Here is a 55,298-nt window from a genome sequence, read left to right on the forward strand (position 1 = left end):
CATCTGCAAGGCGTGGGCAGACCAGCCCGACCGCTTCACACAAAATCCGCACCACCAAATGCCGGGACTAAACACCTAGAGCACGAGCCGCGTTCATGGGAACGCAGCGTGCTCTAGCCTCCGGCCGCGTGCGCCTTGGCGATGGGCGCGATGAATTGCGGCTCGGTGTCCCAGGGGAACAGGATCCAGGTGTCCTGGCTGACCTCGGTGATGAAGGCGTCCACCGTGTCCTTGCCCTCGGGCTTCGCATAGACGGTGGCGAAATGCGCCTTGGGCAGCATCGCGCGCACCACGCGCGCGGTGGTGCCGGTATCCACCAGGTCGTCGATCAGCAGCCAGCCTTCGCCCTGGCTCGCCAGCGCGGCCTCGGGCGCCTTCACCACCTTGGGCTTGCCGCGCTCTTCCTCGTCATAGGTGACGACGGAGACGGTCTCGATCAGCCGGCAATCCAGCTCGCGCGCGATGATGGCGGAGGGGATCAGCCCGCCGCGCGTGATCGCGACCATGCCCACCCAGGGGCCGCGATCCACCAGCCGCCAGGCCAGCGCCTTGGCGTCGCGGTGCAGCTGGTCCCAGGTCACGGTGTAGTAGCGCGGCGCCATGCCTTCTCTCCCTCAATACATCCGGCCGCCATCGGGCACCCTGATGTCGGGGCGCAGCAGCACGACTTCGTTGTTCTCATCCGGCAGGCCGAGCACCAGCACCTGGCTCTCGAAGCCCGCGATCTTGCGGGGCGGGAAGTTCACCACCGCCACCACCTGGCGGCCGATCAGCCGGTCCGGCTGGTAGTGCGCGGTGATCTGGGCGGAGGATTGCCGCACGCCCAGCGCCGGGCCGAAATCGATCCAGAGCTTGATGGCGGGCTTGCGCGCCTCGGGGAAGGGCTGCGCATCCACGATGGTGCCGGCGCGCACCTCGACCTGCTCGAAGACGGAGACGTCGATCTGATCCATGGCGCGATCTAGCGCGGGTCGGCCGGCGGGGGAAGGGTGGTCCCGCCCCCTTGCGCGGGGCGGGCGGTGGGCGCAAGGAAAGCGCGCCCAGATAAGCGCCCACACACGTGCCCCGCGGAGCCCTACGCCCGATGCTGCCCGTCACGCCCAGTTTCCGCCTGGATGGCCTGCGCGCCCTGGTCACCGGCGCAAGCAAGGGAATCGGCCGCGCCGGCGCCGTCGCCCTGGCCATGGCGGGGGCCGAGGTGGTGCTCGCCGCCCGCTCCGCCGATGAGATGGCGCAGACCGTCGCCGCCCTGGCGGAGGCCGGCTGCACCGCCCGTGCCGCAACCCTCGACGTGACGGACCGGGCGGCGGTACGCGCGCTGGTCGGCGAGGCCGGGCCCTTCGACATCCTGCTGAACAATGCCGGCACCAATATCCGCGAGCCCTTCCTGGAGCTGCGCGACGAGTCGCTGGACTATCTGCTCGACCTCAACATCCGCGCGATGTTCACCGTGGCGCAGGCGGTGGCGGCGGGCATGGTGCGCGCGGGGCAGGGGGGCGCGATCATCAACCTCTCCTCGGTCAATGGCCATGTCGGCGGCATCAACCGCAGCGTCTACACGGCGACCAAGCACGCCATCGAGGGGATGACCAAGGCGCTGGCCACCGAGCTTGGCCCGCATGGCATCCGCGTGAACGCCATCGCGCCCGGCTTCGTCGAGACGCCGCTGACGGCGGGCGTGCTGGCCGACCCCAAATTCCGCGCCGGGCATGTCCGCCGCACGCCGCTCGGCCGGCTGGCGACGGTGGAGGACATCATGGGCGCCATCGTCTTCCTCGCCGCGCCGGCCAGCGCCATGGTCAGCGGCGCGAGCCTCGTCATCGATGGCGGCTTCCTGACGCAATAGCCGCCATGCCCCGTTCTTCCTTTCTGGTTCAGGACCTTCTTGCATGAAGCGCAATTTCCACGCCCCCGGCCGCAGCGCTGTCTATGCCGCGAACGGCATGGCCGCGACCTCGATGCCGCAGGCCACACTCGCCGCGCTCGACGTGCTGCGCGCGGGTGGCAATGCGCTGGATGGCGCCATCGCCGCGGCCGCCGTGCTGGCGGTGGTGGAGCCGCAGAGCACGGGCATCGGCGGCGATTGCTTCTGCCTCTACGCGCCGGCCGGCACCGGCAAGGTCGTTGCGATGAACGGTTCGGGCCGCGCGCCGCGCGGCGCGACGCCGGAGGCGCTCCGCGCGGCGGGGCTGACCGCCATGCACCCGACCTCGGCGCACAGCGTGACCGTGCCGGGGGCGATTTCCGCCTGGGCGGCGCTGAACGCGGCGCATGGCCGCACGCCCTTGGCGCAACTCCTCGCCCCCGCCATCCACTATGCCGAGGAAGGCTTCTTTGTCTCCCAGCGCGTGGCGAGCGACTGGGCGGGCTCTGTCGGCAAGCTCTCGATCCAGGAGGCGGCGCGGCGCAACTTCCTCAAGGACGGGCAGGCGCTGGGCCTCGGCGACCGTTTCGTGCAGCCCGCCCTGGCCAGGACGCTGCGCGCCATCGCGCAGCACGGCGCCAAGGCCTTCTATGAGGGCGAGATCGCGGCCGACATGGTCGCCACGCTGCGTGCTGCCGGCGGCACGCATACGGAAGAGGATTTCGCCCGCGGGGCGAGCGTGGCCGAGTTCGTGACGCCGATCAGCCGCCGTTGGCGCGACATGGAGGTCTTCCAGTGCCCGCCGAACGGCTCGGGCCTGATCGTGCTGATGATCCTGGGCATGATCGAGCAGCTCGGCACCGCCGAGGGCGGCTTCGATTCCGTCGAACGCATGCACCGCCATGTCGAGGCCGCGCGCCTGGCCTATCGCGACCGCGACGCCTTCCTCGCCGACCCCTCGCAGGTGGCGGTGCCGGTGGAGCGCCTGACCTCGGATGGCTATCTGCACGCGCTGGCGAAGCTGATCTCGGACGAGAAGGCCCTGGCCGAACTGCCCGCGGCGGGCAGCGCGGATTGGGCGAAGCACAAGGACACGGTCTATCTCAGCGTCGTCGACCGTGACGGCAATGCGTGCAGCTTCATCAACTCGCTCTTCGAGGGCTTCGGCAGCGGGCTGCTGGCCGAGAAATCGGGCGTGATCCTGCAGAATCGCGGCTACGGCTTCCGGCTGGAGGAAGGCCACCCGAACTGCATCGCGCCCGACAAGCGCCCGATGCACACCATCATCCCGGGCATGGTGATGAAGAACGGCGAAGCCATCATGCCCTATGGCGTGATGGGCGGGCACTTCCAGCCGATGGGCCAGACCTGGTTCCTGGCGAACCACTTCGAATACGGCCTCGACGTGCAGGAGGCGCTGGACGCGCCCCGGCTCTTCCCGCGCCTGGGCAAGCTGCAGGTGGAGCAGGGCATCTCGGCCAGCGCCATCGACCGGCTGAACCGGCTCGGCCATGACTGCGAGATCATCGACAAGCCGCATGGCGGCGGCCAGGCGATCCTGATCGACCGGGCGCGCGGCTGCCTCGTCGGCGGGTCCGACCCGCGCAAGGATGGCTGCGCGCTCGGCTACTGAGGCCATGCCGATCCGCGCCCGCCTTGCCGACATCACCACGCTCGAGGTCGATGCGCTGGTGACCGCCGCCAACCAGTGGCTGCGCGGCGGGGGCGGCGTGGATGGCGCGGTGCATCGCGCCGCCGGGCCGGAATTGCTGGCCGCCTGCCGCGCGCTGGGCGGCTGCCCGGTGGGGGAGGCGCGGATCACGCCCGGCTTCCGCCTCAAGGCGCAGCATGTGATCCATGCCGTGGGCCCGGAATGGCGCGGCGGCGGGCAGGGGGAGGCCGCGCTGCTCGCCGGCGCCTACCGCGCCTCGCTCGCGCTGCTGCGGGGCGTGGGCGGGCGCTCCATCGCCTTCCCGGCCATCTCCATCGGCGTCTTCCGCTACCCGCCTGCGGAGGCCACCGCCATCGCGGTCGCCACGCTGGCCGAGGCCGCGGATCTCGACATCACCATCGCCTGCTTCAGCGCCGAGATCCTGGCGCTCTACGAGAAGGAACTCGGCGCATGACCGACCCCTGCGATCTCTCCGCCGTCGCCGCCCGCCGCCTGATCGGGGCGCGGAAGCTCAGCCCCGTCGAACTGCTGGAAAGCTGCCTCACGCGCATCGGCGCCGTGAACCATGCGGTGAACGCGATGGTGGCCATGGATACCGACCGGGCGCGGGAGGCGGCGAAGCAGGCCGAGGTCTCGGTGATGGCGGGCGAGAGGCTCGGCCCGCTGCACGGCCTGCCGATCGGCATCAAGGACCTGGAGGAGACGAAGGGCCTGCGCACCACCTGGGGCAGCCCGATCTTCGCCGACCATATCCCGACGCGCGACGAGGCCATGGTGACCAACCTGCGGGCAGCGGGCGCCATCGTGACGGGCAAGACGAACACGCCGGAATTCGGCGCCGGCGCGAATACGCGCAACCTGGTCTATGGCGCGACGGGCAATGCCTTCGACCCCGCGCGCTCGGCCGCCGGGTCCTCGGGCGGCTCGGCGGTGGCGCTGGCGACGGGGATGGTGCCCATCGCCTCGGGCAGCGACACGGGCGGGTCCTTGCGCAACCCGGCGGCCTTCAACGGCATCGTCGGCTTCCGCCCTTCGCCAGGGCTGGTGCCCTCCGAGCGGCGGGGACTGGGCTGGTCGGGCCTGCCGGTGCTGGGGCCGATGGCGCGCACGGCGGAGGATTGCGCCCTGCTGCTCTCGGCCATGGCCGATGACGATGCGCTGGACCCGCTGGCCTACACGCTGCCTGGCCGCGACGTGCGCAAGGGGGACCGGGATTTCTTCCCGCCCCTGGGCGTCGATCTCGCGCGGCTGCGCGTGGCCGCGACGCCCGATTTCGGCTTCGCGCCCACCGAGCGCCATATCCGCGAGGTCTTCGCGAGCCGCGTGGCCGCGCTGACGCCGCTCTTCGGCGTGGTCGAGGAGGCGACCCCGGATTGCGCCGGCACGGATGAAAGCTTCGAGATCCTGCGCGCCGCCTCCTTCCTGCAGTCGCATGCCGAGAAGGTGCGCACCCGCCCGCAGGATGTGGGGCCCAATGTGCGCGCCAATGTCGAGGAAGGGCTACGCTATTCGCTGGCGGACTATGCCCGCGCGGCGGCCGAGCAGACGCGCATCTATCGCGGCTGGCAGTCCTTCTTCCGCAACCACGACGTACTGATCAGCCCCGCCATCACGATCAGCCCGCGCCCCTGGAGCGAACTCTACCCCGCCGAGATCGACGGCCAGCCGACGCGCACCTACTTCCACTGGCTGGCGCTGGCCTATGCGGTGACGCTGGTGGGCCATCCGGCGGTGAGCCTGCCGCTTGGCGTGGACAAGGCGGGGATGCCCTTCGGCCTGCAGATCGTGGGCCCGCGCGGCGGCGATGCGCTGGTGCTCGCGGTGGCGGCGGCGATCGAGGCCGCGGTGGCGGGCGATGCGACCCTCGCCCGCCCGGTGCCCGACATCGCGAAACTGCAGGCGGCGGCGCCGATCTCCGCGATGCCGAACTTCAAATCCTGGGCGTGAGCTACCAGCCGCGCGAGGAGTAGTGCCGGCCATAACCATGGCCATGGCGGTGGCGGTAGTAGCCGCGGCGATCATCGTAGCGCCGCGGGCTGTCATTGGCGGAGGCGATGGCCACCCCCGCCAGGGCGATGCCCGCGCCCAGCGCGATGCTCGCCGGCACGTTCACCGACCCGTCGGGGTTCTGGCAGGCGCCCAGCAACAGGGCGGCGCAAAGCGCGAGGGGGGCGAAAAGGCGCATCGGATGGTCCTCCAATGCGCGCATCCTGCGCGTCGTCGCGGGCGCCCAGGCGGCCTGGTTGTGGCGAAGCTGTGGCGGCGCTTCAGCCCCGCCCGCCGGAGAAGGCGTTGAAGGTCTGCAGGGTATAGGTGTCCTTCACGCCCGGCACGCTCTGCACCTGCTCCACAACGAACAGGCCGATATCCTGGTCGGTCTCCAGGTAGAACTTCCCGAGCAGGTCATACTGTCCGCTGATCGAGTGCATTTCTGACAACTCGGTAATGGAATCGGCCATCTGCCTTGCCACGCGGTAGGCCTGACCCATCTCGCATTTGATCATCACGAAGATCGCCCGCATCGCAGCACCCCTTGGCTCTGCGCGGAGACTGCCGCGACACGGGGCGCAGGGGAAGGGCGGGCAGGGCGGGGATCGGGTTTTGTGACGAAGCACTACACGGCACAGGCTTTGCTTGCGTCGGACCGGCGTGCGTGAGACACAACGGCGCGTCACGGCTGGTGAAACAGCCGGTCCCATAGGTTGAAGAAGGTCTCCGCGGACTTGCCCTGTCGCACTGGCAGCGCAAGAACATAGAGACAGGCAAGAACTGGGGTCGCATGCGCATCATCTCCCAGCTGGCTGCCCTGGCCCTTATCGGGGGCGTCGGCGCGGCGTGGCACATCTACGGCGAGCAGTTCGGCCTTCCGCGCCCGCTCGCGCTCGTCGGCCTGGAGGCCGCGGCACCGAGCGCCCAGAACCGTGGCGGCGGGGGGGGCGGGCCGGTCGGCGTCGTCGTCTCGCCGGTGCGCGCCGGGGTGGTGGTCGATCGCGCGGAATCCGTGGGCACCGTGCGCGCCCGGGACTCGGTGACCATCACCGCCAAGGTGACCGGCATCGTCTCCGCCATCCGCTTCACCGAGGGCCAGCGCGTGCGCGAGGGCGATGCCCTGATCGAGATGGAGGCCAACGCGCTGCGCGCCGAACTCGACCAGGCGCGCGCCCTGTTCGACGACGCCCGCAGCCAGGTGCAGCGCGCCCGCCAGCTTCAACCCGGCCAGAGCATCGCCGCCCAGCGGCTCGAGACGCTCGAGGCCCTGACCCGCCAGGCCGAAGGCCGCGTGCGCCAGGCCCAGGCGCGGCTGGAAGAATTGCGCATCGCCGCCCCCTTCAACGGCCGCGTCGGCCTGCGCCAGGTCAGCCTCGGCGCGCTGCTGCAGCCCGGCACGATCGTGACCACGCTGGATGACATCTCCAAGGTGCGCGTCGAATTCTCCGTGCCCGAGGTCTTCCTCGCCCAGGTGCAGACCGGCAGCGTGGTGACGGCGCGCAGCGCCGCCTTCGGCGATCGGCGGTTCGAGGGCACCGTGGCGGTTGTGGATACGCGCATCGACACAACCACCCGCACCGTGCGCGTGATCAGCGAGTTCGAGAACGCGGATGAGGCGCTGAAGCCCGGCCTTTTCATGACGGTCGAACTGGTGCTGCGCCGGCGCGACGATGCGATGCTGGTTGCGGAAGAGGCGCTCGACCCGCTGGGCGACCGCAACTTCGTCTATGTGATCCGCGACAACCGTGCGCGCCGCGTCGAGGTGCGCCTCGGCCAGCGCCTGCAGGGCGAGGTGGAGGTGCTCTCGGGCGTGCAGGTCGGCGAGCCCATCGTGGTGCGCGGCATCCAGCGCCTGCGCGACAACGCCCCGGTGCGGGTCACCGAGACGATGACCCGCCCGACCTCGTGAACCTGCCCACCTCGCCTGACCGGCTCTAGCACGGGGAACCCGGCCAATGGTGCTTTCGGACCTCTCGATCAAGCGGCCCGTCTTCGCGATGGTGGTCAGCCTGATGCTGATGGTGCTCGGTATCGCGTCTCTCTCGAAGCTGCCGGTGCGCGAATACCCCGCGATCGACCCGCCCGTGATCTCGGTGACGACCACCTATCGCGGCGCCTCGGCCGCCGTGGTCGACACCCAGATCACCGAGATCATCGAGGCCGCAGTCGCGGGCATCGAGGGCATCAAGTTCATCTCCAGCCAGTCGCGCGACGAACGCAGCCAGGTGACGCTGGAATTCCTGCTGACGCGCGATGTGGATTCCGCCTCCAACGACGTGCGTGACCGTGTGGCGCGCGCGCTGGCACGCCTGCCGGAGCAGGCGGATACGCCGATCGTGCAGAAGGTGGATGGCGATGCGCGGCCGATCCTGTGGATCGCCCTGGTTTCCGACCAGCTCTCGGGCATGGAACTGACCGAGGTCGCCCGCCGGCGCTTCGCGGATCGCCTCGCCATCGTCGAGGGCGTGGCGCAGGTGCTGGTGCTGGGCGAGCGCAAGCCCTCCATGCGCATCTGGCTGGACCGCCAGGGCCTCGCCGCGCGCGGCCTGACGGTGCAGGACGTGGAAGACGCGATCCGGCGCGAGAATGTGGAATTGCCGGGCGGGCGCATCGAAAGCTCGGCGCGCGAGCTCACCGTGCGCACCGACACCCGCATGGCGCGGCCCGAGCAGTTCCGCTCGCTGGTCCTCTCGCGCTCCTCCGGCGGGCAGGTGCTGCTCGGCGATGTGGCGCATATCGAGGTCGCCCCCGAGGACACGCGCGGCGAGTACCGCATCAATGGCAAGCCCGCCGTCGGCCTGGGCATCCTGCGGCAATCCACCGCCAATACGCTCTCCGTGGCGGAGGGCGTGAAGCGTGAGGTGGAGCGCATCCGCGCCTCGGTGCCCGATGGGGTCTCGGTGGTGGTGGGCTACGATGAGAGCGTCTTCATCGCCCAGTCGATCTACGAGGTCGAGCACGCGCTGATGATCGCCCTCGCCCTGGTGGTGGGCGTGATCTTCTTCTTCCTGCGCAGCTGGCGGGCCACGATCATCCCCGCGGTCGCGATCCCGGTCTCGCTCGTCGCCTCCTTCATCGCGCTCGCCGCCTTCGGCTTCTCGATCAACGTGCTGACGCTGCTCGGCCTGGTGCTGGCCATCGGCCTCGTCGTCGATGACGCCATCGTGGTGCTGGAGAATGTGCACCGCCGGATCGAGGAAGGGGAGGAACCGCTGCTGGCCGCGCTGCGCGGCTCGCGCGAGATCGCCTTCGCGGTGATCGCGACCACGCTGGTGCTGGTCGCGGTCTTCGTGCCGCTCTCCTTCATGGGGGGCAATACCGGGCGGCTCTTCACCGAGTTCGGCTTCGCACTCGCGGCCTCGGTCATCTTCTCGGGCTTCATCGCGCTGACGCTGACGCCGATGATGTGCTCGAAGCTGCTCAAGTCGCATGACGGCGACAGCCGCCTGATCCGCTGGACCGAGCCCTTCTTCCTCGGCATGAACTGGCTGCTGCGCGTCTCCCTGCGGCGCGCCCTGGCGGCGCCGATCATCACGCTGGGCATCATGGCCGCGGTCTCGGGCCTCGCGGTGATCCTCTTCACCATCGTGCCGAAGGAATTCGCCCCGCTCGAGGATCGCGGCACGATCATCATTCCCACCACCGGCCCGGAAGGGGCGAGCTTCGCCTATACGCGCGAGCAGGTGATGCGCGTCGAGCGCATCATCCAGCCCTATGTCGAGCGCGGCGAGGTGGCTTCCGTCTTCGCCACGGTCGGCGGCTTCCAGCGCCCCGCCCAGGGCAATGTGGCCAACATCTTCATGCGCCTCGCCCCCTGGGACCAGCGCGACCGCAAGCAGCAGCAGATCGCCTCTGAGATGATGCCGCAGTTGCTGGCCATTCCCGGCGTGCGCGCCTTCGCGCTGAACCCGCCCTCGCTCGGCCAGCGCGGCTTCCAGCCGCCCGTGCAGTTCGTCATCGGCGGGCCGGACTACGCGACGCTGGTGCAGTGGCGCGACCGCTTCCTGGAGCGCGCGCGGCAGAATCCCCGCCTGCTCAACATGGACAGCAACTACCGCGAGACGAAGCCCGAGATCCGGGTGGACATCGACCGCCGCAAGGCCGCCGAACTCGGCCTTTCGGTGCAGGCGGTGGGCCGCACCATCGAGACCATGCTGGGCTCACGGGAGGTCGGCACCTACGTCCAGGGCGGCGAGGAGTACAAGATCATCATCCAGGCGCGCGAGCAGGATCGCGCCACGCCCTATGATCTGCAGAACATCTTCGTCCGCACCACCGGCGGCGGCGCGCTGGGCCTGATCGGCACCGGCGGCGCGGCGCAGGGCGGGCTTGTGCCGCTGTCCAACATCGTGACGCTCACCGAGCGTGCGCGACCGCAATCCCTGGCGCGCGAGGATCGCGTGCGCGCCATCACCATCACCGCCTCCCTTGCCCCCGGCTACACGCTGGGCGAGGCGCTGGCCTTCATGGAGGCCACGGCGCGCGACGTGCTGCCGGCCGAGGCGCGCATCAGCTATCGCGGCCAGAGCCTGGAGTTCAAGGAAAGCTCCTCGGCGCTCTACGTCACCTTCGCCCTCGCCTTGCTTGTGGTGTTCCTCGTGTTGGCCGCGCAGTTCGAGAGCTTCATCCACCCCTTCATCATCCTGCTCTCCACGCCGCTCGCGGTCACCGGCGGCTTGCTGGCGCTGCACTTCACCGGCGGCACGCTCAACGTCTTCAGCCAGATCGGCATGATCCTGCTGATCGGGTTGATGGCGAAGAACGGCATCCTCGTGGTGGAGTTCGCGAACCAGCTGCGCGACCGCGGCATGAGCGTGCATGACGCGGTGCTGGAAGCCTCCGTGGTGCGGCTGCGACCCATCCTGATGACCTCCATCGCCACCGTCTTCGGCGCGGTGCCGCTGGCCATGGCGACGGGCGCGGGGGCGGAGAGCCGCCAGGCGCTGGGCATCGTGATCGTCGGTGGCGTGACCTTCTCCACCTTCCTCACCCTCTACGCCGTGCCCGCGCTCTACCTGCTGCTCGCGCCCTTCACCAAGCCGATCGGCGCGGTGGCGGCGCGGCTCTCCGAACTCGAGAACCGCCACCCGGCAGCGCATCCGGCCCCCGCGGAGTAAGGGGGGCCGAGTAGCCGCCGCGCCCGCTTCACGCTAAATCCTCCGCCGGTTTCGGGCGGAGGAATGCAGATGGCCGATGCGGCAGGCGCGCAGGCGCGCACGGGCGGACAGATCCTGGCGGATGCGCTGGTGGCCAATGGCGCCACGCATGTCTTCGCCGTGCCGGGCGAGAGCTATCTCGACCTGCTCGATGGCCTCTACGCCCAGCGCAACCGCATCCAGCTCGTCACCTGCCGCTTCGAGGCCGGTGCCGTCCATATGGCCGAGGCGCAGGGCAAGCTGACGGGCCGCGCCGGGGTCGCCGTGGTCACGCGCGGGCCGGGCGCCTGCCATGCCGCCATCGGCGTGCATGTGGCGCAGCAGGACAGCACGCCGCTCGTGCTGCTGGTGGGCCAGATCCCGATGGGCGAGACCGATCGCGAGAGCTTCCAGGAGGTCGACTACCGCCGCTTCTTCTCGCCCATCGCGAAATGGGTGACGCAGATCGACGAGGTCGAGCGCATCCCCGAACTCATCGCCCGCGCCTTCGATGTCGCGACCTCGGGCCGTCCGGGTCCCGTGGTGGTGGCGCTGAGCGAGGAGATGCAGAAGCACCTCGCCACCGTGCCCGATATCGGCCCCTGCCCGGTGCTGCCCGCGCATCCCGCACCCGAGGCCCTGCCGCGGCTGATGGCGATGCTGGAGAAGGCGGAAAAGCCGCTCGCGATCCTCGGCGGCAGCGGCTGGAACGCGGCCGGCCGCGCTGCGATCCGCGACTTCCTCGTCGGCAACGACATCCCCGTCGCCGTCTCCTTCCGCCGCCAGGGGCTCTTCGACGGCACCTCGGCGCATTATGCGGGCGATCTCGGCGTGGGCGCCGATGCGGGGCTGGTCGCCAAGGCGCGGGAGGCGGATCTGATCCTCGCCATCGGCACGCGTCTCGGCGAGCCGGTGAGCCAGGGCTATACGCTGTTCGACCTCGCCGGGCGCCAGCCCATCGTGCATGTGCACCAGGAGCAGACGGAGATCGGGCGCGTGCATCGCGTGGCACTCGGCATCGTCGCCGATGTGAACGCCTTCGCCGCCGCGGCCGCCGCCACGCCGCGCATCGCCGCGCCGCGCTGGTCCGGCTGGCGTGCCGCGGTGCGTGCGGCGCGCGAGGCGCAGGCCAAGGCGCCGGGCTATGACGGGCCGCTGAACCTGGCCGTGGCGCTGCAGGAACTCGAATCGGTCCTGCCGGCGGACACCATCTTCACCACCGATGCCGGCAATTTCGCCACCTGGCCGACCCGCTTCACCCATGTGCGGGAGGGGCAGGATTTCCTCGGCCCCACCAATGGCGCGATGGGCTATGGCGTGCCGGCGGCGATCGGGGCGGCCATCACCCATCCCGAGCGCACCGTGGTCTGCTTCGTGGGCGATGGCGGCGCGCTGATGACGGGGCAGGAGATCGCAACCGCCTTCCACCATGGTGCGGCGCCGATCATCCTGGTGTTCAACAACGGCATGTACGGCACGATCCGCATGTACCAGGAGCGCACCTATCCGGGCCGCGTCTCCGGCACGGCGCTCACCAACCCGGACTTCGCCCGGTTCATCGAAAGCTTTGGCGGGCACGGCGAGATCGTCGAACGCACCGAGGAACTCGTGCCCGCCTTCAGGCGCGCCAAGGCCAGCGGGAAGCCCGCGATCATCGAGGTGCGCATGAACCCCGAGCAGGTGACGAACCGCGCCACCATCGCCGACCTGCGCGCGCAGGCCGCCAAGCGCTGAGCTATTTCAGCACGTATTCCGTGGTGTAGAGGCGTTTCGCGAAAGCCAGGAAATGCCCCACATCATGGATGATCGCCTGGCGACCGGCTTCTGAATCGAACCAGCGGGTCGCCATCGCCTCGACCGAGGGGAAGTGCAACTCGGCGATGCCCTGGAAGGTGGCGAGCGGGCTTGGTTCGGCCTGCTCCACCCAGTCGCGCACATAGCGCGCCATGCCGATGTGCACGCGCAGCGCGAGCGGCGCGTGATGCGTCCAGAGCCGCCGTGCCGCGACCGGCGGCAGATCCGTGCAGAAATGCATCAGCGCGAGGAACTTCACTCCCGGCGCGCGGCCCGGCGCGCGTTGCAATTCATCCTTCTCGATGCTCTCGGTCACGCGCACCGAGGCGCAGGGCACACCGGCGATACGCGGCTCCAGCAGCCGCAGCGCCGCGTCCAGGGCCGAAGCCTCGCCCCAGAGGTCGATCACCGCGTCGAAATCCGGCTCGGCCGGCGCGGCGGGCTCGCCCGGGCGCTGCCAGGGCAGGGTGGAAGGCGTGGCATCCACCAGATCGACCGAGAGATGTTGAACGAGCGGCGCCAGGGGCGGCGCCACCTCCGCCAGCACCCGCGCACGGAACTCGGCACGGGCGCCGCCCCCCGGCGCGGCAAGGAAAACGCGATGCTTCGCCACCTTCAGCGCCCGACCGCGTAGCCCTGCATGCCGCGCGGATTGGCGCCGGCGAAGAGCTGGCCATCGGCCTCCTGCCGCGCGCCGGTGAGCCGGCCTTCGGACCACTCGCCGCCGGTTTCCACCAGATGCCCGCGCGCCGCCAGCGCGGGGGCGATTTCCGGCGCGTAGCGGCCCTCCAGCACCAGCTTGCCGGGGCGCGCGACGCGCGGCCAGAAGCTGCTCGGCCAGTGCTCGGTGTGGAAGGCGGGGGCGTCGATGGCCTGCTGGATCTGCAGCGCGTGATCGACCATGCGCAGATACATGATCGGCTGCCACTGGTCCTGCTGCTCGCCGCCCGGCGTGCCGAAGCTGAGCCAGGGCCGGCCCTCCTTCAGCGCCATGGCGGGGGAGAGCGTGGTGCGCGGCCGCTTGCCGGGCTTGAGGCCGTTGGGCAGGTTCTCATCCAGCCAGAACATCTGCCCGCGCGTGCCGAGGCAGAAGCCCAGGCCCGGCACGGCCGGCGAGGATTGGAACCACCCGCCCGAGGGTGTCGCACTCACCATGTTGCCCTGGTTGTCGATCACGTCGATGTGGCAGGTATCCCCGCCCGAGGCGCCGAGCCGCGCCACCGTGGGCTCGCCCGCGCCGGGCGCACGGGTCAGTAGCTCCATCCGATCGGCGGCGTGGTGATCGACCCAGGGCGTGGCGCGGCCCGGCACGCTGCCCGGGCGCAGCTCCAGCGAGGCCGCCTCGGTGATCAGCTTGCGGCGCTCGGCGTTGTAGCCCTCGGAGAGAAGGTACTCGATCGGCACGTCGACGAAGTCGGGGTCGCCGTAGAAGGCCTCGCGATCCGCGAAGGCGAGCTTCATCGCCTCGGTCACCGTATGCACGAAGCGCTCGCCGAGCGGATCCATCGCGCCGATGTCGAAGCCCTCGAGCAGCGCCAGCGTCTGCAGCATGGTCGGCCCCTGGCTCCACACGCCGCATTTCAGCACGGTGGTGCCGCGATAGTCGCGCCGCAGCGGTGCTTCGATGCTGGCGCGCCAGCGCGCCATGTCATCGGCGGTCAGGACACCCTTGTGGCGTCGGCCCGACGTGTCGAGCATCTCGTGCTTCGCGAAGAAATTGCCGATGGCTTCGGCCACGAAGCCGCCATACCAGGCGTTGCGCGCGGCCTCGATCTGCTTGATCCGGTCATGCCCTACGCTCTCCGCCTCGCGCAGCAGGCGCTCCCAGGTGTCGGCAAGGGTGGGATTGGCGTAGAGCGCGCCGGCCACCGGCCCGCCATTGCGCAGCCAGATCTCGGCCGAGCTGTGCCACTCCGCCTCGAACATCGGGCGCACCGTGTTGAGCGTGGCGACGACGCGCGGCACGTAGTGGATGCCGCGCCGTGCATAGCCGATGGCGTAGGAGAGCACCTCGCGCAGCGACCAGGTGCCCCAGTCGCGCAGCATCAGCGCCCAGGCATCGAAGGCGCCCGGCACCATGGCGGCGAGGAAGCCCGTGCCCGGCATCAGATCGAGCCCGAGCGTAGTCTTGATGTGATGGACGGAAAGCCCGGCCGGTGCCACGCCCTGGCCGCAGATCACGCGCTGCGCGCCCGCCTTCGCGTCATGGATGATGATGGGGCAGTCGCCGCCCGGGCCGTTGAGGTGCGGCTCCGCCACCTGCAGCGTGAAGCCCGCGGCGACGGCGGCGTCGAAGGCATTACCGCCACGTTCGAGAACCGCCATGCCGACCTGGCTCGCGATCCAGTGCGTCGAGGCGACGACCCCGAATGTGCCGGCGATTTCCGGGCGTGTCGTGAACATGCTGTGTCTTGTCCTGCGGCGGCTTGAGTGGCGTGATTGGTGCAGGCAGAAACGCCGCGGTCAATATTGCGGTGCATCCATGCTGGTCGCGGTGGTCGGGCCCTCGGGCGCGGGAAAGGACACGCTGATGGAGGGCGCGCGCGCGGCGCTGGCCGGCGATGCGCGATTCCGCTTCGTGCGCCGCTGCATCACGCGCGATGCGGAGGCAGGCGGCGAGGCGCATGAGGCGCTGACACGCGCCGCCTTCCTCGCGCGGCGTGACGCGGGCGGCTTCGCGCTGTGGTGGGAGGCGCATGGCCTGCTCTACGGCATCCCCGCCGACATCGAGACGGATCTCCTGGCCGGGCGGGTCGTGATCGCGAACATCTCGCGCGCCGTGCTCGTCGAGGCAGCGCCGCGGTTTCGGCTGCGCGTGTTGAACATCACCGCACCTGGCCCGGTGTTGGCCGCGCGGCTCGCGGCGCGGGGGCGGGAGAGCGCGGCCGACATCGCCGCAAGGCTGGCGCGCGAGCAGGCGCTGCCCGCGGGCCTCGACATCGCCACCGTGATGAACGACGCGAGCGTGCCGGCCGGCGTGGCGGCCGTGCTTGCCGCGCTCAACCGAGCAGCGGCAGACGCTCGGCCAGCAGGAAGGGCGCACCCGGCCCCGCCTGGGTGAAGAGGCACAACTCCGTCACGCGGCGGGGGGCGGCCGGCACGCTGCCGAGATGCGCCGCAAGCGCGGGCTTCACGATCGCCATCTCCGCCGCATCCAGGCGACGTGAGAGCGTGACGTGGAACCACCATTCGTCGAAGACGTAGTGGTAGCCCCAGCGATGCAGGTGGTCACGCTGGCGCTCGGTCATGCGTTCGGGCCGGCGGCGGGCGATCTCCTCAGGCGTGGGCGGTGCGCGATGCGCGTCCAGCGCCTCCACGCAGGAATCGCAGAAGGCCTGCAGCGCCGCCGACTTCTCGGACTCGAGCAGGGCGAGGAAGCCGTGATGCTCGGCCAGCACCAGCGGTGGCAGGGCAAAGGGCGCGGTGCGCGCGGCCAGCGCCATCGCATCGGCGCGCAGGGCCGCGTAGCTGGTGGTCAGACGGAAGGGCGGCTTGAGCGTGGCATGCAGGCCATAGCCGCGCGCCTCGCGCGTGATCTCCGCGATGTCGAGGCCGGGCAGGGCGGGCTGCGCCAGCGTCGCGCCGGTCTCCGTGTCGCGGCCCAGCCATTGCGAGCCGAGCCGGTGCAGCGGGTCTTCCAGACGCGGCGCCCAATAGCAGGCAACGCGAGTCATCGGCGCCACCGATTCACGTCTCCGGGCCTTGCGGCCCTGCGACGATCGGGGCGCATCAGATCACGCGCTCCCCACCGCGCCAGACGCGGCGGATGATGGCATGGCCCTCATGCGGGCGCAGTTGCACGAGGTCGCCGCGCAGCCCGGCCTCGATGCGGCCGCGATCGGCGAAGCCGGCCATGCGCGCGGCATTGTCGGTGATCATCGCGATGGCGTCTGGCAGCGTCACATCGCCGCTGGCGGCGGCGATCCAGGCGGCCTCGATCATCGCGGGCGGCACATAGTCGCTGGCCAGCACCTGCACCGTGCCGGCGCGGATGAGGTCGGCGGCGGCGACGTTGCCGGAATGGCTGCCGCCGCGCACGATGTTGGGCGCACCCGCGATCACCTCCACGCCCAGGCGCTTCGCCGCCGCGGCGGCTTCCAGCACCACGGGGAATTCGCTGATCATGATGCCATCGGCGGCGTTCTCGGCCACGCCCTCGGCGCTGTCATCATCGTGGCTCGCCAGCGGCAGGTGGCGATGCGCCACGCGGTCCAGCAGCCAGCGCCGCTGCGGGCCACGCAGGCGCTCGCGCTGTTCCAGCAATTCGGCGATGCGCCGGTCCACCAACTCCGGCGAGAGATTCGCCTGACGAATACGCATGGCGCGGTAGCGCGCGATGTCGCGGTACTGGCCGACGCCGGGCGAGTGATCCATCAGGCTCACCATGCGCACCAGCGGGTGGTCGGCGACACCCTCCACCAGCCCGGGCATGTCCACCGCCGGCAATTCGCAGCGCAGATGCAGGAAGTGCTCGCTCTTGAGCAGCCCGGTATGGGCCAGCGCGTCCAGATCCTCCACGCCCTCGCGGAAGGTCTGGGTGCGGCCGGTGTCGAAGCCAAGATCGCCGAGGCAGAGCGCATCCAGCACCGTCGTCACGCCCGCGGCCGCGGTCTGCGTGTCATGCGCCAGCATGGCCGAGCGGCTGGGCCAGCGCGCGGTGGCGCGGGGCTGCACCTGGCGCTCAAGATTGTCGGTGTGCACATCGACGATGCCGGGGATCACATGGTCGCCATCGAGGTCATGCGCCGCGGCAAGGTGGCTGCGGCCGGGCTGCACGTCCTGGATGGTCTGGCCACGCAGCACGATCGTGCCGGGAAGCACCTCGTTGCGCAGCACGAGTTGCGCATTGGTCAGGATGGTCTCGGGGATCATGCTGCGTCCTGGATGGGGTGCACGTCGAAAAGCCGGTCGGCCACGCGGTCGCGCACCTCGGTATCGTGGAAGATGCCGATGATGGCCGCGCCGCGCGCCTTGGCCTCCGCGATCAGCGCGATGACGATCTCGCGGTTGGCGGCATCCAGGCTGGCAGTCGGCTCATCGAGCAGCATCACCGGATATTCGGCGGCGAACCCGCGCGCGAGGTTGATACGCTGCTGCTCGCCGCCGGAAAAGGTGGCCGGCGGCAGGCCGTGCAGGCGGGCCGGCAGGTTGAGGCGCGAGAGCAGCGCGCCGGCCCGTGCGCGCGCCTGCGCCGCCGCCATGCCGCGCGCCATCAGCGGTTCCGCCACGATGTCGAGCGCGCCGACGCGCGGGATGACGCGCAGGAACTGGCTGACATAGCCGAGCGTGTCGCGCCGGATGGCGCGCATCGCCCGCGCATCCGCGGCCACCAGGTCGACGACCGCGCCCTGGTGGCGCAGCAGGATGCGCCCCGAATCGGCGCCGTAATTTCCGTAGAGGCAGCGCATCAAGGTGGATTTGCCCGCGCCCGAAGGCCCGGCCAGCGCCACGCATTCGCCTGGCGCGACCTCCAGCGCGAGGTCGCGCAGCACCGGGATGGCGACGCCACCCTGCAGGTGCAGGCGGAATTCCTTGGCGAGGCCCTCGGCTCGGATGACCCATGTCGGGCGCGAGGGGTTCAGCTCTCCGGGCCCTTCGGCCCTGCGACCCTCCGACGCGCTCATGCCGCCAGCACCGAGGAGACGAGAAGCTGTGTATAGGGATGTTGCGGATCATCCAGCACGCGGTCCGTCAGCCCCTGTTCCACCACGCGCCCCTCCCGCATCACCAGCACGCGATGCGCCAGCAGCCGCGCCGCCGCGATGTCATGCGTCACGATCAGCACGGCGAGGCCGAGATCGGCGACCAGCGCGCGGATCAGATCCAGCAGCCGCGCCTGCACCGAGACATCCAGCCCCCCCGTCGGCTCATCCATGAAGACCAGCTTCGGCTGGGTCACCAGCGTGCGCGCGATCTGCAGGCGCTGCTGCATGCCGCCCGAGAATTTCGCCGGCACGTCATCCATGCGCGCGGCGTCGATCTCCACGCGGGCGAGCCAGGAGGCGGCCTCGGCGCGGATGTTGCCGTAGTGGCGCGCGCCGACCGCCATCAGCCGCTCGCCGATATTGCCGCCGGCGGAGACCGCCATGCGCAGCCCGTCGCGCGGATTCTGGTGCACGAAGCCCCATTCGGTGCGCATCAGGCGCCGCCGCGCGGCCTCGCCCATGCCGAGCACGTCCTGGCCGAGATAGGCGACACTGCCGGCATCGGGACGCATCAGCCCCGAGAGCACGCGCAGCAGCGTGGTCTTGCCGCTGCCGCTCTCGCCGACGATGGCCACGACCTCGCCGGGCCAGATGTCGATGTCCACGCCATCGAGCGCGGCGACGCGGCCGAAGCGCAATTCGAGGTCGCGCGCGGTGAGCAGGGGTTGCGCGCTCATTCGGCGGCCGCCTTCATCGCCTGGCGTTCCTGGCAATGGTCGCTGTCGGAGCAGACGAAGATGCGCCCGCCGCGATCATCGGTCAGCACCTCATCCAGATAGGTGTCCTCCGCGCCGCAGAGTTCGCAGGCATGCGGCGCGCGGATGGGGCGGAAGGGGTGGTCGTCGAAATCCAGGCTCTTCACGCTGGTATAGGGCGGCACGGCATAGATGCGCTTCTCGCGCCCCGCGCCGAACAATTGCAGCGCGGGCATCTGGTCCATCTTCGGATTGTCGAAGGCGGGAATGGGGGAGGGCGACATCAGGTAGCGCCCGTTCACCATCACCGGATAGGCGTAGCTGGTCGCAATATGGCCGAAGCGCGCGATGTCCTCGTAGAGCTTCACATGCATCAGCCCGTAATCGGCCATGGCGTGCAGGCGCCGCGTCTCGGCGATGCGGGGCTCGAGCCGGCCGAGCGGCTCGGGGATCGGCACCTGGTAGACCAGGATCTGCGCCTCGGTCAGCGGGCGCTCGGGGATGCGGTGGCGCGTCTGGATGATCGTCGCCTCCGCCGTGCGCTCGGTGGTGGCGACGCCGGCGACGCGGCGGAAGAAGGCGCGGATGGAAACGGCGTTGGTCGTGTCGTCCGAGCCCTGGTCGATCACCTTCAGCACGTCGCTGGGGCCGAGCACCGCCGCCGTCACCTGGATGCCGCCCGTGCCCCAGCCATAGGGCAGCGGCATCTCGCGCGAGCCGAAGGGCACCTGGTGGCCAGGGATCGCCACCGCCTTGAGGATGGCGCGGCGGATCATCCGCTTCGTGGATTCGTCGAGATAGGCGAAGTTGTAGCCGGCGTGATGCGTCACTTTACGGCCTCCGTGCTGGCCCGCATCGTTCGCACATTCTCGAGCTCGCTCTGGAAATCCACGTAGTGCGGCAGCTTCAGATGCTCGACGAAGCCGGTCGCCTCCACATTGTCGCAATGCGACAGCACGAATTCCTGCTGCTGCGCCGGCGCTTCCGCCGCCTCGCCGAGTTCGGCGGCGCGCAGCGCGCGATCGACCAGCGCCATCGCCATCGCCTTGCGCTCGCCATGGCCGAAGACCAGGCCATAGCCGCGCGTGAATTGCGGCGGCTCCGTGCGGCTGCCCTTGAACTGGTTCACCATCTGGCATTCGGTGATGCCGATCTCGCCCAGTTCGATCGCGAAGCCGAGTTCGGCGGGCTCGAACTCCACCGTCACCTCGCCCATGCGGATCTCGCCGACGAAGGGGTGGTTGCCGCCATAGCCGCGCTGCGTGGAGTAGCCCAGGCCGAGCAGGAACCCCTCATCGCCGCGCGCGAGGGCCTGCAGGCGCAGACGCCGATCGGCGGGGAAGGCGAGGGGTTCGCGCGTCAGGTCCCCCGGTTCACGATCCTCCGCGGCCTCGCGCTGCATGAGGCCTTCGCGGGCCAGCATTTCGGTCACGCGCGGCGCCGGGTCCGGGCTGGGCTCGGCCTCGGGCGGTGCTTCGGGCGCAAGCCCCGCGGCGGCAAGGCGGAAATCCAGCAGGCGGTGCGTGTAGTCGAAGGTGGGGCCCAGCACCTGCCCGCCCGGCAGGTCCTTGTAGGTCGCGCTCACCCGGCGCTTCAGCAGCATCGCATCGGTGTCGAGCGGCAGGCTCGCGCCGAAGCGGGGCAGGGTGGTGCGATAGGCGCGCAGCAGGAAGGCGGCCTCGATCAGGTCGCCGCGCGCCTGCTTCACCGCCAGCGCCGCGAGCCCGCGATCATGGCAGGAGCCCTCGGCCATCACGCGATCCACCGCGAGGCCGAGCTGCGCCTCGAGCTGCGCGGCGGTGAGCTCGGGCAGCGCCGCATCGCCGCGCCGCGTGGTGTCGAGCCAGGCATGCGCCGCGCCGATCGCGCGCTCACCGCCCTTGGTGGCGACATACATCGCTCAGCCCTCCTCGATCAGCACGGTGCGGGGCAGGGCGGCGAGGCGCGCGCCCGCGCAGAGAATCACGTCCACGCCGCGCGGGAAGCGGGCGCGGTTGGCAGCCCAGGCGGCGGGGAAGCCGGCCGGCGCGCCCTCGACCCGCAGGTGATGCGCGGTACGGATGCCAGGGCCGGAGAGGCGCCAGCCGGGCGCCTCGGCAAGGCCCGCGACCTCCAGGATCAGCGTCGCGCCGCGCTCGGGCTCCTCCTCGGTGCCGGCATCGAGATCGGTGAGTCGCGCGCTGGCGTCGAGCACGAATTGCGCGGCACCCGGGGCCACCAGCGTCGCGCCGCAATGGAAGCGCACCCAGGCCTCCGCGGCCGGGCCGGCGGCGAGGGCGAGGCGCGTATCGGCATCGACCAGCGCCAGCAGCACCGCGGCGGCGGCAGGGGAGAGGCCGGGCGGCGTCTCGGGCAGGGCAATGAGGGTCTGCACCCGGCCCGGGCGGCTCATCGCCTCCAGCACCGCGCGGAAGGCGGCCTGGGCGTCGAGAACAGGGTCGGCGAAGCCGGCGAGGGTGGTTGGCATCAGCGCATCTGCGTCATGGTGAAGAACTCCACGCGGGTCGCGGCGGCGCGGCGTGCCTCGGTCGCGCGGCGTGCGGCCTGGGCTTCCTGCAGCGGCGCGATCACCCTCGCGGCGATGGCGGCCTTGCGCGCGCCATCCTGCATCAGCGCATCGACCAGCGCGGCAAGCTCGGCTTGGCGCGCGTCGCGCCCGGCGACATAGGCGTGGCCGAGCGTGCCATCCTCCAGCCGCACGGTGCAGCGCGTGACGGTCATCTCGCCCAGGTTGAAGGGCGCGCCATCGCCCCCGGCGCGGCCGCGCACCATGACCAGCCCGGTTTCCGGCCCGCGCAGGCGGCGATGGGCCGGCGCGGGAGGGAGCGTGTCGAGCCGTTCGGCGATCTCGGCCGCGCTGGCGCGGGCGAGCACGCCCATCCAGCGGCGGCGTTCGGGGTCGGCTTGGGTCAAGGCCTGGGTCTGTCCGGTTCTGGGGGCATAATTGGTATAGACGACTAGTCATCCGTCCCGGTAAGGTCAAGTGAAACTGCCACGCCCTGGACCGCCCGAGGTTGAACTTTCCATGACGGATCATGCGATGATGCGGAGTGTCCCGGCATGACCAGCGCCCCAGGCAGCCTCGCGCGCGGCCAGGGTGTCGCGCTCTGGCGCCAGATCGCGAGCGCGATGGAGCGTGAGATCGCCGGCGGCGGCCATGGCCCCGGCGCTCGCCTGCCGACCGAGGCCGAGCTCTCCGCCCGCTTCGCCGTCAACCGCCACACCGTGCGCCGCGCGATGGAGGAGCTGGAAGGGCGCGGGCTGATCCGCATCGAGCAGGGCCGCGGCAGCTTCGTGGCCGAGGATGTGCTGGACTACACGCTCGGTCCGCGTACGCGCTTCAGCGAGAACATCCGCCGCCAGAATCGCGAGCCTGCGGGGCGCATCCTGCGCATCGCCGAGATCGCCGCCGAGGCCACGCTGGCCGAGGCGCTGGGCATCCGGCGCGGTCGCCCGGTGATCCTGGTCGAGCGCCTCGCCCTGGCCGATGGGCGGCCCATCGTGCTCGGCGCGCATCACTTCCCGGCCGCGCGCTTCGCGAAGCTGCCGGCGTTGCTGGCGGAGGATCCCTCCATCACCGCGGCGCTGGCCGCCTGCGGCGTGCCGGATTACCGCCGCCGTGTCACGCGCGTCACGGCCCGACTGCCCACGGCGGAGGAGGCGGAGATCCTGCAGCAATCGCGCAACCGCCCGGTCCTGGTGGCCGAGGCGGTGAACACCGACCCGGCGGGCGAGGTGGTGGATGTCACACAGGCCCGCTACGCGGCAGGGCGCGTGCAACTCGTCGTGGAGTCCTGATCTTGAGGAATTGGCTGATTGCCGGGGGCGAGGTGCTGCGCGGCGGCGCGCTGGCGCCGGGGGATGTGTCGCTGGCGGATGGGGTCATCGCCGGGCCGGCCGGCGGGACGCGCTTCGATGCGCGCGGGCTGCTCGTGCTGCCCGGCCTCGTGGACATCCATGGCGATGCGCATGAGCGGCAGATGCAGCCACGCCCGGGTATCGGCTTCCCGGCCGGGCTCGCGATGCGCGATTCGGCGGCGCAGCTGCTCGCTGCCGGCATCACCACCGCCTTCCTGGGCGTGACCCTGTCCTGGGAGCCGGGGCTGCGCGGCATCGAGGCCTGGCGCGCCACCCTCGCCGCCGTCGAGGCCGCGCGTGCCACCGCGGGCTGCGACCTGCGCATCCATTGCCGTTTCGAGGCCGACAATCTCGACGCGCTGGAGGAGGTGCTGGGCGACATCGCCGCCGGGCGCGTGGCACTGCTTGCCTATAACGACCACACGCCGGGCATCGTGAAGCGCATCGCCCGCCCGGCCGAGGCCGCGAAGTATGCGGCGCGGGCGGGGATGCCGACGGAGGATTTCGTCGCGCTGGCGCATCGCGTCTTCGCGCGGCGGGATGAGGTGCCGGCGGCGCAGGCGCGCCTCGCCGCGGCGGCGCGCGCGGCGTGCATCCCGATGCTCAGCCATGACGACGCAACGCCCGAGATGCGCGCCGCCTTCCGTGCCCTGGGCGCCGATATCTGCGAGTTCCCCATGTCCGAGGCCGTGGCCGAGGCCGCGCGCGCGGCCGGGGAGGCCGTGGTGATGGGCGCGCCCAATGTGGTGCGCGGCGGCAGCCATATGGGCTGGTCGGCAGCCGCACCGCTGGCCGAGCGCGGCCTCGTGACCGTGCTGGCCTCCGACTACTACTGGCCGGCGATGCTCGAGGCCGCCTTCGTCATGGCGGGGCGCGGCGTGCTGGATCTCGCCGCCGCCTGGGAGCTGGTCTCGGGCAATCCTGCACGAGCGGCGGGGCTTGTCGATCGCGGGCGGATCGCGCCTGGGCTGCGCGGCGACATCGTGGTGGTGGACCCGGCGCGGCGCGCGCCTATGGCGACCTTCGCCGCCGGTCAACTCGCCTGGGTTTCGCCCGAGGCCGCGTCGCGCATCGGCTGAAGGCCGAGGAAGGCAGGAATCGCCGCCATGTCGCGGAAGATCACGTCCGGGCCGGCGGCGGCCAGCGCCGTTTCCGTAGCGTAGCCCCAGCTCACGGCGCCCACCCGCGCGCCGACGCTTCGCGCGGCAGCGATGTCGCGCGTCTCGTCGCCAATCACGAAGGCCTCGGCGGGGGGAATAGCGGCGGCGCGCAGCACGGCGCGGAATTTCTGCGCCTTGCCGAGCAGCGCGGCGTCGCAGGCCCAGTCGGTGATGCGCGCCGCAAGCGCCGCGCCCAGCGCGCGCCGGACATTCGCCTCGCTGTTCGAGGTCACCAGCGCGAGGCGCAGCCCGCCCGTCTGCAGCGCGGCCAGCAACGCGTCCACGCCCGGGAAGAGCGCGGGTGGCGGGGCGGCGCCGGCCGCCGCGCGCAGATGCGCGGCAAGGCGCGGGATCTGCCAGGGCCGCAGGCCGAGCGCGCGCAGGATCGCCGTCGTGCCCTCGCCGCGCAGCGCCTCCGCCGCTGCGGGGGAGAGCGGCGCATAGCCGAAGCGCGGGGCGGCGGCGTTCACGGCTGACAGCGCCCAGGCGCGGCTATCGGCCAGGGTGCCGTCGAAATCCAGCAGGACCAGCCGCGGCGTCACAGATAGTGCGGCGGCACCAGACCCTTCGCCCGCGCCGCGCGCGCCAGCTCCTCGCGGTAGTCGGGGTGGGCGAGGCCGATGATGGCCTTCGCGCGCTCAGGCACCGAACGGCCCTTGAGGTTCGCGATGCCGTATTCCGTCACCACGAACATCTGGTCGCTGCGCGGCGTGGTCACGACATTGCCCGGCGTGAGGTCGAGCACGATGCGGCTGCGCCGCTGGCCGTGCCGCTCATAGGTGGAAGCGAGGCAGATGAAGGATTTGCCCCCCTTCGAGGCATAGGCGCCGCGGACGAATTGCAGCTGCCCGCCGGTGCCGCTGATGTGGCGATGCCCATCGGATTCGGAGGCCGCCTGGCCCTGCAGATCGAGCTGCGTGGTGTTGTTGATGGCCACCGTCCGGTCGTTGCGGGCGATGATGTCGGGCATGTTCGTCTCATCCACCGGGCGGCAGAGGAAATCGTCATTGTCGCGCAGCGTCTCGTAGCTGGCGCGGCTGCCGAGGCAGAAGCTGTAGGTCAGCAGCCCCTGGTCGAAGGCCTTGCGCCCGCCGCTGACGCGCCCGGCGCGGTAGAGCTCGATCAGCCCGTCATTCAGCATCTCGGTATGCACGCCGAGATCCTTCACGCCCGAGTCGCGCAGCAGGGTGGTGACGGCGTTGGGCATGCCGCCGATGCCCACCTGCAGGCAGGCGCCATCCTCGATCTCGCCGGCGATGAGGCGCGCGACGGCGCGATCCACCTCGCTTGCCTGGGCGTTGGGCAGTTCGGGGGTGGGCGTGTCATCGCCCTGGATCACGTAGTCCACCTGGCTGCGGTGCAGCCGCACATGGGTGCCGATCACGCGCGGCATGTCGGGCGTGATCTCGAGGATCAGGATGCGCGCCCGCTCCGCGACGGCGGGGTGCCAGAGGCTGAGCGGGCCGAGGTTGAAATAGCCCTCCGCATCCATCGGCGCGGCCTTGAGGATCGCGATGTCCAGGCGGGGGACGAAGCGGCGGTAATAGTCCGGGATCTCGCCCAGGTTGCAGGGGATGTAGTGGCACAGCCCGGCATCGTGCTTCTTCCGGTCATAGCCGGAGAAATGCCAGTTGTAGCAGGCGAAATGCGCGCGCTGCGGGTCCGCTTCCAGCACAGCGCGCGGGCGCATGGACAGGCAGTTGCGGATGTGGACGTCGTGCAGGTCCGCCGCGCGGGCCGCGAGGGCACGGTCGAAGGCGTCGGGCTGGTTGAAGGCGGCGCCGTAGTCGAGCCAGTCGCCGGGCCGCACCAGGGCCGCGGCCTCGGCGGCACTGATCTCGCGGGCCTCGCGGCCGGCACTGCGTTCGATCATGGAGCTTCCCCGATGGTGTTCGCCCGGCGCCGTGACCGCGCCTTCCAACGGGCAGCCTAGGCGAAGCACGGGCCAAGCGACAACGTCGCGGCCGCAGGGAGATGGGAGAGGGAAAGATGGCTCCGGCGGTTGGATTCGAACCAACGACCAACGGATTAACAGTCCGCTGCGCTACCGCTGCGCCACGCCGGATCAGCCAAGGCGGCGGCGTATAGCAAGGGCACGCCGCCCGGTGAAGCCCCCCAGCCGAAAGAAGGTCCGGCGGAGGAAAGGTAAGGCCGCGGCCGGAATCGAACCGGCATTCACGGATTTGCAGTCCGGTGCATCACCACTCTGCCACGCGGCCTCACGGCGCCTCTATCCGGCAGGGCGCGGCGGCGGTCAAGCGCGGCGGCGTGGTGCAGTGCAGCGCTTGGCCGCGGGGCCTGGCGCTTCTATAAGCGGGGGGAGGCAAGGAATGATGATGAGCGACGTGGCAGACCTCTCGGAAATCGCGGCCGAAGTGCCGGCGGAAGACGCTTTCGCCCGGGCCCGGCGCTTCATGGTGGATGGCCAGCTTCGCCCCAACCGGGTGACGGACCCGCTGCTGCTGGCCGCCATGGGCACTCTGCCCCGGCATCTCTTCGTCCCGGCCGCGCTGGTGGCGCGCGCCCATGCGGACCAGGATCTGGCGCTGCCCGGCGGGCGGGTGATGATCCAGCCGATGATGCTGGCGCGGCTGCTGCAGCTGCTCGCGCTGCGCGACGGGGACCGGCTGCTGCTGGTGGGCGCGGGCACGGGCTATTCGAGCGCCGTGGCCGCGTCGCTCGGGGCGCGAATCGTCGCGGTGGAGTCGGAACCGGGGCTTCTCGCCACCGCGCGCCGCCTGCTGCCGGGGCTGGTGCCGGCGGGCGCCGTGACGCTGGTCGAGGCGCCGCTGCCCGAGGGCCACGGCGCCGGCGCGCCCTATGACGCCATCCTGGTCGAGGGCGAGATCCCTGCCGTGCCGCCGGCCCTGGCCGGGCAACTCGCGGAGGGCGGGCGGCTTGTCACCGTGCTGGCCGGCGGGCCGCGCGGGCGTGGCGCACGGGCGGTGATCGGGCGCCGGGCCGGCGGGAGCTTCAGCCTGGCCGATGCCTTCGATTGCAGCACCGCGCCCCTGGCCGCCTTCCAGCCGCCGCAAGGCTTTGTTTTCTGATCCTTGGGTTTCGGTGTAGGGTGCCGCAAAGCCCCCGCGCCGTTGGAGACAGCTTGCCATGATGCCATCCCGCACTGTGCTGACGCTGGCGGCCCTGATGCTGGCGCCCTCGGCCCAGATCCTCGCCATCCGGCCCGCCGCCGCGCAGACGCTGCAGGAAGCGCTGGCGATGGCCTATTCCAACAACCCGACCCTGCAATCCGCCCGCGCCCAGCTGCGCGCGGTGGATGAGAACGTGCCCCAGGCCCTCGCCGGCTGGCGCCCGACGGTGCAGATCACCGGCAGCGCGGGCAATGCGCAGGGCCAGACGACCCTCACCGGGTCGCGCTCCTCGCCCAATGGCCGCACCAACACGGACCGCGACCCGCTCTCGGCCCAGGCGAGCGTGACCCAGCCGCTCTATCGCGGCGGGCGCACCACCGCCTCGACCCGCCGGGCGGAGAATCAGGTGCTGGCCCAGCGCGCGCGCCTGCTGGCGACCGAGCAGCAGGTGCTGCAGGACACGGTCGTCGCCTATGTCGCCGTGATCCGCGACCAGGAGGAAGTCCGGCTCAACATCAACAACGAGCAGGTGCTGACCCGGCAGCTCCAGGCGACGAATGAGCGCTTCCGGGTGGGCGAGATCACGCGCACGGACGTGGCCCAGGCGGAAAGCCGCCTCGCCGGCGCGCGCGCGGCGCGGGCCGATGCGGAAGGCCGCCTGCAATCCTCGCGCGCCACCTTCACGCGGCTCGTCGGCCAGGCGCCCGAGCGCTTGGTCGCGCCGCAGCCGCTGCGCACCCCCGTGCCGAATTCGCGGGAGGCCGGCGTGCTGGCCAGCCAGAACAACCCGAACGTGGTCGCCGCCCTGTTCGATGAGGCCGCGGCGCGCGACCTGATCGACGTGAACTTCTCCTCCCTGCTGCCGCAGGTGAGCCTCAACGCCTCCACCTTCCGCAACGACAATGCGACGACGGCGGATACCCGCGCGACCGGCAGCCAGGTGACGGCGAACGTGACCATGCCCCTCTACCAGGGCGGCGCGGAACACGCGCTGGTGCGCCAGGCGCGGCAATCGGCGCAGCAGGCGCGCAGCGTGGTGGAGGACCAGCGCCGCCTCGCCACCCAGCAGGCGACCGCGGCCTTCGAGACGCTGACCGCCGCCCGCGCCCAGGTGGACAGCGTGCGCGCCCAGATCCGCGCCGCCGAGATCGCGCTGGATGGCGTGCAGCGCGAGGCCATCGTCGGCAGCCGCACGACGCTCGACGTGCTGAACGCCGAGCAGGAACTGCTCAACGCCCGCGTCAGCCTGGTGCGTGCGCTGGCGAACGTCATCACCGCCTCGCACAGCCTTGCCACCTCCGTCGGGCGCCTCACCGCGCGGGATCTCAACCTGCCGGTGCAGATCTACGACATGGAGGCCTATTACCGCGAAGTGCGGAACCGCTGGGCCGGTTGGGGCGACTACGCCCAGCAGGGGCGCTGACGCATGAGCGGCGCGGGCGCGGATGGCAAGCCCGCCGGTGATCCGGCGATGGACGACATCCTCGCCTCGATCCGCCGCATCCTGAACGAGGATGAGGGGGCGCCCGGCGCCAGCCCGGCCGCAACACCCGCTCCGGCTACGGCCGCCCCCGCCGCGCCGCCGGCCGAGGCACCGCTGGTGCTGACCGAGGAGATGCTGGTCACCCCGCCCGAGGCCGCGGCGCCGGCGCCGGTGGTCGCGCTCGCCGAAACGCCCCCACCCGTGCCGGCCCCCGCGCCGCCGCCGGAAGCCCCCGCCAGCTTCGATGGCCTCGTCGCCCCGGCCGTCGCGGCCGCCACCACCGCCGCACTCGGCCAGTTGCTGCGTACGGTCGCCGCCGAACGCAGCGCGCCGGTGCATCGCGGCGGTCCCTCGATCGAGGATGTGGTGCGGGAGGAATTGCGCCCGCTGCTGAAATCCTGGCTGGACCAGCATCTGCCGCCGCTGGTGGAACGCCTGGTGCGCGCGGAGATCGAGCGCGTGGTGGGCCGCGCGCTGCCCTGAGGTTGGCGCCTAACCCTTGACGGCCGGGCGCCGGGCGGGGAAGGGATGAGGCATGCTCGACAAATCCTTCGACCCTGCCGCCGTGGAAGCCCGCCTCTATGAGGGATGGGAGAAATCCGGCGCCTTCGCCTGCGATCCCGCCTCGCCCGCCAGGCCCTTCACCATCATGATCCCGCCGCCCAACGTCACGGGCAGCCTGCATATCGGCCATGCGCTGACGATGAGCGTGCAGGACATGCTGACGCGCTGGCGCCGCATGCAGGGCCGCGACGCGCTCTGGCAGCCGGGCACGGACCATGCCGGCATCGCGACCCAGATGGTGGTGGAGCGCCTGCTCGCCAGCCAGGGGCTGGACCGTCGCACGATGGGGCGCGAGGCCTTCCTCAAGCATGTCTGGGAGTGGAAGGGGCAATCGGGCGGCACCATCACGCGCCAGCTGCGCCGCCTGGGGGCGAGCCTCGATTGGCCGCGTGAGCGCTTCACGATGGATGAGGGGCTCTCCCGCGCGGTGCGGGAGGTCTTTGTCACGCTGCACGCGCAGGGGCTGCTCTACCGCGACCGTCGCCTCGTGAACTGGGACCCGGTGTTCCAGACCGCGATCTCGGACCTCGAGGTCGAGGCGCGGGAGGTGAAGGGCAGCCTCTGGTATCTGCGCTACCCGGTGGAGGGCCAGCCCGGCCGCTTCCTGATGGTGGCGACGACCCGGCCCGAGACGATGCTGGGCGACACGGCGGTGGCCGTGCATCCCGAGGATGCGCGCTTCGCGGATCTGGTCGGCAAGCATGTGATCCTGCCGCTGACGGGCCGACGCATCCCGGTGGTGGCGGATACCTATTCCGACCCCGAGAAGGGCACGGGCGCGGTGAAGATCACCCCCGCGCATGACTTCAACGATTTCGAGGTCGGCAAGCGGCATGGCCTAGAGATGATTTCAGTTCTCGATGCCGAGGCACGCATCAGGATTAGGGAGGCCATACCGATCGAGAAGCTGCTCATAAGCAGCGAGCACGATTTCCTGACAGACCTCGACGGACGAGATCGATTTGAAGCGCGAAAACTTATTGTTGCGCGGCTATCTGAACTCGACCTAATCGAAAAAATAGTGCCTCACACGCACCAAGTGCCGCATGGCGACCGCTCCGGCGTACCCATCGAGCCACGCTTGACGATGCAGTGGTATGTGGATGCGCATACCCTGGCCCAGCCCGCCATCAAGGCGGTGGAGACGGGGCAGACGGTCTTCGTGCCGCGGCAATGGGAGAACACCTTCTACAGCTGGATGCGCGACATCCAGCCCTGGTGCGTCTCGCGCCAGCTCTGGTGGGGGCATCAGATCCCGGCATGGTATGCGCCGAATGGCGAGGTCTTCGTCGCCCGCACCGAGGAAGAGGCGCGCGAAGCCGCGCGGGCCAAGTTCGGGCGCGATGTGGAACTGGTGCGCGACCCCGACGTGCTCGACACCTGGTTCAGCAGCGCGCTCTGGCCCTTCAGCACGCTGGGCTGGCCGGAAAAGACGCCCGAACTCGCCAAGTACTACCCCGGCGACGTGCTGGTGACGGGCTTCGACATCATCTTCTTCTGGGTCGCCCGCATGATGATGATGGGCATCCACTTCATGGGTGAGGTGCCCTTCAAGCAGGTCTACATCCACGGCCTCGTGCGCGACGAGAAGGGCCAGAAGATGTCGAAGTCCAAGGGCAACGTCATGGACCCCCTGGAACTCATCGACGCCTATGGCGCGGATGCGCTGCGCTTCACCATCGCCTCGCTGACCGGCCCCGGGCGCGACGTGAAGCTCGGGCGCAAGCGCGTCGAGGATTTCCGGTCCTTCGGCACGAAGCTGTGGAATGCGGCGCGCTTCCTGGAGATGAATGGCGTGGCCGCGGACCCGGCCTATGATCCGGCGAAGGCCAGCTCCGCGCTGTCGCGCTGGATCCTCGATGGCGCGAATCGCGCGGTGGCGGAATGCAGCGCGGCGCTCGAGGCCTATCGCTTCGACGAATATGGCGGGGCCGCCTATCGCTTCGTCTGGGGCAGCTATTGCGACTGGTTCCTCGAATTCGCCAAGCCCGTCTTCTATGGCGAGGATGAGGCTGCCAAGGTCGAGCTGAAGGGCGCGGCGCAGCATGTCTTCGGCACCATCCTCAAGCTGCTGCACCCCTCCATGCCCTACATCACGGAGGAGCTGTGGCACCGCTTCGGCTATGGCGGCGAGTGCACGCTGATCCGCGAAAGCTGGCCCGGCGCCGTGCCGGTGCCCGAGGCCGAGGCGGCGCGCGAGGAACTCGACTGGGTGGTGAAGCTGATTTCCGACATTCGCGCCGTGCGCTCGGAGATGAATGTGCCGCCCTCAGTCACGGCGCCGCTGCTGCTGCAGGGGGCGTCGTCCGCCACGCTGGCGCGTGCGGCGCGCTGGATCGAGCCGATCCGACGTTTCGCTCGCGCAACAGACATCACCGCGCTGGAAGGGCCGGCGCCCAAGGGTGTCGCCCAGGTGGTGGTAGGCGAGGCGACGGTGATGCTCCCGCTCGCCGATGTCATCGACTTCGCCGTGGAGCGCGCGCGGCTCGCGAAAGAACGCGCCAAGGCCGAGGCCGAGGCGAAGAAGGTGCTGGCGAAGCTCGGCAATGCCGATTTCGTGGCGCGCGCGCCGGAGGAGATCATCGAGGAGAACCGCGAGCGCCTGGCCAATTTCGAGGCCGAGATGCTCCGCCTCGACGCCGCCCTCGCTCGGCTCGCCGACTAGCATGTTCGACGCCGCCACCATCAAGCTGCTGCTTGCCATCGTGCTGTTCTCCGCACCGGTGATCTTCGCTGCGGATGTCCTGCCCAAGCGCGACATCCTCGGCCGCCGGCTGACCCGCGCGCAGGCGCAGGCCGCGGGCGCCGTGGTGGGCCTCACTCTCGGCGTGGGCTTCCTGCTCCTCGCCGGCTGACTGCAAAGAATCGAAGGAACCGTCAGATGACCAAATGGGACAAGTCGAAGCTGCCGAGCCGCCACACGACGGTGGGGCCGGAGCGCGCGCCGCATCGCAGCTACTACTACGCGATGGGCCTGACGAAGGAGGAGATCGAGCAGCCCTTCGTTGGCGTCGCCACCTGCTGGAACGAGGCCGCGCCCTGCAACATCGCGCTCTCCCGCCAAGCGCAGAGCGTGAAGGTCGGCGTGAAGGAAGCCGGCGCGACGCCGCGCGAATTCACCACCATCACCGTGACCGACGGCATCGCGATGGGCCACCAGTCGATGAAGTCCTCGCTCGCCTCGCGCGATGTGATCGCCGACAGCGTCGAGCTCACCATGCGCGGGCATTGCTATGACGCGCTGGTTGGCCTGGGCGGCTGCGACAAGACGCTGCCGGGCCTGATGATGGCGATGGTGCGCCTGAACGTGCCGAGCGTGTTCATGTATGGCGGCTCGATCATGCCGGGCCGGCATCGCGGCCGCGACGTGACCGTGCTCGACGTCTTCGAGGCCGTGGGCCAGCACGCCGCCGGCAACATGAGCGATGAGGAGCTGGACGAGCTCGAGCGCGCCGCCTGCCCCGGCGCGGGGGCCTGCGGCGGCCAGTTCACCGCCAACACCATGGCCTGCATCAGCGAGGTCATCGGCCTCGCGCTGCCCGGTTCCGCCGGCGCGCCCGCGCCCGACCAGCGGCGCGACCATTGGGCGGTGGAATCCGGCAAGGCGGTGGTGGAGCTGATCCGCCGCAATCTCCGCCCGCGCGACATCGTGACCAAGGATGCGCTGTTCAACGCGGCCGCCATCGTCGGCGCGACGGGCGGTTCGACCAACGCCGCGCTGCACCTGCCCGCCATCGCGCATGAGGCCGGCATCAAGTTCGACATCCATGACGTGGCCGAGATCATGCGCGCCACGCCGCACATCGCGGACCTCAAGCCGGGCGGCAAGTATGTGGCGCTGGATGTGTTCAATGTCGGCGGCGTGCCGACCATCATCCGTGCGCTGCTCGATGGCGGCTATCTGCGCGGCGATGCGATGACCGTCACCGGCAAGTCGCTGGCCGAGAACCATCGCAACGTCATCGTGCCGAAGGATCAGGATGTGGTGCGCCCGACCTCCGACCCGGTCTCGCCGATCGGTGGCGTGGTGTCGCTGAAGGGCACGCTGGCGCCCGAGGGCGCGATCGTGAAGATCGCCGGCATGAAGAACCTGCGCTTTGAGGGCACGGCGCTGTGCTTCGATTGCGAGGAAGATGCCTTCGCCGCCGTGGACCAGCGCGCCTACAAGCCGGGCGATGTGATCATCATCCGCTACGAGGGCCCGAAGGGTGGGCCCGGCATGCGCGAGATGCTGAGCACGACCAGCGCCATCTACGGCCAGGGCATGGGCGACAAGGTGGCGCTGATCACCGATGGGCGCTTCAGCGGCGCGACGCGCGGCTTCTGCATCGGCCATGTCGGGCCGGAAGCCGCGGTGGGCGGGCCCATCGCCCTGCTGAAGAACGGCGACAAGATCGTCATCGATGCCGAGAAGGGCAGCATCGACGTGTTGGTCGATGAGGCCGAGATGGCGAAGCGCCGCGCCGCCTGGACGCCGCGGGCGACGCAATACACCTCCGGCGCGCTGTGGAAGTATGCGCAGACCGTGGGCCCCGCGGCGCTGGGCGCGGTGACGCATCCGGGTGCGGCGGGCGAGAGCCACGTCTACGCGGACCAGTAACCCCGCCTTCAAACCACCTTGATCCCGCCCGCAAAATCCCTTGCGGGCGGGTGAAATCTCTCCCCACGCGGCGGGCCTTTTCCTTCGCCGCAGGGAGACCCGTGATGCGTCGCCTTCGCGCGCTTCTTGTCCTCGCTTCGCTGGCCTTGGCGCCCGGCTGCGTCGTGGCCGGGGGTGTGACGCCGGTGCATGGTGGGTATTACGGCGGTGGCTACGGCTATGCCGCCCCGCGCCCCTACTACCCGCCCCCTCGCTTCTACGCGCCGCGGCCGGTCTACCGCCCCTATTACCCGCCGCCGCGCGCCTATTGGGGCCATGGCGTCGGGCGCGGCTATTCCCAGGGCCATGGGTCAGGCCACGGCCGCCACTACTGGCGTTAGCGAGATATGCGTTCAGATGGACCCGTCTGAACGCATATTGCTCTAGGGCCTGTGGACAGTTGGGGCCGGGATGCAGCCGGCGAGGGATTTTTCGGGCTGGGAAGGCGGACAGCGGAGCCGATGGCTATCCATCGGCGAGCATGGCCAACGCGCCCAGCACGGAAAAGCACCGGCGGATGCGCCCGCAGCCCAAGTGTCGACAGGTCCTAGGCGATCTCGAAAATCACCGGGGTGTGGTCCGAGGGGCTTTCCTCGGCCCGGGGGGCCACATCCACCCTTGCGCCGCGTAGGCGCTCGGCCAGGTCGGGGCTGAGCAGCGCATGGTCGATGCGCAGCCCCGCATTGCGCTCGAAGGCCGAGCCGTAATCCCAATAGGTGTAGAGCCGCTCACCCGGATGCAGCGCCCGCAGCGCGTCGGTCAGCCCCAGATGCTCCAGCGCCCGCCAGGCGGCGCGGGTCTCGGGGCGAACCAGGGCGTCGGTCGGCGCCAGCGTGCCGGGGGCGAGGTCGAGATCGGTGGGGGCGACGTTGAAGTCGCCCAGCACGGCAAAGGGGGTGAAGCTGTCCAGCCGCTCGGTGGCCAGCCGGCGCAGGCGCTCCATCCAGGCGAGCTTGTAGGCGTAGCCATCCTCGCCGCCGGAATTGCCGTTGGGCAGGTAGATGCCCGCCACGTTCATCCCGGCCGCCTGGACTTCGATGTAGCGCGCCTGGGTGTCAGCCTCATCGCCGGGCAGCCGCTCGGCCACCAGGGTGAAGGGGATGCGCGCCAACACCGCCACGCCGTTGCGCCCGCCCTGCTGGCCGATGGCGTGCATCCGGTAGCCCGAGGCAGAGAGTTCGAGCGCGGGGAATTCCTCCGTCTTGCACTTCAACTCCTGCAGGAACAGCAGGTCGGGCTGCGCCTGCGCCAGGAAGCGCAGCAGATGGGGCGCGCGCTTGCGCACGGAATTCACGTTGAAGGTGGCGAGACGGATCATGCCCGCCACACTGCCCGGCCGGCGCCGTCCTGACTACCCGACGCTGAAGGAGGTCCCGCAGCCGCAGGCGCTGACCGCCTGGGGGTTCTTCACGGCGAAATGCGCGCCGATAAGTGCCTCCGCCCAATCCAGCTCGGCGCCGGCGAGGAGTTCGAGGCTGACAGGATCCACGAAGACGCGCCCCGCCCCCTCCGCCACCACCATGTCGTCCTCGGCCGGGGCGTCCTCCAGCGCGAATCGGTACTGGAAGCCCGAGCAGCCGCCGGCATCGACGGCAAGGCGCAGCCCCGCGCCGGGCCTGCCCTCACGCTGCGCGATCTCGGCCACCTGGGCGGCGGCGCGGGGGGTGACGCGGAAGCCGGGCGAGAGGTTGGTATCCATGGCAGCTTGTACTCCTTGGCCCTGAAGATAGGGCAGGGTGACGACGATTTCCACGCCGGCCTGCCCGGCATTGCGGCGCGGCAGGCCCCGGTGCTACGGCCCTGCCATGGATCCGAACCGGCTTCCCGATGGGCTGGCCCCCTGGGCCGTGCGCGCCGCCGATTCGCGTGGCCGGCTGCATGCCGAGCCCGGCGGGGGGGCGCGTTCGCCCTATCAGCGCGACCGCGACCGCATCATCCACGCCACCGCCTTCCGCCGGCTGCAGTACAAGACCCAGGTCTTCGTCTATCATGAGGGCGACCATTTCCGCACGCGCCTGACCCACAGCCTGGAAGTGGCGCAGATCGCCCGCTCCATCGCCCGCGAACTGGCGCTGGAGGAAGATCTGGCGGAGGCGCTGGCCCTGGCCCATGACCTCGGCCACCCGCCCTTCGGGCATGGGGGTGAGGATGCGCTGGATGCGGCGATGAAGCCCTATGGCGGCTTCGACCACAATGCGCAGAGCCTCAAGGCGGTGACGCTGCTGGAGACGCGCTATGCCGGCTTCAACGGGCTCAACCTGACCTGGGAGACGCTGGAGGGCCTGGCCAAGCACAATGGCCCGCTGCGCCGGCCCACGCCCTACATCGTGGAATACGACCGGCTGCACCCGCTCGATCTGGCCAGCCATGCCAGCGCCGAGGCGCAGGTGGCGGCGCTGGCCGACGACATCGCCTACAACAATCATGACCTCGATGACGGCGTGAAGGCCGGGCTCTTCACGCTCGACGAAGCCGCAACGATCCCCCTGGTGCGGGAGGCGCATGAGGAAGCGAAGCGCCAGCACCCGACCCTGCCGAAGGACCGCGCGACGGCCGAGGTGGTGCGGCGCGTGATCAACGCCATGGTGAACGATGTGGTGGCCGAGACGCGCCGGCGGCTCGCTGCCCTCAAGCCCGCGAGTGTCGCCGATATCCGCGCGCATGACCGCCCGGTGGTCGCCTTCTCGGAGGGCATGATGGAGGCGAACAACGAACTCCGCGCCTTCCTCTTCCAGCGCATGTATCGCCATTGGCGCGTCAACCGCACGACGCAGAAATGCAAGCGCAGCCTGCAGGTCCTGTTCAGCCTGCTGCATGGCGAGCCCCGCCTGCTGCCGCCCTGGTGGCAGGCCAAGGCGGGCGAGCCCGGCGCCGCGGTGACGGCGCAGGCGGTGTGCGACTACCTGGCCGGCATGACGGATCGCTACGCGCTCGAGGAACACAAGCGCCTGACCGACCCGACCATCCCCGGCTGAATCCCTCTTCTCTTCTGTCCTTTCCTGGAACGTCGCCCGATGACCCCCGCCGCCGATCTCTTCGCCATCATGCGCGCCCATGTGGTGGAGGCCCTCGCCGCGCTGCTGCCCGATCTGCCCGCCGAGGCCTTCGCCCGCGTGGTGGTGGAGCCGACGCGCGAGGCCGCGCATGGCGACATGGCGAGCAACGCGGCGATGGTGGTGGCGAAGGCCGCGAAGCTGCCGCCGCCCAAGCTCGCGGCGATGCTCTGCGAAAAGCTCGGCGCGCTGCCGATGGTCGAGAGCGCGGCGCCCGCCGGGCCGGGCTTCGTGAACCTCAAGCTGCGCGAGGATTTTTTCCGCGCGCTGGTGCCGCTGGTGCTGACGCTGGGCGAATCCTATGGCGATGGGCCGGCGCGGGCGGGCGGGGCGGTGAATGTCGAATATGTCTCCGCCAACCCGACCGGGCCGATGCATGTGGGCCATTGCCGCGGCGCGGTGGTGGGCGATGCGCTCGCGCTGCTGCTGCGCAAGGCGGGCTTCGCGGTGACGCGCGAATACTATGTGAACGATGCCGGCGCGCAGGTGCTCGCCCTCGCCTATGCCGCCTATTGGCGCTACCTCCAGGCGCTCGGCACGCCGATGAGCGAGGAAGACTACGCGCAATCCATCCCCGGCGGGCTGCAGTATCGCGGCGAATACCTCGTCCCGGTCGGCGAGGCCCTGGCCTTGCAATATGGCGCGAGCCTGGCGGAGCCCGGCGCGATGCCGGCGGGTGCGTCGCATTGGCTCGACACGGTGCGCGACTTCACCGTGGCCGCGATGATGGCGGCGATCCGCGAGGATCTCGCGGCACTTGGCGTGCAGCACGACATCTTCATCAGCGAGCGCCAGGTGGTGGAGGATGGCTGGCTCGAGAAGGCGGAAGCGCGCCTCGCGGCCAAGGACCTGATCTATGTCGGCGTGCTCGAACCCCCCAAGGGCAAGACGCCCGAGGATTGGGAGCCGCGGCCGCAGACGCTCTTCCGGGCCACGCAGTTCGGCGACGACGTGGACCGGCCGCTGCGCAAATCCGATGGCAGCGGCACCTATTTCGCCAATGACGTGGCGAACCATCTCGCCAAGATCGATCGAGGCTTTCCCGCCCTGGTGCAGGTCTGGGGCGCGGATCATGGCGGTTATGTGAAGCGCATGACGGCGGCGGTCGCGGCCCTTTCCGACCGCAGCGTCTCGCTCGATGTCGTGCTGACGCAGATCGTGCACGTCATGAAGAACGGCGAGCCGGTGAAGATGAGCAAGCGCGCGGGCACCTACGTCACCCTGCGCGACCTGATCGACGAGGTCGGCAAGGACGCGGTGCGCTTCACCATGCTGACGCGCAAGGCCGACGCGCAGATGGATTTCGACCTCGACAAGGTGATCGAGCAGTCGCGCGACAACCCGGTCTTCTACGTCCAGTACGCCCACGCCCGCTGCAAATCGGTGCTGAGGCAGGCCGGCGACCATGGCGATCTGGCCGCCGCGCCGCTCACGAGCCTCACCGACCCGGCCGAGTTGGCCCTGATCCGGCGCATGGCGGCTTGGCCGCGCACGGTCGAGTCCGCTGCTGCGGCGCGGGAGCCGCATCGGATCGCGTTCTTTCTCCAAGACTTGGCCAGCGATTTTCATGTATTGTGGAACCGGGGCCGCGATGACGCGACCCTGCGATTCATCCGGGCGGAAGAGCCGGAGGCCACGCGCGCGCGCCTTGCGCTCGTGGCGGCCACGGCCACCGTCATCCGCTCGGGCCTCGCGGTGATGGGGGTTGATCCGGTCGAGGAGATGCGATGAGCGACGCGATGGTGCCCTCCTGGCGGCCGCTTCGGCGCGAGAGCAACGCGCCCTGGCGTCTGCTGGCGGCGGCGGGCGGGTTGTTGACCGTGTTGCTGGCGGGCGGGGCGATCTGGTGGGGATGGCAGACGCTCTCCATCCGCACCGTGCCGGTGGTCGAGGCCGATCCGCGGCCCTTCAAGGTGCGCCCGGGCGATCCGGGCGGGCTGCGCGTGCCCAACCAGAATGAGCTGGTGCTGGAACGCCCCGGCCAGCGCAACCAGAGCCTCGCCCAGGCGGGCCGCCCCGGCGCCGTGGTGCCGGAGGCCGAGGCGCCCAACGTCAACGGCCTGCGCGCCGCGGTGACCCCGCCGCCCGCCGCCGTCGCGCCGCCCACCCCGGCACCCGCCGCCGCGCCGCCGGCCGCGGCCACAGCGACGCCGCGCACGGCGCCGACCCCCACGGCCGCCGCGCCGGCCGCCGCCCCGCCGGCCCGGCCCGCGACCGGGCGCGTGCAGGTGCAACTCGGCGCCCTGACCACCGAGGAAGCGGCCCGCGCCGAGTGGGAGCGCCTGCAGCGCCGCGCGCCAGAATTGCTCCAAGGCCGCAGCCCGCAGATCTCGCGGCTTGAGCGTGAAGGGCAGGGGCCGCTCTTCCGCCTGCGCACGGGCGGCTTCGCGGACCAGGATGCGGCGCGCGAGTTCTGTGAGCAGCTGCGCGCCAGGGGCGGCGCCTGCGTGCTGGTGCGCGCCTGATGGAAGGCCGCCGCGCCGCGATCATCGGCATCGCCGGCACCACGCTCACGGCCGAGGAAGCCGCGACCCTGCGCCGGATGCGGCCGCTCGGCGCCATCCTGTTCCGCCGCAATGTCGAGAGCCCGGCCCAGCTTGTCGCGCTCAATGCTGCGCTGCGCGAGGAACTCGGCGAGGACGCGCCGATCCTGGTGGACCAGGAGGGCGGGCGCGTCGCCCGGCTGCGCCCACCGCACTGGCCCGCCCATCCGCCGCCCGCGGTGTTCGAGGGAAGGCCGGAGGCCGCGGCGGAGGCGAATGCGGCGCTGATCGGCCTGACCTGCGCCGAAGCCGGCTTCGACGTGGTCTGCGCGCCGCTGCTCGATCTGCGCCTGCCCGGCGCGCATCAGGTGATCGGCGACCGCGCCTTCTCGGCCGATCCGGCCGAGGTCGCGCGGCTCGGCGCGGCCTGGGTGCGCGGGCTGCAATCGGCGGGCTGCATCCCGGTCATCAAGCATATCCCCGGCCATGGCCGCGCCCTGGTGGACAGCCATGAGGGCCTGCCGCGGGTCGAGGCCAGCCTGGAGGACCTCGCCCTCGACATCGCGCCCTTCCGGGACCTGGCCGGGCTGGGCGCCTGGGCGATGACGGCGCATATCCTCTACGCCGCCTGGGATGCGCAGCGGCCGGCCACGCTCTCCCCCACGGTGATCGACCGCGTGATCCGCGGCGAGATCGGCTTCGATGGCGTGCTGGTTTCCGACGATCTGGCGATGGGGGCGATGGCGGGGCTTTCCAACGACCTCGCCGGCGCGGCACTCGATGCGGGGTGCGACGTGGTGCTGCATTGCACCGGCGTGCTGGCCGAGACGGCGGCGATCCTTGCCGACTGCCCTGTGCTGAATGAGGCCGCGCTGCGCCGGCTGGAAGCGGCCCGCGCCGCGCGGGATGCGCAGCGCCTGCCGCTCGGTGCAGCGGCGCTCACCGCCCAGCGCGACCGTGTGCTCGCCGCGTGAACACCGAATGGTGGATCGAGATCGCGGCCATCGCCCTGGCCGCGATCCTGGCGATCACCCTGCATGAGGCCGCGCATGGCTATGCGGCGCGCGCACTCGGGGATGACACGGCGGCGCGGCTCGGCCGGGTCTCGCTGAACCCGATCCGCCATGTGGACCCGGTGGGCACGCTGCTGCTGCCCGCCATGCTGGCGGCAAGTCAGTTGCTCACCATCGGCCGGGTCGAGGCGATGTTCGGCTGGGCCAAGCCGGTGCCGGTCGATATCTGGCGGCTGCGCAACCCGCGCTGGGGCATGGTGCTGGTGGCGGCGGCGGGGCCCGCGATCAACTTCGCCCTCGCCCTCGGATTCGGGCTGGTCGCGCATCTGGTGACGGCGGGGGCCGAGTCGCTGCCCATCGAGCTCACGCAATGGCTGTTCCGCTTCATCGCGCTGAGCATCCTCTACAATGTGATTCTGGCCTGTTTCAATCTCTTGCCCATCCCGCCGCTGGATGGCGGGCGGATCCTGGTGGGGGTGCTGCCGGCGCCCCTGGCCCGGGCGGTGGCGCGGACCGAGCGTTTCGGCCTACTGATCGTCATCGGGCTGATCTTCCTGCTGCCGCATCTGGTGCCGGGACTCGACCCGATGGGCGCGCTGCTGCGGGAGGTCGTCCTCCCCGTGGTGCGGGCGATCTTCACCATCACCGGGCATGGAGGATGAGGTGACGGAACCGATGCTGCATCTCCGCCTCGATGGCTATGAGGGGCCGCTCGACCTGCTGCTTGATCTCGCGCGGTCGCAGAAGCTGGATATCGCGGGCATCTCCATCGTCGCGCTGGTCGACCAGTACCTGGCCGTGATCGAGCAGGCGCGCGGGCTGCGGCTCGAGATCCAGGCGGATTGGCTGGTCATGGCGGCCTGGCTCGCCTGGTTGAAATCCCGCCTGCTGCTGCCCGCCGAGGAGGCCGCAGCGCAGGAGGACGATGCCGAGATGGCCGCCGCGCGGCTGACGGACCGCCTCGCCGCGCTGGAACAGGCGCGGGCGGGTGCCGCCTGGCTTTCCGCGCGCCGGCAATTGGGCCGCGATTTCTTCGCCCGCGGCGCCCCGGAATCCCTCACCGTCGAGGACCGCTCGGGCATCCGCGCCGATCTCGCCGCGCTGTGCCAGGCCTATGCCACGGCCCGCCGCCGCGCCATCGCGCTGCGACCCTATCGGCCCAAGCCCCGCAAGCTCTGGACGGTGCAGGAGGCGATCGCGCGCCTCAGCGCCGTGATGGGCGAATTGCCCTCCTGGGCCGTGCTGCAGCGCTTCCTGCCCGAGGAGTCGGGGCTGGATACGGTGGAGAAGCGCGTCGCCCTGGCCTCGACGCTGATCGCGGGGCTGGAGATGGCGCGCGGCGGGGCGCTGGAATTGCGCCAGGACCGCGCCTTCGGCCCCATCCTGCTCAAGCGCGCCGAGGCGAACGGGGAAGCGGCGGATGTCCGAGCCGCCTGAGGAAGCCCCGCCGGCGCCCGTGACGGAGGAATCGCTGCGCCTGGCGGAGGCGCTGCTCTTCGCCTCCGACCGGCCGGTGCCGCTGCATCGCCTCCAGGCCGTGCTGGCCGAGGGGCAGGCGGCGGAGGCCGTGCTGGCCGCACTCGCCGAGCGCCTCGCCGGGCGCGGGGTGGAGGTGCATGAGGTCGCCGGCGGCTTCGCGCTACGCACCGCGCCCGACCTCACGCCCCGGCTGACCCGCGTGGTCGAGGTGCCCAAGCGCCTGCCGCGCGCGGCGATGGAAGCCCTGGCCGTCATCGCCTGGCACCAGCCCGTGACCCGCGCCGAGATCGAGGAGGTGCGCGGCGCGAGCCTCGCCCAGACCACGCTGGAAGCTCTGCTCGATGCCGGGCTGATCGCCCCGCGCGGCCACAAGGAGGCCCCCGGCCGGCCGACGCTGTGGGGCACCACGCCGCGCTTTCTCGAACTCTTCGGCCTGACCTCCCTGCGCGACCTGCCGCGGCGCGAGGAGCTGGTGAGCGGCGACGCCGCCGCGCCCTTGCTCTCGGCCATGCGCCCGCCGGCGGAGCCCGGCAGCGGCGAATGAGCATCCATTTCCAGGGCATCCGCCACAGCTACCCGGAGCGGGGCGAGGTGCTGCGCGGGCTCGACCTTGCCGTGGGGCCGGGGGAGATCCTGTGCCTGCTCGGCCCCTCGGGCTGCGGCAAGACCACGCTGCTGCGACTCGCCGCCGGGCTCGAACCCCTCCAGGCCGGGCGGATCACCCTGGGCGGGCAGGTGATCGCCGAGCCGGGGCGCGAGACGCCGCCCGAGAGCCGCGGCGTGGGCTTCGTCTTCCAGGATTATGCGCTGTTCCCGCATCTGACGGTGGAGGACAACGTGGCCTTCGGGCTGCGCTTCGTCCCGCGCGGGCAGCGGAAGTGGCGCATCATGGATGCGCTGGCGCGCGTCGGGCTCGAGGCCTTCGCCGCCGCCTGGCCGCACATGCTCTCGGGCGGGCAGCAGCAGCGCGTGGCCCTCGCCCGCGCCCTCGCACCGCGCCCGGCCGTGCTGCTGCTGGACGAGGCCTTCGCCAGCCTCGACGCCCGGCTGCGCGAACAGGTGCGAGACGATACGCTGCATGTGCTGCAGGAGGCGGGCATCGCCACCCTCATCGTCACCCATGATGCGGAGGAAGCCATGTTCATGGCCGACCGCATCGCCCTGATGAATGCCGGGCTGATCGAGCAGCTGGGCACGCCGGCGGAGCTTTACCTCGCCCCCGCCAGCCGCTTCGTCGCCACCTTCCTGGGCGAGGTGAACCGCCTGCCGGCGCGGATTCGGAGCGGCCGGGCCGAGACGGTGATCGGCACCCTGGCCATCGCCGGCCTCGCGGGCGAGGAGGGCGCGCCGGTCGAGGTTCTGCTCCGCCCCGAGGGGCTGCGCATCCCCGAGGCCGGGGAGGCCGGAGCGCCGATGGCGGAGGTTGAGGCCTGCCGGCTGCTGGGCGCGACCACGCTGGTGCATCTGGCCGTGCCGGACGGGCAGGGGGGGCTGTTGCACCTCCATGCCCGGCTGCCGCCCGGCACCTGGCTCAGCCGGGGGGAGCGCGTGCCGATCGCGATCGACCCCGAACGGGCCTTCGCATTCCCGCCCGAGGCTCCCTAGATACAGCGCTCCGGATTGGCGGGGGCCGGCGATCCTGCTAACGGGTTTGGCCCGCGCGCCGAACATGCCTCGCGCCGGGGATGAGGATCCATGCTCGGTCTCGACTGGTCGGAACTGGCGCTGATTGCCGTGGTCGCTGTGGTCGTCATCGGCCCCAAGGACCTGCCTGAGGCCGTGCGCGGTGTTGCCAAGGGCATCCAGAAGCTGCGGCGCATGGCCGGCGAGTTCCAGGGCCAGGTCGATGAGGTGGTGCGCGAGGCCAAGCTCGACGACGTGCGCAACCAGATCAACGAGATCCGCAACTTCGACTTCAAGAGCGTGGTGGAGAAGGAGATCGACAAGGATGGCGATCTTCGCAAGACCTTCACCGAGGACCCGATCGGCAACCCGCTGAAGGACGCCTTCAGCACCTCCTCCACCTCGGGCGCCACCGTCACCCCGCCGCCCCCGGCCGCGCCCGCCTTCGTGCCGCCGGGCACGCTGCCGCCCATCGTGCGCGCGGATCCGCCGCCGCCGCCCCCGCCGGCCGCCGCGCCCGCCTTCGTGCCGCCGGCCACGCCCGCGCCCTATTCCGCCCCTGTGCCCGGCCCGGCGCCGGTCGCCGGTTCCTCCCCCCCCGCCGCCTGAGAGCGACCCAGCCCGTGCCGCGCGACCCGGAAGACCAGATCGACGACAAGCCGATGCCGCTGATCGAGCACCTGATGGAGCTGCGCACGCGGCTTCTCTGGTCGATCGGCGCCTTCATCATCGCCTTCGCCCTCTGCTACTATTTCTCGACGCAGATCTACGGCTTCCTCGCGGCGCCGCTGGCCGACATCCTGCAGAAGCAGGGCATGGGCGAGCGGCGGATGATCTTCACCGCGCTCTACGAGGCCTTCTTCACCTACCTGAAGGTCGCCTTCTTCGGCGCCACCTTCTTCTCCTTCCCGATGTGGGCCACGCAGCTGTGGCTGTTCATCGCGCCCGGCCTCTACCGGAGCGAGAAGAACGCGATCATGCCCTTCCTGATCGCCTCGCCCTTCCTGTTCATCGCCGGCGCGGCGCTGGCCTATTACTTCATCTTCCCCATGGCCTGGAGCTTCTTCATCAGCTTCGAGACGCCGGGCGGGGCGGATACGGTCTCGATCCAGCTTGAGGCCAAGGTCAGCGAGTATCTCTCGCTCGTCATGCACATGATCCTGGCCTTCGGCATCGCCTTCCAGTTGCCGGTGGCGCTGATGCTGATGGCCAAGGTGGGCATCGTGAGCGTGGAGGGCCTGCGCAAGGGAAGGCGCTACGCGATCGTGGGCATGTTCGTGGTCGCGGCGATCATCACGCCGCCCGACATCATCAGCCAGATCGGCCTCGCCGTGCCGCTGATCCTGCTCTACGAGATCTCCATCCTCGGCGCCGCCTGGATGCAGCGCAGGGCGAAGGCATAGGGGCCGCCTCCGGGCGCCTTTCCACTGACGACCCCGGCTGGCCGGGGTCTCCGCAAACGCCGCAGGTATCCCGCCCATGCACGACATCAGGCTCGTTCGCGCCGATCCGGCTTCCTTCGACGCGGCACTCGCGCGGCGCGGCGTCGCCTCCGTGGCGAACGAGGCCCTGCGCCTGGACGACCAGCGAATCGCCGCCGTGCGCGTGACGCAGGATGCGCAGACCACGCGTAACGAGCTCTCCCGCCAGATCGGCGCTGCCATGAAGGCGGGCAACACGCAGGAGGCCGAGCGGCTGAAGGCGGCCGTGAAGGCGGCGATGGACGCCGCCGCGGCGGCAACGCCGGAAGCACATGAGGCGGCGCGCGACGCGCTGCTCGCCACCCTGCCCAACATCCTCGACGCCGATGTGCCCGAGGGCGCCGATGAGAGCGCCAATGTGGTGCAGCACGTGCATGGCACGCCGCGCGACCTGCCCTTCACGCCGCGCCAGCATTTCGAGCTGGGCGAAACCCTCGGCATGGATTTCACGACCGCCGGCAAGCTCGCCGGCAGCCGCTTCACCATCCTGCGCGGGCCCCTCGCGCGGCTCGAACGTGCGCTCGGCCAATGGATGCTGAACCTGCACACGGAGGAACACGGCTACACCGAATGCGCCGTGCCGCTGCTGGTCAACCAGCCGACCGTGTACGGCACCGGGCAGTTGCCGAAATTCGAGGAAGATCTCTTCAAGACCACCGATGGCCGCTACCTGATCCCGACCGCCGAGGTGCCGCTGACCAATTTCGTGCGCGAGGAGATCCTGGCCGAGGCCGCCCTGCCGCTGCGCCTGACCGCGCTCAGCCCCTGCTTCCGCAGCGAGGCCGGCTCGGCCGGGCGCGACACGCGCGGCATGTTGCGCCAGCACCAGTTCCAGAAGGTCGAGCTGGTCTCCATCACCACCCCGGCGGAGTCCGCCGCCGAGCATGAACGCATGACGCGCTGCGCCGAGCGCGTGCTGACCGAACTTGGCCTGACCTGGCGGCGCGTGCTGCTCTGCGCCGGCGATACCGGCTTCGGCGCGGCCAAGACCTATGACCTCGAGGTCTGGCTGCCCGGCCAGCAGGCCTGGCGCGAGATCTCCTCCTGCTCCAATTGCCGTGACTTCCAGGCGCGGCGCATGGATGCGCGCTTCCGCCCGGCTGGGGGCCAAGGGGGGGGCAAGGGCACCGAGTTCCTGCACACGCTGAACGGCAGCGGCGTGGCCGTCGGCCGCGCGCTGATCGCGGTGATGGAGACCTTCCAGGAGGCGGATGGGTCCATCACCATCCCGGCCGTGCTGCGCCCCTGGATGGGCGGGCTGGAGCGGCTCAGCCCGGCGGCCTGAGGCCCCTCAGGCCTCCACCTTCACGCCGAGCCGCCCGGCCATCTCCATCACGAACTGCCAGGCGACGCGGCCCGAGCGCGCGCCGCGCGTGACACTCCATTCCACCGCCGCGCGGTGCAGATCCTCCGTCGTGATCGGCAGGTCGAAGGCGGCCGCGTAGCCGTCGATCATCGCGAAGAAGGTGTCCTGGTCGCAATTGTGGAAGCCGATCCACAAGCCGAATCGATCGCTGAGGGAAACCTTCTCCTCCACCGCCTCCTGCCCATGGATCGCGCCACGGCTCTCATTCTCGATCATCTCGCGCGACATCAGGTGGCGGCGGTTGGAGGTCGCGTAGAACAGCACATTGGCGGGCCGGCCCTCGATGCCGCCATCCAGCACGGATTTCAGCGCCTTGTAGTCGGCGTCCTCGCGCTCGAAGGAGAGGTCGTCGCAGAACACCAGGCAGCGGCGCGGCTGGGCGCGCAGGATGTTGAGCAGCTCGGGCAGGGAGCGGATGTCCTCGCGCTGGATCTCGATCAGGGCGAGTGCGCCCGGCACCTCGGCATTGGCGGCGGCGTGCGCGGCCTTGACGAGGGAGGATTTGCCCATGCCGCGCGCGCCCCAGAGCATGGCGTTGTTGGCTGGCAGGCCGCGCGCGAAGCGCAGCGTGTTCTCGAGGATGATCGCCTTCTGCCGCGCCACACCCTGCAGCAGCACAAGATCCACCGCCGCCACGCGCGCCACGGGGGCGAGGCGCGGAATGGGCGTGGGATGCCAGACATAGGCATCCGCCACGGCGAGGTCCGGCGCGGGCGGGGGCGGGGGGGCCAGGCGCTCCAACGCCGCGGCGATGCGGGTCAGGGCGGGCAGCAGCGCGTGGGGATCGTTCACGGGTGTGGGTCCGAAGTCTCTATTGACGGAAAGGGGGCGGAAGCTAGGTTGCGCGCCTTCACCCCGCAACCCACGCCCGCTCGCTGGCCCTTTTCAACGGAAGCTGGAACACCCTCATGTGGATCTCCCCCGCCTATGCGCAGGACGCCGCCGGCGGCACCGGCGCTGTCATCATGCAGCTTCTGCCGCTTATTCTCATCTTCGCGGTGTTTTATTTCCTGCTCATCCGTCCGCAGCAGAAGAAGCTGAAGGAGCATCGCGCGATGCTCGGCCAGCTCAAGCGCAATGACCGCGTGATCACCGCCGGCGGCATCATCGCCACCGTCACCAAGGTGCGCGACGACAGCGACGAGGTGGAGGTCGAGATCGCGCCCGGTACGCGCGTGATGGTGGTGCGGGCCACGATCGGCAGCGTCATCAAGCCGCCCGAGCCCGCCAACGACGCCAAGCCGGCCGACGCCGCCAAGGGCTGAACCACGCTTGCCGCGCGGCGGCGCGTGACGCAGGCTTCGACGAAAGGGAGGAACCGCACCATGCAGACCCGCCGTCGAATCCTGGCCAGCGCCGCCGCCATGCTCGCCGCCCCGCAGCTTGCCGCGGCGCAGGGGGCGGCCTGGGTCCCGCCGCGCCCCGTGACCATCGTGGTGCCCTATCCGGCCGGGGGTCCGACCGACCTCATGGCCAGGCTGCTCGGCCAGGAGATGGCGCGCGACCTCGGCCAGCCCGTGGTGGTCGAGAACGTCTCCGGCGGCGCGGGTGCGATCGGCACGCGGCGCGTGGCGCAGGGGGTGGCGGATGGCACGCTGCTCGTCTTCGGCAACAACCAGACCCATGCGACGAATTTCTCGCTGCTGCCGCAGGGTGGCGGCTATGACCCGATCCGCGACTTCGCGCCGGTCGCGGGGCTGGCCGACCTGCAGCACATCCTCGTCGTCCGCAACGAGGTGCCGGCGCGCAGCGTGCCGGAATTCCTGGCCCTGCTGCGTGCCCAGCCGGGGCGGCTGAACTGCGGCTCGACCGGGCAGGGCTCGGCCTCGCATCTCGCGCTGGAGCTGTTCCGCCTGCGCACCGGGCTCGACATGGCGCATGTCGCCTATCGCGGTTCGGCGCCGCTGCTGCAGGATCTGCTGGGCGGGCATGTCGATGCCTCCTTCGCCACCACGCCCACCGTGCTGTCGCAGGTGCAGGCCGGGCGGCTGCGGGCGCTGGCCGTGGCCTCGCCCAATCGCGCGCCGCACCTGCCGGAATTGCCGACGCTGGCCGAGGCCGGGGTGGCGGGGGTGGAGGCGGATGCCTGGCTCGCGCTCTTCGCGCCGAGCGGCACGCCCGCGCCGGCCCTGGCGCGGCTGCGGGCCTTGGCCGCCGAGGCCGGGCGGCGGGCGCCGGTGATGGCGGAGGCCACGCGGCTCGGCATGGCGCCCAATGTGCGGGAGGGCGCGGCTTTCGTGCCCTTCCTGGCCGAGGATGTGCAGCGCTGGGCCGAGGTGGTCCGCGTGGCGCAAGTGAAGGCGGAGTAGCGGGAGGGCACGCGCCCTCCCGCCTTTTGAGCACGCTGCGTTCTGATGAACGCAGTTCGTGCTCTGGAAATCGTTGAATCCAGAGCAAGAAATGCGTTCAGATGATGCCATCTGAACGCATATTGCTCCAGGGGCTCAGGCGCTCTGGCCGGTGGTCAGGCCGCCCTTGAGCATCAGGGCCTCGACCACGCTCCAGTCCACGAGCTTGTCGAGGAAGTTCTGCAGGTAGTTCGGGCGCACATTGCGGAAGTCGAGGTAGTAGGCGTGCTCCCACACGTCGCAGCCCAGGATCGGCGTGCCTTCGCCGGTCGAGATCGGGTTCGCGCCGTTGGGCGTCTTGGTGACGGCGAGCTTGCCGTCCGCCTTCACGATCAGCCAGGCCCAGCCAGAGCCGAACTGCGTGACGCCGGCCTGCTTGAAGGCCTCCTTGAAGGCGGCGAGGCCGCCGAGGTCGCTGTCGATCTTGGCAGCGAGCGCGGCCGGCAGCTTGTCGCCGCCGCCGGAGGGCGACATCACCTGCCAGAACAGCGCGTGGTTCCAGTGCTGGCCGGCCTGGTTCAGCACGGGCAGGCCATCGGCGCCGGCCTTGCCGGCCTCGGCCACGATGGTCTCCAGCGACTTCCCGGCCAGGCCCTTGGCCTCGATCATGCCGTTGAGCGCCGTGACATAGGCGTTGTGGTGCTTGCCGTGATGGAGCTCGAGCGTCTCCTGGCACATGCCCTGCGCGGCGAGCGCGCTGGTGGCGTAGGGCAGGGAAGGCAGGGTGAAGGGCATGAGGGTCTCTCCCAGGGGGCACGAAAGCGGGGCGCAGATCGGCCGTGCGTGACCTAGGTGGCGGCAGGGACATCGTCAACATCGCTTGCACAGCGGCCTTCGCCCCGGCATCTGGCGGCGATGGAGTCGAACGACCTCACCGATTTCGTGCGCCGGCATGATCCGGACCGGTTCCTCTGCGCGCTCTTCGCCCCGGCCACGGCGCGCCCGGCGCTGTTCGCGCTGATCGCGCTCAACCACGAACTCGCCCGCGCGCGGGAGGTGACGAGCAACCCCATCGCCGCGCTGATCCGCCTGCAATGGTGGCGCGATGCGATCGAGGAAGCGGCCGCCGGCAAACCCGCCCGGCGGCATGAGGTGGCCGGGCCGCTGCACGCCGCGATCGCCTCGGGCGCGCTGGCCCCGCGTGACCTGCTGGGCCTGATCGATGCGCGGGAGATCGAGGCAGAGGAAGCGGGCATCCCCACGCGGCAGAGCTTCGGCGCCTATCTGCGCGCCGGCGCGGGCGGGCTCGCCCTGGCGATGGCGGGCGTGCTGCGCGTGCCCGAGGAGGCCTGGCCCGCCGTGCAGCGCCAGGGCGCCTTCCAGGGGCTGGCGGGCGTGCTGCGCAACCTGCCTGCCCATGCCGCGCAGGGCCGCTGCCTGCTGCCCCAGGACGCGCTGGCGGAGGCCGGGCTTTCGGCCGAGGCGGTGATCGCGGACCCTGCCCGCGCCGCGCCGCTCTGCGCAGCCCTGGCCGAAGAAGGTGCACAGGCCCTGGCGGCCGAGGCAGCCTTGCCGCGGGCGGCGCTGCCCCTAGGCCTGGGCTTCCGGCTCGCGCGGCGCGACCTGCACCGCCTCGCCGCCGGCCGTCCCGTGCCGAGCCCGCGCCCGGTCGCGGACAAGATCGCGCTGGCCTGGGCCGGGCTCAGGGCGCGGGCGTGACCGGCGGCCACACTTCTGGGAGAGTGCGCGCATGATCGATGCCGTACTCTACCAGACCGCCGATGCGGATCGGTATTTCCCGATTCTCTCGGCCACGCTGCCGGCCAATCGCGCCTTCTGCCTGCGGCATGGGGTGCGGCTTGAGGCCTTCGTCGGCATCCGCCGTGGCTACCATCCCTGGCATGCCACCTTCAACCGCATCGGTTTCCTGCGCGACCGCCTGGCCGAGGGGTTTCGCGGCTGGGCCATCTACCTCGATGCCGATGCCTTCGTCGCCGATCTCGGCTTCGACTTCGCCGCCTATCTCGGTGCGCGGGGGCAACAGGGCATGATCCATCCGCCGGGCTCGGGGCAGGCCGCCTGGGATGTGAATGCCGGCGTCTTCCTGTGGAACTTCGCCCATCCGGCGACGCGCGAGACCGCCCGGCGCTGGATCGCGGGCTTCGATGCCATTCCGGAGTCCGCGCTGCGTGCGGCGCCGGAGTGGGACGATGTGGACAATGACCAATTGCTGCTGCAGCGCGTGCTCCAGAACGACGGGGCGCTGCTGGCCGCCGTGCAGCTGGAGGAGGCGTCCCTGATCGGCTACCAGGGCTCCAGCTTCATCAAGCAACTGGTTCGCAACGAAGTGCACACGCCCGACCAGCGCCTGTTGCGCATCGGGCGCGAAGTGGCGCTCTGCCTGCGCCGGGCGGGCATCACGCCGGGCGTCGATCCGGCGAGCGTGCTGCAGGCCTGGCAGGTGCTGCGGGCCCGCCCGCCAGAGACGCTCGCGCTGGCTTTCGAGGCGCTGACGCAGCCGGATCTGAAGGCGCTGCGCCAGTTCATCACCCGCCCGCCGCCCCCGGCTGGAAGCGTCTGATATCCGGGCGGATCGTCGGCAGGAAGCGCGTGACGAACCATTCCTCATAGGCGAGTTCGTGCTGCAGGGCGGCACTCGCCGCGTCGTAGTAATGGCCCTGCTGGCCGGGCTGGAAGAAATCGAAGCCGAACAGCGTCGCCTTCCGCCGCAGGATCATCGCCACCAGCATGATGGCGCGGAAGCCCGTGGTGCCGCGGCCGTAGGAGAGGGCGGAGATCAGCCGGATCAGCGAGATCGGCACCTCCGGCGGCTCACCCGGCTTCACCGGGCCCGGCAGGATCCCCGTGGGCGTGCCGAGTGCCGGCAGGCCCGGATAGGAGGGGTCGCGCGCCAGCCGCTTGTCCAGGTGCAGCCGGTGCGCGCCGTCGAACAGCATCATGTCCGTGCGCGTGCCGACATCGGCCGCGAAGCCCTGCAGCACCGGGTAGTTGATGCGCAGCACCAGCTCATGCGCCTCGATCCGCGCCGCCGCGCCGCTGCCCTTGAGGCTCGGCCCATTGCCGACGATGGCGACCGATTCCGCCCGGCGCAGCCGCTCGACCGTCTCGGCGGCAGGCCCGCCCGCCACGGCGATCTCGGCCAGCGCCTCGGCCAGCAGTCGGTCCAGCATGGCGTCGAGCGCGATGGTGTCGGCGATCTTGCCGTTCGCGAAGCGGTCCTGCGCCGTGTAGCTGCGCTGGGCGAGCGGGTCGGCCTCGGCCATCGCCACCTCCCAGGCGGCGGATTGCGCGGCCTCATCCGCCGTGGGGTCGAGCCAGGCGAGGCGCATCAGCTCCCGATGGCTGTCCAGGCCCTGATCCGGCCAGAGGGCCAGCAGCCGCGCCAGCATGCGCCGGGCGAGGGCGAAATCGCGCTCGCGATAGGCGCACCAGGCGAGGCTGCGCAGCGCGACGCGATGGGTCGGCGCCTGGGTCAGCACCACCTCGCAGGCGGCGCGCAGAGGGCCGAGCCAGTTGCGCGCCAGGTCCAGCACACGCTGGTTGCTGTGCTGCGCGTCCGATTCGTAAAGCATCGCCACAAGCTCGGCGACCTTGCCGGCGTCATCCGTGGCGCGGAAGGCCTTGGCGCGGGCCTCGAAGGCCGCCTTGCCGGGATCGGGCCGCGCCGGGACGGGCGGCAGCAGGATGTGCCGGCCGACAAGCTCCGGGCGCGGCTCGGCCTCGATCAGCGTGCGGATCAGGTCGAAGCCGTCGCGGTCATCGACATCGAGGCCGGTGATGCGCGGCAGCACGATGGGGTGGATGCGCCTTCCCATGAACAGCGACCCGCGCGCGCGCCAGCCCTCATGGCGGAAGATCTCGAGGTTGAAGGGCTGGTAGACCTTCTCGAATTCCGAGCGCCGCATCTTCGAGCGCTTCGGATCCCAGTTCGGCGGCGCGGGTTCCAGATAGCCCTCGGCATTGATGCGGTGCAGCCGCGCATCGGCCTCGGTGACGATGCGCACCGAATCGAGTTCAGGCCGGTCGCGCAGCGCGGCGATTCCCTCAGCCACGGCGGCCGGATCGCGGAAGGGGCAGGTGGGCTTCAGCCAGACCCAGATGTCGGGCAGCGGGATGCCGAGCGCAGGCAGCCGCGCATCGAGATCGGCGAGGATGTCCTCCTCCATCGCCGTGTCGGAGGCCGCCTGCGCGCCGCGCAGCAGCGGGCACTCGGCGCCATAGGCGCGGCCGATCTCGGCATAGCGGGGGCTGTCGGTGGAGAGGATGACGCGCTCGACCGGGATGGTGCGGCCGAAGGCGACGGAATAGGCCAGCAGCGGGTGGCCCGCGATGGGCAGGATGTTCTTGTCCGGCAGGCCCTTTGAGCCTGACCGGGCCGGGATCAGCGCATAGGCCCGCATCGTCTCATCCCGCCTTCCGCCGCTTCTTCGCCACCACCGCCGGCGCCACCGCACCTTCCCGCGCTAGGATCGGGGCGAGGAAGCGCCCGGTATGGCTGCCTTGTGTGGCGGCCACCTCTTCGGGCGTGCCGGCGGCGACGATCCGCCCGCCGCCTTCCCCGCCCTCGGGGCCGAGGTCGAGGATCCAGTCGGCGGTCTTGATGACTTCGAGGTTGTGCTCGATCACCACCACAGTGTTGCCCGTGGCGACCAGCGCCTGCAACACCTCCAGCAGCTTGCGCACATCCTCGAAATGCAGCCCTGTCGTTGGCTCATCGAGGATGTAGAGCGTGCGGCCCGTGGCGCGGCGGGATAACTCCTTCGAGAGCTTGATGCGCTGCGCCTCGCCGCCCGAGAGCGTCGTCGCCTGCTGGCCGAGATGGATGTAGCCCAGCCCCACATCGCGCAGCACGACAAGCTTCTCGCGGATCGCGGGCACGGCGGCGAAGAATTCCACCCCCTCATCCACCGTCATGTCGAGCACGTCGGCGATCGACTTGCCGCGGAACTTCACCTCCAGCGTCTCGCGGTTGTAGCGCTTGCCCTTGCAGGTGTCGCAGGTGACGTAGACGTCGGGCAGGAAGTGCATCTCGATCTTCAGCACGCCATCGCCCTGGCAGGCCTCGCAGCGCCCGCCCTTGACGTTGAAGCTGAAGCGCCCCGGGGCGTAGCCGCGCGCACGGGCTTCCGGCATCTCCGCGAACCAGTCGCGGATCGGGCCGAACAGGCCGGTATAGGTGGCGGGGTTGGAACGCGGCGTGCGGCCGATCGGCGACTGGTCGATGTCGATGATCTTGTCGAGATGCTCGAGCCCCTCGATCCGCTCATGCGGCGCGGGCACCTCGCCGCTGCCCATCAACCGGCGCGAGGCGGCCTTGAACAGCGTCTCGATGATCAGCGTGGACTTGCCGCCGCCAGAGACGCCGGTGATGCAGCAGAAGGTGCCGAGCGGAATCTCGGCGGTCACATCCTTGAGGTTGTTGCCCCGCGCGCCGACCAGGCGAAGCATGCGCTTCGGGTCCGCCGGGCGTCGCTGCGCCGGCATCGGGATGCGCCGCGCGCCGGAGAGGTACTGGCCGGTCACGCTCTCGGGATGGGCCTCGACCTCGGCCGGCGTGCCCTGGGCGATGATGCGCCCGCCGCCCTTGCCGGCGGCGGGGCCGATGTCGATCAGATGGTCGGCGCTGCGGATCGCGTCCTCGTCATGCTCGACCACCAGCACGGTGTTGCCGATGTCGCGCAGGCGCCGCAGCGTCTTCAGCAGGCGCTCATTGTCGCGCTGGTGCAGGCCGATGCTGGGCTCGTCCAGCACATAGAGCACGCCGGTCAGCCCGCTGCCGATCTGGGAGGCGAGGCGGATGCGCTGCGATTCGCCGCCCGAGAGCGTGGCCGAGGCGCGGCCGAGCGAGAGGTAGTCGAGCCCGACATCGACCAGGAACTGCAGCCGCTCCTCGATCTCGCGCAGGATGCGGCGCGCGATCTCGGCGCGCTGCGGGGTGAGCGTGGGCATCACGCCCGCGAACCAGTCCCGCGCCTTGCGGATGGAGAGGTTGTTGACCTCGCCGATATGGCAGGACGCCACCTTCACCGAGAGCGATTGCGGCTTCAGGCGATGCCCGTTGCAGGCCGGGCAGGCGCGGTCCGCCTGGTAGCGGGAGAGGTCCTCGCGCACCCAGGGGTTGTCGGTCTCGCGGTAGCGGCGCTCGAGATTGGGGATCACGCCCTCGAAGGCCTTCTTCACCTCATAGGCGCGCAGGCCGTCCTTGTATTTGAGCGTCACGATATCCTCGCCCGTGCCGGTCATCACGGCATCGCGGAAGGATCGGGGCAGCTCCGCCCAGGGCGTGGTCATCGCCACCTTGTAGTGCCGGGCGAGGCTTTCGAGCGTCTGGTCGTAATAGGGCGAGGACGCGCCGGCCCAGGGCTGCACCGCGCCATCCTTCAGGCTCTTCGAATCGTCGGGCACCACAAGCTGCGGGTCGAAGAAGCTCTGCGTGCCGAGCCCGTCGCAGGTCGGGCAGGCGCCCTGCGGCGAGTTGAAGCTGAACAGCCGCGGCTCGATCTCCTCGATCGAGAAGCCCGAGACGGGGCAGGCGAATTTCTGGCTGAACACCGTCCTCTCGCCGCTATCCGCGTGCTCGGCATAGGCGACGCCATCGGCGAGGGCGAGGGCGGTTTCCAGGCTGTCCGCGAGGCGCGCGGCGATGTCGCCGCGCACCACGATGCGGTCCACCACCACCTCGATGTCGTATTTCAGCTTCTTGTTGAAGGCAGGCGTCTCGGCGATCGGGTAGAGGGTGCCGTTGACCTTCACGCGCTCGAAGCCGCGGCGCTGGAACTCCTGCAGCTCCTTCTTGAACTCGCCCTTCTTGCCCTTGGCCACCGGGGCGAGCAGCAGCAGC

The 55,298-nt window shown here is 70.6% G+C and carries 54 protein-coding genes and 2 tRNA genes (1 of these 56 running past the window's edge); 32 read left to right on the forward strand and 24 right to left on the reverse strand.

What is annotated here, in order from left to right:
• Positions 1 to 113: 113 nt before the first annotated feature.
• Both gpt and AC2D9U_RS00010 read right to left on the reverse strand, forming a co-directional pair.
• The gene (gpt, locus tag AC2D9U_RS00005; RefSeq protein ID WP_484745148.1) at positions 114 to 602 is read right to left on the reverse strand and encodes a xanthine phosphoribosyltransferase; all 489 of its coding nucleotides are present in this window, start codon (positions 600 to 602) and stop codon (positions 114 to 116) included.
• A gap of 12 nt (positions 603 to 614) precedes the next feature.
• On the reverse strand, positions 615 to 953 hold the full coding sequence (locus AC2D9U_RS00010; protein WP_484745149.1) for a tRNA-binding protein: 339 nt from the start codon (positions 951 to 953) through the stop codon (positions 615 to 617).
• A 131-nt stretch (positions 954 to 1,084) separates the two neighbouring features.
• Between AC2D9U_RS00010 and AC2D9U_RS00015 the strand changes: the two genes are divergently transcribed.
• Genes AC2D9U_RS00015 through AC2D9U_RS00030 form a run of 4 tightly spaced genes read left to right on the forward strand, consistent with a single transcriptional unit; the run spans position 1,085 to position 5,483 of the window.
• Complete coding sequence (locus AC2D9U_RS00015) at positions 1,085 to 1,846, forward strand: SDR family NAD(P)-dependent oxidoreductase (protein ID WP_484745151.1); 762 nt, start codon at positions 1,085 to 1,087, stop codon at positions 1,844 to 1,846.
• A 43-nt stretch (positions 1,847 to 1,889) separates the two neighbouring features.
• Positions 1,890 to 3,497, forward strand: a complete 1,608-nt coding sequence (gene ggt / locus AC2D9U_RS00020; protein WP_484745152.1) for a gamma-glutamyltransferase — start codon at positions 1,890 to 1,892, stop codon at positions 3,495 to 3,497.
• A 4-nt stretch (positions 3,498 to 3,501) separates the two neighbouring features.
• Positions 3,502 to 3,990, forward strand: coding sequence for a macro domain-containing protein (locus AC2D9U_RS00025; RefSeq protein WP_484745153.1), 489 nt, complete (start codon positions 3,502 to 3,504; stop codon positions 3,988 to 3,990).
• Positions 3,987 to 5,483, forward strand: coding sequence for an amidase (locus AC2D9U_RS00030; protein WP_484745155.1), 1,497 nt, complete (start codon positions 3,987 to 3,989; stop codon positions 5,481 to 5,483). Before AC2D9U_RS00025 ends, AC2D9U_RS00030 begins: the two co-directional genes overlap by 4 nt.
• A 1-nt stretch (position 5,484) precedes the next feature.
• Here AC2D9U_RS00030 and AC2D9U_RS00035 read toward each other — a convergent pair whose 3' ends face one another.
• Both AC2D9U_RS00035 and AC2D9U_RS00040 read right to left on the reverse strand, forming a co-directional pair.
• Positions 5,485 to 5,721, reverse strand: a complete 237-nt coding sequence (locus tag AC2D9U_RS00035; RefSeq protein WP_484745157.1) for a hypothetical protein — start codon at positions 5,719 to 5,721, stop codon at positions 5,485 to 5,487.
• Between the two features lie 82 nt (positions 5,722 to 5,803).
• Positions 5,804 to 6,235, reverse strand: a complete 432-nt coding sequence (locus tag AC2D9U_RS00040) for an Lrp/AsnC ligand binding domain-containing protein (RefSeq protein WP_484745158.1) — start codon at positions 6,233 to 6,235, stop codon at positions 5,804 to 5,806.
• A gap of 80 nt (positions 6,236 to 6,315) precedes the next feature.
• Between AC2D9U_RS00040 and AC2D9U_RS00045 the strand changes: the two genes are divergently transcribed.
• From AC2D9U_RS00045 to AC2D9U_RS00055, 3 genes are all read left to right on the forward strand, one after another.
• On the forward strand, positions 6,316 to 7,434 hold the full coding sequence (locus AC2D9U_RS00045) for an efflux RND transporter periplasmic adaptor subunit (protein WP_484745159.1): 1,119 nt from the start codon (positions 6,316 to 6,318) through the stop codon (positions 7,432 to 7,434).
• Positions 7,435 to 7,480: 46 nt separating this feature from the next.
• On the forward strand, positions 7,481 to 10,642 hold the full coding sequence (locus tag AC2D9U_RS00050) for an efflux RND transporter permease subunit (protein WP_484745160.1): 3,162 nt from the start codon (positions 7,481 to 7,483) through the stop codon (positions 10,640 to 10,642).
• A gap of 69 nt (positions 10,643 to 10,711) precedes the next feature.
• A complete protein-coding gene (locus AC2D9U_RS00055) occupies positions 10,712 to 12,394 on the forward strand; it encodes a thiamine pyrophosphate-dependent enzyme (RefSeq protein ID WP_484745162.1) in 1,683 nt (560 codons plus the stop codon).
• Between the two features lies 1 nt (position 12,395).
• On the opposite strand, the gene AC2D9U_RS00060 is transcribed toward AC2D9U_RS00055, so the two are convergent.
• Together AC2D9U_RS00060 and AC2D9U_RS00065 are read right to left on the reverse strand one after the other, a co-directional pair.
• Complete coding sequence (locus AC2D9U_RS00060) at positions 12,396 to 13,067, reverse strand: EthD domain-containing protein (RefSeq protein WP_484745164.1); 672 nt, start codon at positions 13,065 to 13,067, stop codon at positions 12,396 to 12,398.
• 2 nt (positions 13,068 to 13,069) lie between these two features.
• Entirely contained in the window at positions 13,070 to 14,857 is a 1,788-nt protein-coding gene (locus AC2D9U_RS00065) for a gamma-glutamyltransferase family protein (RefSeq protein ID WP_484745166.1), read from the reverse strand.
• Between the two features lie 79 nt (positions 14,858 to 14,936).
• Here AC2D9U_RS00065 and phnN point away from each other — a divergent pair, with 79 nt between their 5' ends.
• Positions 14,937 to 15,515: a phosphonate metabolism protein/1,5-bisphosphokinase (PRPP-forming) PhnN gene (gene phnN, locus AC2D9U_RS00070; RefSeq protein WP_484745168.1), complete on the forward strand. Its 579-nt coding sequence runs from the start codon at positions 14,937 to 14,939 to the stop codon at positions 15,513 to 15,515.
• Here the strand turns inward: phnN and AC2D9U_RS00075 are convergent.
• The 8 genes from AC2D9U_RS00075 to phnG are packed head-to-tail and all read right to left on the reverse strand — an operon-like array spanning position 15,454 to position 21,767.
• Positions 15,454 to 16,128: a DUF1045 domain-containing protein gene (locus AC2D9U_RS00075; protein ID WP_484745170.1), complete on the reverse strand. Its 675-nt coding sequence runs from the start codon at positions 16,126 to 16,128 to the stop codon at positions 15,454 to 15,456. The genes phnN and AC2D9U_RS00075 overlap by 62 nt on opposite strands.
• 55 nt (positions 16,129 to 16,183) lie before the next feature.
• A complete protein-coding gene (locus tag AC2D9U_RS00080) occupies positions 16,184 to 17,326 on the reverse strand; it encodes an alpha-D-ribose 1-methylphosphonate 5-triphosphate diphosphatase (RefSeq protein ID WP_484745173.1) in 1,143 nt (380 codons plus the stop codon).
• A complete protein-coding gene (gene phnL / locus AC2D9U_RS00085; RefSeq protein WP_484745174.1) occupies positions 17,323 to 18,078 on the reverse strand; it encodes a phosphonate C-P lyase system protein PhnL in 756 nt (251 codons plus the stop codon). Before phnL ends, AC2D9U_RS00080 begins: the two co-directional genes overlap by 4 nt.
• On the reverse strand, positions 18,075 to 18,836 hold the full coding sequence (phnK, locus tag AC2D9U_RS00090; protein WP_484745176.1) for a phosphonate C-P lyase system protein PhnK: 762 nt from the start codon (positions 18,834 to 18,836) through the stop codon (positions 18,075 to 18,077). Before phnK ends, phnL begins: the two co-directional genes overlap by 4 nt.
• Entirely contained in the window at positions 18,833 to 19,684 is an 852-nt protein-coding gene (locus AC2D9U_RS00095) for an alpha-D-ribose 1-methylphosphonate 5-phosphate C-P-lyase PhnJ (RefSeq protein WP_484745177.1), read from the reverse strand. Before AC2D9U_RS00095 ends, phnK begins: the two co-directional genes overlap by 4 nt.
• Positions 19,681 to 20,751, reverse strand: a complete 1,071-nt coding sequence (locus AC2D9U_RS00100) for a carbon-phosphorus lyase complex subunit (RefSeq protein WP_484745178.1) — start codon at positions 20,749 to 20,751, stop codon at positions 19,681 to 19,683. The genes AC2D9U_RS00095 and AC2D9U_RS00100 overlap by 4 nt, the downstream gene beginning before the upstream one ends.
• Positions 20,752 to 20,754: 3 nt before the next feature.
• Positions 20,755 to 21,321 carry a phosphonate C-P lyase system protein PhnH gene (gene phnH / locus AC2D9U_RS00105; RefSeq protein ID WP_484745180.1) on the reverse strand — a complete coding sequence of 189 codons (567 nt, stop codon included), beginning with the start codon at positions 21,319 to 21,321 and terminating at the stop codon, positions 20,755 to 20,757.
• The gene (gene phnG, locus AC2D9U_RS00110) at positions 21,321 to 21,767 is read right to left on the reverse strand and encodes a phosphonate C-P lyase system protein PhnG (RefSeq protein ID WP_484745182.1); all 447 of its coding nucleotides are present in this window, start codon (positions 21,765 to 21,767) and stop codon (positions 21,321 to 21,323) included. Before phnG ends, phnH begins: the two co-directional genes overlap by 1 nt.
• Positions 21,768 to 21,914: 147 nt before the next feature.
• Here phnG and phnF point away from each other — a divergent pair, with 147 nt between their 5' ends.
• Both phnF and AC2D9U_RS00120 read left to right on the forward strand, forming a co-directional pair.
• Complete coding sequence (gene phnF / locus AC2D9U_RS00115) at positions 21,915 to 22,652, forward strand: phosphonate metabolism transcriptional regulator PhnF (protein WP_484745184.1); 738 nt, start codon at positions 21,915 to 21,917, stop codon at positions 22,650 to 22,652.
• A 2-nt stretch (positions 22,653 to 22,654) separates the two neighbouring features.
• Entirely contained in the window at positions 22,655 to 23,791 is a 1,137-nt protein-coding gene (locus tag AC2D9U_RS00120; RefSeq protein WP_484745185.1) for an alpha-D-ribose 1-methylphosphonate 5-triphosphate diphosphatase, read from the forward strand.
• On the opposite strand, the gene AC2D9U_RS00125 is transcribed toward AC2D9U_RS00120, so the two are convergent.
• From AC2D9U_RS00125 to AC2D9U_RS00140, 4 genes are all read right to left on the reverse strand, one after another.
• Entirely contained in the window at positions 23,746 to 24,414 is a 669-nt protein-coding gene (locus AC2D9U_RS00125; protein WP_484745187.1) for an HAD hydrolase-like protein, read from the reverse strand. The two genes, AC2D9U_RS00120 and AC2D9U_RS00125, sit on opposite strands and share 46 nt — an antisense overlap.
• The gene (locus AC2D9U_RS00130; protein ID WP_484745189.1) at positions 24,411 to 25,745 is read right to left on the reverse strand and encodes an acetyl-CoA hydrolase/transferase family protein; all 1,335 of its coding nucleotides are present in this window, start codon (positions 25,743 to 25,745) and stop codon (positions 24,411 to 24,413) included. Before AC2D9U_RS00130 ends, AC2D9U_RS00125 begins: the two co-directional genes overlap by 4 nt.
• Before the next feature lie 117 nt (positions 25,746 to 25,862).
• Positions 25,863 to 25,937: transfer RNA gene (locus tag AC2D9U_RS00135), tRNA-Asn, on the reverse strand.
• A gap of 83 nt (positions 25,938 to 26,020) precedes the next feature.
• Positions 26,021 to 26,091 (reverse strand) — tRNA-Cys (locus AC2D9U_RS00140).
• 117 nt (positions 26,092 to 26,208) lie between these two features.
• On the opposite strand from AC2D9U_RS00140, the gene AC2D9U_RS00145 reads away from it, so the two are divergent.
• The 7 genes from AC2D9U_RS00145 (at position 26,209) to AC2D9U_RS00175 (ending at position 33,991) form a co-directional block, all read left to right on the forward strand.
• The gene (locus AC2D9U_RS00145) at positions 26,209 to 26,922 is read left to right on the forward strand and encodes a protein-L-isoaspartate O-methyltransferase family protein (protein WP_484745190.1); all 714 of its coding nucleotides are present in this window, start codon (positions 26,209 to 26,211) and stop codon (positions 26,920 to 26,922) included.
• 58 nt (positions 26,923 to 26,980) lie between these two features.
• Positions 26,981 to 28,387 (forward strand): TolC family outer membrane protein, encoded by a 1,407-nt coding sequence (locus tag AC2D9U_RS00150; RefSeq protein WP_484745191.1) that lies wholly within the window; start codon positions 26,981 to 26,983, stop codon positions 28,385 to 28,387.
• Between the two features lie 3 nt (positions 28,388 to 28,390).
• Positions 28,391 to 28,930, forward strand: coding sequence for a DUF2497 domain-containing protein (locus AC2D9U_RS00155; protein WP_484745193.1), 540 nt, complete (start codon positions 28,391 to 28,393; stop codon positions 28,928 to 28,930).
• Positions 28,931 to 28,982: 52 nt separating this feature from the next.
• Complete coding sequence (locus tag AC2D9U_RS00160) at positions 28,983 to 31,676, forward strand: valine--tRNA ligase (RefSeq protein WP_484745195.1); 2,694 nt, start codon at positions 28,983 to 28,985, stop codon at positions 31,674 to 31,676.
• Position 31,677: 1 nt separating this feature from the next.
• On the forward strand, positions 31,678 to 31,866 hold the full coding sequence (locus tag AC2D9U_RS00165; RefSeq protein WP_484745197.1) for a hypothetical protein: 189 nt from the start codon (positions 31,678 to 31,680) through the stop codon (positions 31,864 to 31,866).
• 26 nt (positions 31,867 to 31,892) lie between these two features.
• On the forward strand, positions 31,893 to 33,611 hold the full coding sequence (gene ilvD / locus AC2D9U_RS00170; RefSeq protein WP_484745198.1) for a dihydroxy-acid dehydratase: 1,719 nt from the start codon (positions 31,893 to 31,895) through the stop codon (positions 33,609 to 33,611).
• A gap of 104 nt (positions 33,612 to 33,715) precedes the next feature.
• Entirely contained in the window at positions 33,716 to 33,991 is a 276-nt protein-coding gene (locus AC2D9U_RS00175) for a hypothetical protein (RefSeq protein ID WP_484745200.1), read from the forward strand.
• A 206-nt stretch (positions 33,992 to 34,197) separates the two neighbouring features.
• On the opposite strand, the gene xth is transcribed toward AC2D9U_RS00175, so the two are convergent.
• Entirely contained in the window at positions 34,198 to 34,965 is a 768-nt protein-coding gene (xth, locus tag AC2D9U_RS00180; RefSeq protein WP_484747296.1) for an exodeoxyribonuclease III, read from the reverse strand.
• A gap of 36 nt (positions 34,966 to 35,001) precedes the next feature.
• Positions 35,002 to 35,349, reverse strand: coding sequence for a HesB/IscA family protein (locus AC2D9U_RS00185; protein ID WP_484745202.1), 348 nt, complete (start codon positions 35,347 to 35,349; stop codon positions 35,002 to 35,004).
• A 106-nt stretch (positions 35,350 to 35,455) separates the two neighbouring features.
• On the opposite strand from AC2D9U_RS00185, the gene AC2D9U_RS00190 reads away from it, so the two are divergent.
• From AC2D9U_RS00190 to serS, 11 genes are all read left to right on the forward strand, one after another.
• Positions 35,456 to 36,625 (forward strand): deoxyguanosinetriphosphate triphosphohydrolase, encoded by a 1,170-nt coding sequence (locus AC2D9U_RS00190; protein ID WP_484745204.1) that lies wholly within the window; start codon positions 35,456 to 35,458, stop codon positions 36,623 to 36,625.
• Positions 36,626 to 36,664: 39 nt separating this feature from the next.
• Positions 36,665 to 38,434 (forward strand): arginine--tRNA ligase, encoded by a 1,770-nt coding sequence (gene argS / locus AC2D9U_RS00195; protein ID WP_484745206.1) that lies wholly within the window; start codon positions 36,665 to 36,667, stop codon positions 38,432 to 38,434.
• Positions 38,431 to 39,168: an SPOR domain-containing protein gene (locus AC2D9U_RS00200; protein WP_484745207.1), complete on the forward strand. Its 738-nt coding sequence runs from the start codon at positions 38,431 to 38,433 to the stop codon at positions 39,166 to 39,168. The genes argS and AC2D9U_RS00200 overlap by 4 nt, the downstream gene beginning before the upstream one ends.
• Positions 39,168 to 40,160: a beta-N-acetylhexosaminidase gene (gene nagZ / locus AC2D9U_RS00205; protein WP_484745209.1), complete on the forward strand. Its 993-nt coding sequence runs from the start codon at positions 39,168 to 39,170 to the stop codon at positions 40,158 to 40,160. Before AC2D9U_RS00200 ends, nagZ begins: the two co-directional genes overlap by 1 nt.
• Entirely contained in the window at positions 40,157 to 40,861 is a 705-nt protein-coding gene (locus AC2D9U_RS00210; protein ID WP_484745211.1) for a site-2 protease family protein, read from the forward strand. The genes nagZ and AC2D9U_RS00210 overlap by 4 nt, the downstream gene beginning before the upstream one ends.
• Before the next feature lie 13 nt (positions 40,862 to 40,874).
• On the forward strand, positions 40,875 to 41,636 hold the full coding sequence (locus AC2D9U_RS00215; RefSeq protein WP_484745212.1) for a segregation and condensation protein A: 762 nt from the start codon (positions 40,875 to 40,877) through the stop codon (positions 41,634 to 41,636).
• Positions 41,620 to 42,222, forward strand: a complete 603-nt coding sequence (scpB, locus tag AC2D9U_RS00220; protein ID WP_484745215.1) for an SMC-Scp complex subunit ScpB — start codon at positions 41,620 to 41,622, stop codon at positions 42,220 to 42,222. The genes AC2D9U_RS00215 and scpB overlap by 17 nt, the downstream gene beginning before the upstream one ends.
• Positions 42,219 to 43,283 (forward strand): ABC transporter ATP-binding protein, encoded by a 1,065-nt coding sequence (locus AC2D9U_RS00225; RefSeq protein WP_484745216.1) that lies wholly within the window; start codon positions 42,219 to 42,221, stop codon positions 43,281 to 43,283. Before scpB ends, AC2D9U_RS00225 begins: the two co-directional genes overlap by 4 nt.
• A gap of 90 nt (positions 43,284 to 43,373) precedes the next feature.
• Positions 43,374 to 43,910, forward strand: coding sequence for a Sec-independent protein translocase protein TatB (tatB, locus tag AC2D9U_RS00230; protein ID WP_484745217.1), 537 nt, complete (start codon positions 43,374 to 43,376; stop codon positions 43,908 to 43,910).
• 53 nt (positions 43,911 to 43,963) lie between these two features.
• Complete coding sequence (gene tatC / locus AC2D9U_RS00235; RefSeq protein WP_484747297.1) at positions 43,964 to 44,704, forward strand: twin-arginine translocase subunit TatC; 741 nt, start codon at positions 43,964 to 43,966, stop codon at positions 44,702 to 44,704.
• 76 nt (positions 44,705 to 44,780) lie between these two features.
• On the forward strand, positions 44,781 to 46,067 hold the full coding sequence (serS, locus tag AC2D9U_RS00240; RefSeq protein ID WP_484745218.1) for a serine--tRNA ligase: 1,287 nt from the start codon (positions 44,781 to 44,783) through the stop codon (positions 46,065 to 46,067).
• Positions 46,068 to 46,073: 6 nt separating this feature from the next.
• Here serS and AC2D9U_RS00245 read toward each other — a convergent pair whose 3' ends face one another.
• Positions 46,074 to 46,940 carry an ATP-binding protein gene (locus AC2D9U_RS00245; RefSeq protein WP_484745220.1) on the reverse strand — a complete coding sequence of 289 codons (867 nt, stop codon included), beginning with the start codon at positions 46,938 to 46,940 and terminating at the stop codon, positions 46,074 to 46,076.
• A 116-nt stretch (positions 46,941 to 47,056) separates the two neighbouring features.
• Here AC2D9U_RS00245 and yajC point away from each other — a divergent pair, with 116 nt between their 5' ends.
• The gene (gene yajC, locus AC2D9U_RS00250) at positions 47,057 to 47,413 is read left to right on the forward strand and encodes a preprotein translocase subunit YajC (protein ID WP_484745222.1); all 357 of its coding nucleotides are present in this window, start codon (positions 47,057 to 47,059) and stop codon (positions 47,411 to 47,413) included.
• A 60-nt stretch (positions 47,414 to 47,473) separates the two neighbouring features.
• Entirely contained in the window at positions 47,474 to 48,457 is a 984-nt protein-coding gene (locus tag AC2D9U_RS00255; protein ID WP_484745225.1) for a Bug family tripartite tricarboxylate transporter substrate binding protein, read from the forward strand.
• Between the two features lie 135 nt (positions 48,458 to 48,592).
• Here AC2D9U_RS00255 and AC2D9U_RS00260 read toward each other — a convergent pair whose 3' ends face one another.
• The gene (locus AC2D9U_RS00260) at positions 48,593 to 49,231 is read right to left on the reverse strand and encodes a superoxide dismutase (protein ID WP_484745226.1); all 639 of its coding nucleotides are present in this window, start codon (positions 49,229 to 49,231) and stop codon (positions 48,593 to 48,595) included.
• Between the two features lie 120 nt (positions 49,232 to 49,351).
• On the opposite strand from AC2D9U_RS00260, the gene AC2D9U_RS00265 reads away from it, so the two are divergent.
• Complete coding sequence (locus tag AC2D9U_RS00265) at positions 49,352 to 50,155, forward strand: phytoene/squalene synthase family protein (RefSeq protein ID WP_484745227.1); 804 nt, start codon at positions 49,352 to 49,354, stop codon at positions 50,153 to 50,155.
• Between the two features lie 31 nt (positions 50,156 to 50,186).
• The gene (locus AC2D9U_RS00270; protein ID WP_484745228.1) at positions 50,187 to 51,017 is read left to right on the forward strand and encodes a hypothetical protein; all 831 of its coding nucleotides are present in this window, start codon (positions 50,187 to 50,189) and stop codon (positions 51,015 to 51,017) included.
• Here AC2D9U_RS00270 and AC2D9U_RS00275 read toward each other — a convergent pair.
• Positions 50,983 to 52,857: a glycosyltransferase family 29 protein gene (locus AC2D9U_RS00275; protein ID WP_484745229.1), complete on the reverse strand. Its 1,875-nt coding sequence runs from the start codon at positions 52,855 to 52,857 to the stop codon at positions 50,983 to 50,985. The genes AC2D9U_RS00270 and AC2D9U_RS00275 overlap by 35 nt on opposite strands.
• Positions 52,858 to 52,861: 4 nt before the next feature.
• Positions 52,862 to 55,298 carry the 3' portion of an excinuclease ABC subunit UvrA gene (gene uvrA, locus AC2D9U_RS00280; protein WP_484745230.1) on the reverse strand. The gene runs 443 nt beyond the window's last position, so 2,437 of the gene's 2,880 nt are visible here — the last part of the coding sequence; the start codon falls outside the window, past its right edge — the gene reads right to left on this strand; it ends in the stop codon at positions 52,862 to 52,864.

This window comes from Roseomonas sp. TF40 (assembly GCF_057219975.1).

Coding starts and splice junctions, on each gene's coding strand:
- gpt (WP_484745148.1), bottom strand. CDS start 602: ATGGCGCCGCGCTACTACACCGTGACCTGGGACCAGCTGCACCGCGAC.
- AC2D9U_RS00010 (WP_484745149.1), bottom strand. CDS start 953: ATGGATCAGATCGACGTCTCCGTCTTCGAGCAGGTCGAGGTGCGCGCC.
- AC2D9U_RS00015 (WP_484745151.1), top strand. CDS start 1,085: ATGCTGCCCGTCACGCCCAGTTTCCGCCTGGATGGCCTGCGCGCCCTG.
- ggt (WP_484745152.1), top strand. CDS start 1,890: ATGAAGCGCAATTTCCACGCCCCCGGCCGCAGCGCTGTCTATGCCGCG.
- AC2D9U_RS00025 (WP_484745153.1), top strand. CDS start 3,502: ATGCCGATCCGCGCCCGCCTTGCCGACATCACCACGCTCGAGGTCGAT.
- AC2D9U_RS00030 (WP_484745155.1), top strand. CDS start 3,987: ATGACCGACCCCTGCGATCTCTCCGCCGTCGCCGCCCGCCGCCTGATC.
- AC2D9U_RS00035 (WP_484745157.1), bottom strand. CDS start 5,721: ATGCGCCTTTTCGCCCCCCTCGCGCTTTGCGCCGCCCTGTTGCTGGGC.
- AC2D9U_RS00040 (WP_484745158.1), bottom strand. CDS start 6,235: ATGGGACCGGCTGTTTCACCAGCCGTGACGCGCCGTTGTGTCTCACGC.
- AC2D9U_RS00045 (WP_484745159.1), top strand. CDS start 6,316: ATGCGCATCATCTCCCAGCTGGCTGCCCTGGCCCTTATCGGGGGCGTC.
- AC2D9U_RS00050 (WP_484745160.1), top strand. CDS start 7,481: ATGGTGCTTTCGGACCTCTCGATCAAGCGGCCCGTCTTCGCGATGGTG.
- AC2D9U_RS00055 (WP_484745162.1), top strand. CDS start 10,712: ATGGCCGATGCGGCAGGCGCGCAGGCGCGCACGGGCGGACAGATCCTG.
- AC2D9U_RS00065 (WP_484745166.1), bottom strand. CDS start 14,857: ATGTTCACGACACGCCCGGAAATCGCCGGCACATTCGGGGTCGTCGCC.
- phnN (WP_484745168.1), top strand. CDS start 14,937: ATGCTGGTCGCGGTGGTCGGGCCCTCGGGCGCGGGAAAGGACACGCTG.
- AC2D9U_RS00075 (WP_484745170.1), bottom strand. CDS start 16,128: ATGACTCGCGTTGCCTGCTATTGGGCGCCGCGTCTGGAAGACCCGCTG.
- AC2D9U_RS00080 (WP_484745173.1), bottom strand. CDS start 17,326: ATGATCCCCGAGACCATCCTGACCAATGCGCAACTCGTGCTGCGCAAC.
- phnL (WP_484745174.1), bottom strand. CDS start 18,078: ATGAGCGCGTCGGAGGGTCGCAGGGCCGAAGGGCCCGGAGAGCTGAAC.
- phnK (WP_484745176.1), bottom strand. CDS start 18,836: ATGAGCGCGCAACCCCTGCTCACCGCGCGCGACCTCGAATTGCGCTTC.
- AC2D9U_RS00100 (WP_484745178.1), bottom strand. CDS start 20,751: ATGTATGTCGCCACCAAGGGCGGTGAGCGCGCGATCGGCGCGGCGCAT.
- phnH (WP_484745180.1), bottom strand. CDS start 21,321: ATGCCAACCACCCTCGCCGGCTTCGCCGACCCTGTTCTCGACGCCCAG.
- phnF (WP_484745184.1), top strand. CDS start 21,915: ATGACCAGCGCCCCAGGCAGCCTCGCGCGCGGCCAGGGTGTCGCGCTC.
- AC2D9U_RS00130 (WP_484745189.1), bottom strand. CDS start 25,745: ATGATCGAACGCAGTGCCGGCCGCGAGGCCCGCGAGATCAGTGCCGCC.
- AC2D9U_RS00145 (WP_484745190.1), top strand. CDS start 26,209: ATGAGCGACGTGGCAGACCTCTCGGAAATCGCGGCCGAAGTGCCGGCG.
- AC2D9U_RS00150 (WP_484745191.1), top strand. CDS start 26,981: ATGATGCCATCCCGCACTGTGCTGACGCTGGCGGCCCTGATGCTGGCG.
- AC2D9U_RS00155 (WP_484745193.1), top strand. CDS start 28,391: ATGAGCGGCGCGGGCGCGGATGGCAAGCCCGCCGGTGATCCGGCGATG.
- AC2D9U_RS00160 (WP_484745195.1), top strand. CDS start 28,983: ATGCTCGACAAATCCTTCGACCCTGCCGCCGTGGAAGCCCGCCTCTAT.
- AC2D9U_RS00165 (WP_484745197.1), top strand. CDS start 31,678: ATGTTCGACGCCGCCACCATCAAGCTGCTGCTTGCCATCGTGCTGTTC.
- ilvD (WP_484745198.1), top strand. CDS start 31,893: ATGACCAAATGGGACAAGTCGAAGCTGCCGAGCCGCCACACGACGGTG.
- AC2D9U_RS00175 (WP_484745200.1), top strand. CDS start 33,716: ATGCGTCGCCTTCGCGCGCTTCTTGTCCTCGCTTCGCTGGCCTTGGCG.
- AC2D9U_RS00185 (WP_484745202.1), bottom strand. CDS start 35,349: ATGGATACCAACCTCTCGCCCGGCTTCCGCGTCACCCCCCGCGCCGCC.
- AC2D9U_RS00190 (WP_484745204.1), top strand. CDS start 35,456: ATGGATCCGAACCGGCTTCCCGATGGGCTGGCCCCCTGGGCCGTGCGC.
- argS (WP_484745206.1), top strand. CDS start 36,665: ATGACCCCCGCCGCCGATCTCTTCGCCATCATGCGCGCCCATGTGGTG.
- AC2D9U_RS00200 (WP_484745207.1), top strand. CDS start 38,431: ATGAGCGACGCGATGGTGCCCTCCTGGCGGCCGCTTCGGCGCGAGAGC.
- nagZ (WP_484745209.1), top strand. CDS start 39,168: ATGGAAGGCCGCCGCGCCGCGATCATCGGCATCGCCGGCACCACGCTC.
- AC2D9U_RS00215 (WP_484745212.1), top strand. CDS start 40,875: ATGCTGCATCTCCGCCTCGATGGCTATGAGGGGCCGCTCGACCTGCTG.
- scpB (WP_484745215.1), top strand. CDS start 41,620: ATGTCCGAGCCGCCTGAGGAAGCCCCGCCGGCGCCCGTGACGGAGGAA.
- AC2D9U_RS00225 (WP_484745216.1), top strand. CDS start 42,219: ATGAGCATCCATTTCCAGGGCATCCGCCACAGCTACCCGGAGCGGGGC.
- tatB (WP_484745217.1), top strand. CDS start 43,374: ATGCTCGGTCTCGACTGGTCGGAACTGGCGCTGATTGCCGTGGTCGCT.
- tatC (WP_484747297.1), top strand. CDS start 43,964: ATGCCGCTGATCGAGCACCTGATGGAGCTGCGCACGCGGCTTCTCTGG.
- serS (WP_484745218.1), top strand. CDS start 44,781: ATGCACGACATCAGGCTCGTTCGCGCCGATCCGGCTTCCTTCGACGCG.
- yajC (WP_484745222.1), top strand. CDS start 47,057: ATGTGGATCTCCCCCGCCTATGCGCAGGACGCCGCCGGCGGCACCGGC.
- AC2D9U_RS00255 (WP_484745225.1), top strand. CDS start 47,474: ATGCAGACCCGCCGTCGAATCCTGGCCAGCGCCGCCGCCATGCTCGCC.
- AC2D9U_RS00260 (WP_484745226.1), bottom strand. CDS start 49,231: ATGCCCTTCACCCTGCCTTCCCTGCCCTACGCCACCAGCGCGCTCGCC.
- AC2D9U_RS00265 (WP_484745227.1), top strand. CDS start 49,352: ATGGAGTCGAACGACCTCACCGATTTCGTGCGCCGGCATGATCCGGAC.
- AC2D9U_RS00270 (WP_484745228.1), top strand. CDS start 50,187: ATGATCGATGCCGTACTCTACCAGACCGCCGATGCGGATCGGTATTTC.
- AC2D9U_RS00275 (WP_484745229.1), bottom strand. CDS start 52,857: ATGCGGGCCTATGCGCTGATCCCGGCCCGGTCAGGCTCAAAGGGCCTG.